This window comes from Mesorhizobium sp. M0909 (genome assembly GCF_040319515.1).
GTDB lineage: Bacteria > Pseudomonadota > Alphaproteobacteria > Rhizobiales > Rhizobiaceae > Mesorhizobium.
The window spans coordinates 54,921-98,732 of record NZ_JAMYOA010000021.1 but is presented as its reverse complement, the minus strand read 5'-3'; the positions used below and the strand labels follow the sequence as shown (position 1 = coordinate 98,732).

The following is a 43,812-nucleotide window of genomic DNA, read 5'->3' as shown; positions in this document are numbered from 1 at the left end:
TCAGCGACGTCTTGCCATGGTCGACGTGACCAATCGTGCCAATGTTCACATGAGGCTTAGTGCGCTCGAATTTACCTTTTGCCATAGTCTCTTTCCTTGGACGGCCTGGACCTTCAGTTCAGTCGAATGCGGGGCGATTAGCGACTAAGGCCGAAAAACACAAGTGCCTTGTCGCCGAGCGCGCTCGCCCGCCCGAACGCGTGATCCGGTTTCGGAGAATGTGGCGCGGATATAGGAACGAACAAGGGCAAATGGAATGGTTACGGCGGCGGCTGACGGCTTTGACGGATTTACAGCCGGATCTGGCCCATTGCCGCTTTGGCGCCGGTCTGATTTCGTGGGCCGATGCATTTCATCCCGACTGCCATACGAGGCCCGCTGTTCATGGTCGTTTCGACCGGGTCCTACATCGTCAACGACACGATGATGAAGCTCGCAACCGCGGGACTGCCGCCCTATGAGGTGCTGTTCCTGCGCGGCGCTGCGGCAACATTGTGGGGCATTCCGCTGCTGTTCATGCTGGGCTATGGCAAGCAGATCCCGCTGATCCTCGATGCGACGGTTTTGCGCAGGAACCTGCTCGAACTGGGTGCGATCCTTTGCTACGTGGTTGCGCTCGCCAACATGCAGATCGCCGATTCGACCGCGCTCGGACAGATCACGCCCTTGCTGATGCTGGTCGGCTCCTCGATGCTGTTCGGCGAACGGATCGGCGGGGTTCGCCTGGCGCTGATCGGGCTCGGCTTTGTCGGCGCGGTGATGGTGGCACAACCGACGATGCAGGGCATTTCGGTTTACGCCCTGCTGGCGCTCGGCAATGCAGCCCTGTCCGCGGCGCGCGATCTGGCCGGGCGCAAGGTCGCCGCCGACGTGCCGGGAATGGTCGTGGCTATTTCCGCAGTGATTGTGGTGCTCGCCGGCGCCGGCGCTGCGCATCTGGTTTCCGAGCAGTGGGTGGTGCCTGAAACCCGTCACCTGCTGCTGATGGGCGGCGCCGGACTGTTCCTGATCTTCGGCCACTTCTTCATTTTCATGGCCTATCGTATCGGGCCGACCAGCGTGGTGGCGCCGTTCTACTATTGCTTTACCGTCTGGGCGGTAATTTCAGGCCTGGTGGTTTTCCGGCAGCTCCCGAATGCGCTGGCCATCTGCGGCATCCTGCTGGTGGTGGCCAGCGGGTTGACCATCGTCTCGCTCGACGAGCGCAAGCGCCGGCTAACCGTCGTCGCCTAGAGCTGGAAACGGCGTAGGGACAATCGCCTGAGTGGAGAAGCGTATGACAAGCCCGGAGAACGGAAACAACCAGAATGCAAGCAACCGCATGCTCGCCGGAAAATGCCTGTGCGGCGCCGTTCAGTACGCGGTGGCGGACGCGTTCGTCTATGCCGCGAACTGCCACTGCTCGAACTGCCGGCGCACCACCGGCTCGGCCTTCAAGCCGTTCGCCGGCATCGAGCGGGACAGGCTGAGCCTGGCGAGGGGCGAGGACAATCTCATGATCTTCGGCGACGAAACCGGCCATGACGCGCACTGCAAGACTTGCGGCTCGTTGCTCTATTCGGTGGTCCGGGACGGTGCCTTCGTGCATGTCGCCATGGGAAGCCTCGTCGACGAGCCAACCATCCGCCCGACGCAGCACATCTTCGTCGGCTCCAAGGCGAAATGGTTCACGATCACCGACGATCTGCCGCAATACAGAGAACACGCGGTCGCCGAAGATGCCGGCGAATAGCTGACCGTTAGAAACGCTCAACCAAACTATCGTTTCGTTTTCGCGTCCGCCGCCAAGGAAATTATACTGTGCTGCGTCACTGAACTTATGTGGCGGAGATTTCTGTGGCATTGCCGCCCGACTGGTTGCCCAACGTTGCGATGAAGCGCGTCGTTTGCCATTGGACGGCAGGCTCGCATTCGGCCGGCGATACCGATAAGGATGCGTATCACATACTGGTCGAGGGGAATGGCCGTCTGGTCAGGGGCCGGCCTTCGATCGCGCTCAATTCGGGTCGGGTAAAACCGGGATATGCCGCGCACACGCTCAACTGCAACGGCGGCTCGATCGGGGTTTCGCTCTGCTGCATGGCCGGGGCGGAGGAAAGGCCGTTCGATGCCGGCCGCTATCCGATGACCAGAGCGCAGTGGAACGCGATGACCATGGTTGTCGCCGAACTCTGCAAGTATTACCGCATCAAGGTCACGCCCAAAACGGTGCTGTCGCATGCCGAAGTCGAGAGCAATCTCGGCATCGAGCAGCGCGGAAAATGGGATTTTACCCGGCTGCCCTTCGATCCGACGATCAGCGGCGCAAGCGCCTGTGGCGAGCGGCTGCGTCGCGACGTGACGGCGGCAATGGGCGAGATGCCCAATCTGCCGGTGAGGATTGGGCGCGATGCCGTATGGCAGCGATTGCTGGAGGAACTATGGCCGATTATGGTGAAAGGGCTGGAAGCCGGCCTCAACACGCTGATCCGCCAGATCCTCAAAAGGATCAGATAGGCGCTCGGTATTCGGGTGAATGCCGACGCAACTGCCGATCTGCCCGTTTCTAAAGAGCCCGCCTGCCGGTAAACTGGTGATAAGCCCACAGGACAACTATCGCGCCTATCACGGCTACGATCAGGCTATAGATGTTAAGCCCCGTAACGCCCGACGCACCAAAAGCGCTGAAGATCAGTCCGCCGACGATAGCGCCGACAATCCCAAGCACGATATCGAGCACCAGGCCCTGCCCGCTTTTATTGACGATCTTGCTGCCTATGAAGCCGGCGATGACGCCGAGAATAATCCAGCTTAATATTGACATTTTTCCTCTCCGTTCCCCGCACCCGATTACTTCCACATTATTAAGCAAAGCTCAAGCCAACTTGAAAATCATGATTACGGAAAGCTCAAACCGGCTTGAAATTCGCCATGAATGCGTCATTGTCGGAGACGGACGGGCAATTTGACATGGAGATCCACAATGGGACTGTTTGACAATGCCGTTCCCGGCGGCAAAGTCGCCAAGCCGCTGATGATCGCGCTCGGCGCACTTTTGGTGGGAAAAATGCTGAGCAGTGGAAGTTCCGCCCAGCCGGAGGCAGCGCAGAGCCCTGCCCCCGTCCCGCCTGATACAACCGCATCCGCCGACGGCGGACTGCTTGGCGGTCTGGGCGGCCTGCTCGACAAACTGAAGGACGCCGGCCACGGCAACGTCGCCAATTCGTGGGTCGGCACCGGTCAGAACCAGCCGATCAACCCCAACGATCTGGGCAGCGCTCTCGGGCCGCAAATCATTCAGGAGATCGCGCAAAGGACGGGCCTGAATCAGCAGGAATTGCTCCAGCAATTGTCCGCGGCCTTGCCGGGACTTGTCGACCAGCTGACGCCGAACGGGCAAGTGCCGCAGCAGAACCAGCTCGCGTCCATATTCAGCAAATTCGCGAGCTGACGCCTGTCGCCCAACGCCGCCTGCGGTTCGGGACAACGATATGCGTAAAACACAGATTAAGATGCGCGTCCTTCTGGACGCGCATTGAACGCTCTGAACTATCGGCAAGCGCTTCGCTTGGCGCCGCCTGCTTCGGGATCGTGCGCGAAGTGCGCCGTGGCCTGGGGAAATCTGGAGCGGGTAGCGGGAATCGAACCCGCATATTCAGCTTGGAAGGCTGCTGCTCTACCACTGAGCTATACCCGCGCCTTTCAGTCAAGCATCGGATCCGCTCCGACGCTCGCGCTGCGTTTCAGGGCTTCCGGGCCGGCAGTGGTGGAGAGGGTTGGATTTGAACCAACGTAGGCATAGCCAACGGATTTACAGTCCGTCCCCTTTAACCACTCGGGCACCTCTCCAGTCTGCCGCCGGAGCCATGCAACGAGGCATCGACGCGTCGCGGCCGCCAAAGCAGCCTTTCCGCGCAGCGCCTTATGGCGGGAGCGTCCAAAACTGTCAACCGCAACATCCCGGCAAAAAGCGCTGAATTTCACACCTCGCCCGACAAGCAGCTTGTGCGGCTGTATCCATGACCGGACGACACGGCTATAGAAGCCGGCCATGAGCAACGATAACAAATCCAAGACCCCGAAAGACACCCACTACGCCAAGCTGCGCCGTGCGCATCGCGACGAGAAGAGCGGCGGCGCGCCGGCGTTCAGGCCACGCCAGCCGGTGCCGCCCGGCGAGACCGCCGCCGATGGGCTGGTGCGGCTCTACGGGCTGCACACGGTGCGGGCGGCGCTCGACAATCCGCGCCGCAAGATCAAAAAAATGCTGGTGACGCGCAACGCTGCCGAGCGACTGGCAATCGCCGATCTCGGCGCTTTGCCCTTCAAGGCGGAACTGGTCGAACCCAGGGACATCGACAAGGTCACCGGCTCCGATGCCGTGCACCAGGGCGTGCTGATCGAGGCCGAGCCGCTGAAACCGAAGCGCCTCGATGCGCTTGGCGATGCCAGGCTGGTGCTGGTGCTCGATCAGATCACCGATCCGCACAATGTCGGCGCGATCCTGCGCTCGGCGGTGGCTTTCGGCGCCGGCGCGCTGATCACCACGGCGCGCCACAGCCCACAGGAATCCGGCGTGCTGGCGAAGTCGGCTTCCGGCGCGCTGGAGCACATCGATCAGATCGAGGTGAAGAACCTCGCCGACGCACTCGGCCAACTGCACGAGGCCGGGTTTCAGACGATAGGGCTGGATTCGGACGGTCCGGCGGAGCTCGAAAAGAGTTTTTCGGGAGAAAAGATCGCATTGGTGCTTGGCGCCGAGGGCAAAGGCCTGCGCCAGAAAACGCGCGAGACAGTGACCATGCTCGCCCGGCTCGACATGCCCGGCGCCATCCGCTCGCTCAACGTGTCGAATGCCGCGGCGGTGAGCCTTTATGCGGCAAGGAAATTTTTGAAAGAGTGAATGGTGAGACTGCACGTAGGTCGTCACCAACTCATTACCAATTACTCAGTGCTATTTCCTACTCACTACTCACTACTCACTACTCACCCACTTCACATCCCGCCATCCGCTCCAGCGCCCTGACCAGCGCCGAGTGATCTTCTTTGGCCCCGCCATTCGCCGCGCAGGAGTTGAACAGTTGCTGTGTCGTCGAGCTGTTGGGCAGCGCGACGCCGAGCGCCTTGGCGCCTTCGAGAGCGAGATTAAGATCCTTCTGGTGCAGTTCGATGCGGAAGCCCGGCGCGAAGCTGCGTTTGATCATGCGCTCGCCATGCACTTCGAGGATGCGCGAGGCGGCCAATCCGCCCATCAGCGCCTGCCGCACCTTGGCCGGATCGGCACCGGCTTTTGAAGCAAAGACAAGCGCTTCGGCGACGGCCTCGATGGTCAGCGCGACGACGATCTGATTGGCGACTTTGGTTGTCTGGCCGACGCCGTTCGGTCCGACCAGCGTGATGTTCTTGCCCATCTTTTCGAACACCGGCCTGGCGCGGTCGAAGGCTTTTTCCTCGCCGCCGACCATGATGGTCAGCGACGCCGCCTTGGCGCCGACCTCGCCGCCCGACACCGGCGCATCGAGGTAGTCGCAGCCGAGATCGTTGATCTTTTTTGCGAATTCCTTGGTCTCGATCGGCGAGATCGAGCTCATGTCGATGACAAGCTTGCCTCTTGTCAGCCCGGACGCGACGCCGTTTTCGCCGAACAGCACATCGGCCACCTGCGGCGTGTCGGGAACCATGGTGATGACAATGTCGGCCGTTTTCGCGACGGCGCTGTGGCCGGAGACGATCTTCAGACCCTTGTCGACGAGATCGGCCGGCGGTTTCGAGCGGTGGTCGCTGGCGAAGACTTGATAGCCGGCATCAAGCAGATGCCCCGCCATCGGCGCGCCCATGATGCCGAGGCCGATAAAGCCGATGGTGTCCATGTCTTTCTCCGTTTCTTGTAAGGCGGCGATGCGTAGCGTCTACGCCGCCGCACTCCCCTGCCCGGCCAACTCCCGCAACCACCCGAGTCCGGCTTCCGTCCCACCCTTCGGCTTGTATTCCGCGCCAACCCAGCCGGAATAGCCGATGCGGTCGATGTGGTTGTACAGGAAGGGAAAATTGATCTCGCCCGTCCCCGGCTCATGACGGCCGGGATTATCCGCAAGCTGGATATGCGCGATGCGGTCGAGGTTTGCCTCGATGGTACGGGCGAGATCCCCCTCCATGATCTGCATGTGATAGATGTCGTATTGCAGGAACAGGTTCTTCGAGCCGACGCGCTCGATCAGCGCCAGGGCCGGATCCGAGTAATTCAGGAAGAAGCCCGGAATGTCGCGGGTGTTGATCGGCTCGATCAGCAGCCTGATGCCGGCCTGCTCCAGCTTTTCCGCCGCGAAAGCCAGGTTTTCGGCGAACACGTCCTCCAGCACGGAGCGATCGACGCTCTGCGGCGCGATGCCGGCGAGGCAATTGACCTGCTCGCAGCCGAGCGCGTGCGCATAGGTGACGACCTTGGCAATGCCTTGCCGGAACTCCGGGATGCGGTCCGGCAGGATCGCAATGCCGCGCTCGCCCTTGGCCCAGTCGCCGGCAGGCAGGTTGAACAGGACCTGCGTCAACCCGTTCTTCTTCAACCTAGCCGCGACGACATCCGGCGCATGGTCATAGGGACCGATATACTCGACGCCCTTGAAGCCCGCGCGGGCAGCGGCATCGAAGCGGTCGAGAAAGTCATGCTCGCCAAAGAGCATCGAAAGATTGGCTGAAAACCGTGGCATGGCAGTAGTTCCTCATATGCGGCTTAATCGAGCATGACGATCGCCGTGGGGGCATCTTCATGGCGCTCGGCAAGCTCCTCGAATTCGGTGATCTTGTCGATTTCGGTACCCATCGAAACGTTGGTGACGCGCTCGAGGATGAATTCGAGGACCACCGGAACCTGGTGCTCGTCCATCAGGCGCTTTGCCTCTTCGAAGGCACCGGCGAATTCCTCCGGCCGGCGCACCCTGACTGCCTTGCAGCCCATCGCCTCGGCAACGGCGACGTGGTCGACGCCATAGCCAGCTTCGGCATCGCCCTGTCGATTGACGTTCTCGAAGGCCAGGCTGACTTCGAAATCCATCGAAAACCCGCGCTGCGCCTGGCGGATTAGCCCGAGATAGGCGTTGTTCACGACGACATGGATGTAGGGCAATTTGTGCTGTGCGCCGGCCGCCAGTTCCTCGATCATGAACTGGAAATCATAGTCGCCGGACAATGCCACAATTGTGCGGTCCGGATCGGCGGCGCGAACACCAAGGGCTGCCGGCAATGTCCAGCCGAGCGGGCCGGCCTGGCCGCAATTGATCCAGTTGCGCGGCTTATAGACATGCAGGAACTGCGCCCCGGCGATCTGCGACAGGCCGATCGTGGTGACATAGGTGGTGTCGCGGCCGAACGCCCTGTTCATCTCCTCATAGACGCGCTGCGGCTTCAGCGGCACCTGGTCGAAATGGGTCTTGCGCTTCATCGTCTTCTTGCGCTGCCGGCATTGGCCGGCCCAGCCCGACCAGTCGCGCAATTTTCCGGCCGTCCTCCATTCGGTGGCGACGTCGAGCAGCATTTTAAGCGCCGCACCGGCATCCGAGACGACGCCAAGGTCCGGCGCGAAGACGCGGCCGATCTGCGTCGGCTCGATATCGACGTGGATGAATTTCTTGCCCTTGGTGTAGACGTCGACCGAACCGGTGTGGCGGTTGGCCCAGCGGTTGCCGATGCCGAAAACGAAATCGGCCTCGAGCATCGTCGCATTGCCGTAGCGATGCGAGGTCTGCAGTCCGCACATGCCGGCCATCAGGCGGTGGTCGTCGGGGATCGCGCCCCAGCCCATCAGCGTCGGAATGACAGGCACACCAGTGACTTCGGCGAATTCTATCAACAGGTCCGACGCATCGGCGTTGATAATGCCGCCGCCGGCGACGATCACAGGCTTTTCCGCCGCGTCGAGCATCGTCAGCGCCTTCTCCGCCTGAGCGCGCGACATTGCCGGCTTGAACGGCACCAGCGGCTCGTAGGCATCGATGTCGAACTCGATCTCCGCCAGTTGCACATCGACCGGCAGGTCGACCAGCACCGGCCCCGGCCGCGACGAGCGCATCAGATGGAACGCCTTCTGCAGCGCCATCGGCACCAGATAGGGCTCCATGACGGTAACAGCCCATTTGGCGACGGGTGCGGCGATGGCGGCGATGTCGACGGCCTGAAAATCCTCCTTGTTGAGACGTGCGCGCGGCGCCTGCCCGGTGATGCAGAGGATGGGGATAGAATCGGCGGCGGCCGAATAGAGGCCGGTGATCATGTCGGTGCCGGCCGGACCCGAGGTGCCGATGCACAGACCGATATTGCCCGATCCGGCGCGGGTAAACCCTTCGGCCATATGCGAGGCCGCCTCGACGTGCCGCGCAAGGATGTGGCGGATGCTGCCCCTCGCCTTCAGCGCCGAATAGAGCGGGTTGATCGCAGCACCCGGCACGCCGAAGGCACAGGAGATGCCTTCCTTTTCAAGAACGAGAACCGCTGCGTCGACTGCGCGCATCCTGGCCATGTCAGCCTCCACGGAATTGTTGATGGCTGATGATGCCAGTGCGTCGATTATTTTTCAATTTTTTCAGAATATTTTTTCATTTCTAGGGAACGGCTCTTGCTTGCTTGAATTGATTGGCCTTTCTGTTTTCCATAAATTAGCTTCGCCGGCCGATGAAAAACTTTTTCATTGCTTGTTGGGCGAACAGGGCGGAGAATGGCCCGATGGAAACTACCGAAAAACGTCAGCGCGGCCGGCCGCGCGCTTTCAACGGGCCGTCCGAGGCCGCCTCGGTGCAGTCGCTGGACCGGGCGCTGCGCATCCTGGCAATCGTCGCCGATGGCAGCGGCCTGTCGTTGAGCGAGATCGCCGCCGGTTCCGGCCTGCCGGCATCCACCGCCTACCGCATGCTGACGACGCTGGAGAACCATGGCATGGTCGAGTTCGAAGGCACCGACCAGCTGTGGTCGATCGGCGTCGAGACCTATCGCATGGGCGCAGCGTTCCTGCGCCGCCGCAAGCTGGTCGACCGCGCCCGTATCGTCATGCAGGAATTGATGGAGAAGACCGGCGAGACCGCCAATCTCGGCGTCGCCGAGGACGATTGCGTGGTCTTCGTCAGCCAGGTCGAGACGCACCAGGCGATCCGCGCCTTCTTCCGGCCGGGCACGCGCAGTTCCTTCCATGCCTCGGGCATCGGCAAGGCGGTGCTGGCGCATCTCGAGCCGGAACGGGTAGCCACCATACTGCGCCGGGCCGGGCTGGAGCGCTTCACCGAAAACACGTTGTCCGACATCTCGGCGCTCGCCCGCGATCTGGTGACGATCAAGCTGCGCGGCTGGTCGGTCGACGACGAGGAGCGGCATCCGGGCATGCGCTGTGTCGCCGCCGCCATCTTCAACGAATTCGGCGAACCGATCGGCGGCGTCTCGGTCTCCGGGCCGACGGTACGGGTCACACCGGAGCGGCTGGCCGAAATCGGCCCGCTGGTGCGCGATGCAGCAGCGCAGGTGACGAGGATGATCGGCGGCCTGCCGACCCCTCCCGGCCCTGGCAGCAAACCGAGGGCATGGCAGCGCTGACCAGCGCCGAATGGTGCGACATCTGCCAGGATGGCCAGAGCTAGCCCCCGGGCACCGCGCTCTTGGTCGACAGGTCGTAGAAGTCAAGCAGCATCGCCAGCCCAACTCCGCAGGCGGTGAAGATGAGGCCGGCAATGAAGATACGATTGGCGCGTTCATAAACGCGCCGTTGTAGAGACGTTATGTCGAGCAGCAACCGCAGCGCTCGTATCTGCAGGGCAATGCCGATCAAAATCGGCACGACGGCGGCCAGGTGATAGATTTCCCATGGTATCGGGTTGGCGGCCCAATGCGTGATGAAGCCCAGCGAGAACGCCAGCAGGATGCCGACGGTGGTGATTGTGCCGTTGCGGAAAACCGTCTCGATCGGCTCTTCGTTCGGATCGTGCTCGCCCAAGCGCCCTCTCTCCCTATTTCGGCTCGGCAGTAGATTAGGCTGTCGGGAAATCCCTGTACATCGGCAAGAGTGTTGGCGAATGCTGAAGCGGCATCCGATCTCGCCTTAAGCGATGTTCGACAGGACAGAGAGGCTGACGGAGCGCGACTTTATTCCAGCTTGGGTTCCTCGCTCACGGAAGTGGGGAGAGGTGGCGCGGCGAAGCCGCGACGAAGAGGGGACCGCGCCCTACGAAGGCCCCTTTCCGGCCGCTTGGGGGCCACCTCTCCCCTGCTTCGCGGCGGGCGAGGAACCCAGGTCCTAAGAGGTCGCAGGAACAACCCCTCTGCCCCGCCACTCAGACACGCAGAAAAAGGGGGCAGTGGGGTGCCAGTCTGATACTGTCAGCCGCGACCACAAACGGTCGCGCTGGTCGACAATCCACCGGAACAATCGGCAGGCCTCAGCCCATGCCGGTGATATGGCGAAGCCAGAACGCGAGCGCGATGAAGCCGATGATGGTGGTGACGCCGGTCCAGTCGATATTGGCGCGCTTCAGATCCTTGACGAGCTTCACCAAGAGAACCCAGGCCACGAAGACGAGCGGGAGAATGATGACAAGCCTGATCATGCGACTGCCTCGCTGATGCGATTGCACCTTCGATCAATATAGGAAGCGAATTGGCCGTTTTCAGGACGCCCTGGCGGCAGAACCGGCGCGTCCGCCGGGAACCGAAAAACGGAGTTTTGTCTTTACTGGCGCAGCAAATATGCTAACCGGAGCGCCGTGCCCTTGTAGCTCAGCTGGTAGAGCAGCGGTTTTGTAAACCGAAGGTCGGCGGTTCGATCCCGTCCGGGGGCACCAGTTTCCACCCGACAAACCCCAGAAATCAAGGAACTCAAGGGTTTCAACGTCCCCCGAGGTACACCAAAAGGTACACCGAGGGTCCACCAAGGATGAAAATGACACTGGAGCATGTCCAACCGCGCGGCAATCGGAAGGTCTACCGAAGGAAGGTGCCCAAGGTCGTTCATACACTTACGCCATTCGTTTTGTATCTGGTGAGGTATCATCATCCATTTGATGCCGAGCGACAGCAATACACTCGTTAAGATTGTCCCGAAGCCGAGTAGCCGCTTCAAGGCTAAAGTTCATGTAATTTGTAGGGGAACCTTCCGCACCAGCGTAACCATCGGGCCTCATCGAAGGACCTATGTAGACGTCTCGCTGGTCTATTGACCTCTTAACGCGCCATTCGAAGAAAGAATCGCTAGCACTTCCGACGACCGGGGGTGTCTTGAAGACGACATCTCCGAGCAATGCATTCATTGTTTTTGATTTCGCGAGTAGCTTTTTCGCAAAGGTCCACATCAAGCGATACCCTCCTGACATCTGCAGCATCTACACTTCGACGAGCGTCCGCAATGGGGTCGAACTCGGTCGTTCTGAGTGATTGGGTTTTGATCCCAGAGGGTTGGACAGTGGGAAGGTGTTCCTGAGCTGCACTGCGCACTATGCGACTACGAACGGCAGCGGGTAATGGTCAACGTCCTCGCCTAACAAGGGTGACAGAAGGTACACCGCTCGGGCACAAAGAGGTACACCGAGCTTAACCTCTTCAGGGGAAGATACTCTCGTATTCCCTTGATTTTTAGGGGTAAAAATTCGGGTGGACTGCTCCAGTTGGATTTGGCCCTTAGCGCCGTCCGGGGGCACCAGCACGGGCTTCTTGAGACCTCCGGGGCGCTTGATATCTGCTCATCCCCGATATCCACAGGCCGGGGCCGTCAGGATCGGTGGCACATCAGCTTCAACGCATATATTCCCTGGCGGAAACCATAGTTCCCTAGCGGAAAACCTAGGAGTCTTCGTTGGAGCAGAAACGCACGACCGCCCCCTTCGTCAGCGGCATGTTTGGTGGCGTTGTCGTCTTCGCCTTCGCGTTCGGCTTCCGTTTCCTGATAAGTCCCGATCCTGATCCTGCATCAAGAGCAACCACAAGCCTTTCGGTACTGGCATTCGCCATTTGCTTCGGCGCGGCATTCCTTCGCGAGCATCGACGCCAGATTGCCGCCGCCAGAGAATTCTTAAGCCGCCCAAGATCGTATTAGGCTGAGGACTCATAAGCGAAGCGACGATCTGATGATCGCCAAGGCCATGCTCGACAAGAAGGCGCCGCTGGCACTTTCATCGGTATTGACGGGCTTTGGCGCCAGCGGCCTGGCGGAGAAACTCTACGAACATTTCAATATGTCGCAAAGGCGATAGTAGGGCAGCTTGGAGGCAACGCCTCGCGCGGGCGAGGACAATCGCCAGCGCCGAATGTCGGAATTGGGCGCCAGCTCGGCGCATTTCATGGCGCCTCCCTCACGCCCAGGCATGAAGCTGTCCTTGTTCACTCGAGGAGTATTTGCATGCGTGGTCATTGCTTATGTGGCGCTATTGCCTTTGAAGTCGATGGCCCGGCACAGGCCTGCGTGGTCTGTCATTGTGAAAGTTGTCGGCGGCAATGTTCTGCGCCGATGACCGCTTATATTGGCGTCTCGAACGGCCAATGGCGATGGCTGGGCAAGCTACCGAAGGTATTCAACTCTTCTCCCGGTGTGGAAAGAACATTTTGCGATCACTGTGGTACGCCGCTGTCCTTCCGCTCAAAGAACATGTCTGATGTCATGCATTTTTTTGCGGCGGCGATGGAGGAGCCAGAAAAATTTGCACCTACGCTGCATGTCGCTTTTGAGGAGAAGCTCCCTTGGTTGAAACTCGCCGACAACCTGCCGACCCGTTTTGGGCCTGACTATACGAAAGATTAGGACGGTACGTACCGGAAGCGTCGGGATCGCCAGAAAGTTCCCGTGAAATTGCCGGCTTAGCCTGAACCAGATCGGGCTCAAGCATCTCCTACCAGGAGACGCCGAGCTCATTTCTGTCTTGCTTTTTGCTGGGCCATGGGTTCGTCCCGCCTCCCGACGGCCACTTAACAGCATTCGATTAAATTGCTCCAGCGTATATTAGCACTCGCTCAATTAAGCGCGCCGACAATGGCCGTGCGGCGGGCCAAAAACCAAAGGGTGTTGTCATGCGAAGTGATTTCGCCGCGGCACGCGAACTTTTGGAATGCGCACAAAACCGCCTCTACGGCGCGGATGAAACGAGTCGACGCGTCAACGAGGCCCTCGACGCGCTGATTGAAGAAATAGCCATCGCGGAATTCCGCAAGGCGCCACTGACGGTCGTGCCGTTTCCACGAGCGCGGCCGCCAAAGCATGTCCGGTAGAGCGCTGATCGCCCGCGTTGACGAAGAGCCGGCAACTAGTGTTTCCGCAATCGCCCGTTCGAGCGTCGTTGAACGACCAACCCTTTGACGATAACTTGCCGGGCCCTGGTGGTCTGAAACTCCGGAGCCGATCCATGTCACGCTGTGGAGATGTCTACGAGAACAAGGTGACCGGCGAATATGCCGTCATCCTGCGTGGCACCGAAGACCGCGGCCAGGGACCTGGCATCGCTCATCTGACCGCCCGGCCGGGGGCCGCAGTGGTGGGCGAGCACTACCACCCGAACCTGACGGAACGGTTTGCCGTCCTCGGCGGCCGGCTCGACGCTCGCATCGCCGGGAAGACTTTGTCCCTGGGGCCAGACCAATCCGCCACGGTCGAAGCAGGCGTCGCACATGATTGGTGGAACAGCAGCAAAACCGAAGAAGCGCATGTGCTGGTCGAAGTCGACCGGGCGCCAGGCGCGAACGATATCGACCCGAACCGTTTCGAGCTGCTGATTGGCATGCTCTTCGGCCTGGCCAATGCCGGCAAGGTGGACAAAAAAGGCAGGCCTTCGCCGCTTCAGGCGGCAGTTATCGCCAGAGAATTTGCCGATGTAATCGTCTTCACGTACCCGCCACCTGCGATTCAGCGAGTGGCGCTGGGGATCCTGGCGCCACTCGGCCATCTGTTTGGCTATCGCGCGATCGACCCCGGCTACTGCAAGCCGCACGGGCGTGTCACGCCGGCTCCTGAAATCCTCGCTCGAGCAGGCCTAACGGCTGGGTGATCCGGGTCGATACCGGGCGCCCGACATTTTTGTCAGCAGCCATACATAGGGCTCGCGGCAAGCTCTATGAAGCACTCGTGACCTGACCGGATATCGCGGCCCTGTCGAACGTGTTTCTCACCCTGACCGACTTGTAAACGTAGGCGACCCAGACGCCGGTCAGGACAAAAGAAACTGCGGGCATTACCAACGCATCCCCTGCAAGCACCAAGCTCACAGGAGCGCTCATAACCGCTGAGATCCATACCGCGTCCAGAAAAAACACGATTGGTATTGCAAACCACTGATACAGGAACAGCTGCTTGAAACGGGAACTCCGCCGGAGCATTGCAACGAACACAACCAGCTGGAGCACCAGAAACGCCAGCAACAGGGCGACCTCGCCGTAGACCGCCAAGGCGCCGTTGGGGAGCGTCATTAGCTGTCGATAGCCCCCGCTCGAAGAGAACAGCTCAGCCAGCGTGCGGAAAGGTGCCAAGCACTGTCCAATCGCCAGCAGCATAAGCCAGCCTCCAAAACCTACGAGAGCCGAAGGATCCTGTAATGGCTTTGCGGCTGACCGAACGGCAAAGAAAACAGGCACGCCGATCAGCAGCAGCAGTATAGCCCAATGCCAGATGGAAATCCGCATCCGATCCCTCCTTTGATGCCCGTTCAGGTTGTAGCAGATTTCAATCTCAACTCAAGAGGCAACATCGAGAGAAGCGCTGCTTGCGAGACCCGTCAACACTATATTTCTGGCACGATGCTATTTCCGGCAGGATGCCATGTCGCGAACTCTGATCGTCGTTGGTCTCAGCATAGTCGCCATAGGCCTGCTCTGGCCTTGGTTGGCCCGGACCGGCCTTGGCAGGCTGCCCGGCGATATCGTGATCGAGCGTGAGAACTTCAGGCTTTATGTCCCCATCGCCACGGGGATACTGGTCAGCATCGTGCTCTCGGCCATTCTATGGCTGATCAACCGTTAGGCGGTGCTCCGGCAACGGCGATTTGTGTTGCTGGCCCTTCTCGCCCTTGATCTTCTTACACTCCGATCGCCGCCACCAATATCCGGTTCTGCCTGCGTATCGCCGTGCGCAACTCTGCAATCCTCGCCTCCTCGCGCTTCACGAACTCGATGAACATCATGTTCATGTTGTTGAAGATGAGTTCGCCGAGCGCCGGACCGTCGATGTCGCGGCGCACCAGGCCGAGCGCCTGTAGCCTGGCGATCAGCGCGCGGATCTGCTCGGTCAGTGCCCGGTCGAGCGCCGTATAGGCCTGGCCGAACGGGCTGTCGGGCAGCTGCGTCGAGATCGCCATCGCCTGCCGCCACATCTCCTTGCTGAGATAATGCAGCGAATGTTCGATATAGATGCCGAGCAGCGTATCGAGAGCGTCGCCGACATTGGCTGGCGGGTTGGCGACGACGCCGCGCCCGGCATTCAGCACCTCGTTGACCTCCATCGAAACGATGGCGCCGAGGATGTCGCCCTTGTTCTGGTAGTAGTTGTAGATCGTGCCGACCGAGACTTCGGCCTGCGCGGCGATGGTCTCGATCTTGGCGCCTTCATAACCGGCATCGCGGAAAAGCTCCGCCGCCGCCTCGATGATGCGGCGGTGCCGGTCCGCCTTCTGCCTTGCCCGCAATCCGCTCATATCGGCTGTTTGCCACAAAATCGGAATTGACTCAATTTTAGAATTGGTTCAATTTTTTTCCATAGCCAAAAAGGCAAGGGAGAACACTCGATGTCCATCAATCTGAAGACTCCGTATCCAACTATTGCGAACTCGCTTTCCGCTCTGAAGAGCCGTCTCCATGCCGTCTGTGCTGCGACAGCACTGCTGCTGGCGGCTGGCAGCCTCGCTCAGGCGGAGGACCTCAACGCGCTGATCTGGTGCGATCACGCCGATCCGGCGCTGTTGCAGCCGTTCGAGGAGGCGAACGGCGTCAAGGTCAATGTCAAGGAGTTCGAAGGCACCGGCGCCGGCCTGGCCATCGTCGAACAGTCGCAGCCCGGCGACTGGGACGTGATGGTGATCGACAGCATTGACATACCGCGCGGCGTCGAAAAAGGCCTGTTCGAACCGCTACCGGAAGATAAGCTGCCGCTGGCCGATCTGTTTCCGCAGGTGAAGATGGATAGCTCCACCGTCGTCGACGGCAAGCGCTACGGCATCACCGAAAAGTTCGGCTACAACACGATCGGCTACAACAAGACCAAGGTCGACCCGGCCGACATGCAGTCGCTTGCCGCGCTGACCGGCGACAAATACAAGGGCAAGATCGCCATCTACGATTATTACCTGCCGGTCATCGGCATGGCCGCACTGGCGATCGGCAAGAAGACGGCGGAACTGACGGAAGCCGACCTTCCTGCCATCAAGGAAGAGCTGCTCAAAATGAAGGCCAACGCCAAGCTGGTCGGCGAAGTGACCGCCAGCCAGACGGCACTGGCGACCGGCGAAGTCGACATACTGGTCGGCGGCGGCGAATGGGTGACGGCGGGGCTGGCCAAGGAAAACCCTGCCCTCGACTTCTCTATTCCGAAAGAAGGCGCGGTGCTGTGGTCGCAGTCGCTGGCAATGTTCAATGATTCCAAGAACAAGGAGCTGGCGCTTAAATTCATCCAGTACATTATGAGCCCCGAAGGCCAGGCGCGGCTCGCCACCTCGTCCTGCTATTGGGGCATGCCGGCCAACAGCAAGGCGGCCCTGAGCGACGAGCAGAAGAAGATCCTGCGCTTCGACGAGCAGCCGGAATTCCTCGCCCGGGCGCAGCCCTATCCGGCGCCGAATGCCGATCTCGATAAGAAGTTGCAGGACGTCTGGACCGAAATGCTGCAGGCGCAATGACCGGCTGCCAGTCGTGAACTCCGTCAACAGCGGGCGTGCCCTGCCCTGGGCGCTGGTCACGCCGGCGCTCGGCTGGACGTTGCTGTTCTTCGTGCTGCCCTTCGTCGCCATGGCGGTATCCAGCCTGACGGCGCATGAAGGCGGCGGCTTCACGCTGTCCAACTACAGCCAGTTCTTTGCCAATCCATCTTACTGGCAGGCGATGGTGAACTCGCTACAGGTCACAGCGATCGTCACCATTATCTCGGTGCTGCTTGCCTATCCCTTTGCCTGGATTCTGGCCGAACAGGTGCCGGAGCGCTGGCAGCGGCTGGCGCTGATGCTGGCGGTGCTGCCCTTCTGGACCTCCTATGTCGTGCGCTCCTATTCGTGGCTGCTGGTGCTGGCACAGAACGGCGTCGTCAACCGCGCGTTGACCGGCTCCGGCCTGTTCGGCGAACCGCTGCAACTCGCCAATACGCGTTTGGCCACCATCACCGGCTTCGTGCATTTCTTCGTCATGCTGTTGACGCTGACGATCTTCGCCAATCTGAAGCAGCTCAGCCCCAGCTACCGCAAGGCCGCCGCCGACCTCGGCGCCGGGCCGCTGCGGACTTTCCTGCATGTCGTTCTGCCGCTGACCTTGCCTGGCATCATGGTCGGTGCCTTCCTCACCTTTGTGCTGTGCATCGGCGATTACATCACGCCGCAGATCCTCGGCGGCAACAACGAGCTTTTGATGCCGCAGCTCGTCATGATGCAGATCGGCCGGCGCGGCGACTTTCCGCTCGCCTCGGCGCTGTCGATCATCCTGATGGCGGTGGTCACCATCGCCTATCTCGCCTGCGCCCGCTGGCTGAAGATCGAGCGGGCCTGACCATGCGCGCTTTCATCCGCCTCGTCTCCGGCCTTTACGCCATCGCAATCTACGGCTTCATCTTTCTGCCGGTCGTCGTTCTGGTGCTGTTTTCGCTGCAGGCAACCTCGTTTCCGATCCCGCCCTTCACCGGGCCGTCGCTGCGCTGGTACGAGGCCGTGCTCGCCGACACGCGGCTGACTTCGGCGCTGGTCAATTCGCTGCTGGTGGCGGTCGTCTCCTCGGCTGTCGCCGTCACGCTCGGCTTTCTCTCCGCCTGGGGTTTTGCGCGCTTCGCCTTGCCGGGCTCGGGCCTGATGCGCGGGCTGATCACCTTGCCCTTGACCGTCAGCTATCTCATCATCGGCATGGGGCTGCTGGTGCTGTTCAATTGGGCCGGCGTGCCGAAGTCGCTCACTGCCGCCGGCATCGGCCATGTGGTGATCAACCTGCCGCTCTGCTTTGCCATCATCTACAGCCAGATGGGCGATCACCAGATCAACATCGAGCGCGCCGCGCGCGATCTCGGCGCACCCGAATGGAAGGTGCTGCTTTTGATTACGGTGCCTGTCATGGCACCGGCCATCTTCGCCGGCTTCTTCCTGTCGATGACCTTCTCCTGGGACGAATTCGTCATCTCGTTCCTGCTGACGCGCTTCGACACGACGCTGCCGGTCGAGATCTGGAACCTGCTGCGCTCCGGCCTCAATCCCAAGACCAACGCCGTCGGCTCGCTGGTCTTCGCCGTCTCCATCGTACTGGTGGTATTGTTCGAGCTGATGCTGTTGCGGAGGAAGCCGGCATGAGTGCGCCACTGGTCGATATAAGCTCCGTCTCGCATCGCTTCGGCCAGCTCACCGTGCTGAAGAACGTCTCGCTGACGATCGAGCCGGGCAGCTACACGATCCTGCTCGGGCCATCCGGCTCCGGCAAGACGACGCTTCTGTCCATCCTCGGCGGCTTCGTCACGCCGAGCGAAGGGAAGGTGCTGATCCGCGGCGAGGACTGCACCGCCGTGCCGCCGGCGAAGCGGCCGACGACGACCGTGTTCCAGGATTATGCGCTGTTCCCGCATATGAGCGTCGGCAGCAATGTCGGCTTCGGTCTGCGCATGCAGGGCGTCGATGGCGCAACCCGGGCAGCAAGGGCACGCGAGGCGCTGGCGCTGGTTGGCCTCGCCACTGCCTTCGACAAGAAGCCGCATCAGCTTTCCGGCGGCCAGCGGCAGCGCGTGGCGCTGGCGCGCGCCCTGGTGGTCGAGCCGGCGGTGCTGTTGCTCGACGAGCCGCTCGGCGCGCTCGACCTGAAATTGCGCCGGCAGATGCAGGACGAGTTGAAGGCGATCCAGAAACGCGTCGGCACCGCCTTCATCCACGTCACCCACGACCAGGAAGAGGCGATGGCGCTGGCCGACCATTGCGTGGTGATGAATGACGGGCGCATCGAGGACGAAGGACCGCCCGAGCGCGTCTATGCACGGCCGGCGACGCGCTTTTCCGCGACCTTCATGGGCGAAAGCACGCTGATATCGGGAACGGTGACCGAGGCGAAGAGCGGCAAGATCACCGTCACCACGAAGCTTGGGTCGCTCTCCGTGCCTGGCACATTGCCGGCCGGCTCGACCGTTGCGCTGGCCATCCGGCCGGAGCACCTTGTCCTCGGCGCGGCCGGCGGTGCTGTCGCGCTCGGTACGGCCAATGTCAGCGACGTCGTCTTTCAGGGCAGCTTCAAGCGTGTTCTGGGGACCTCCGCGGCCGACCCGGCGCTGCACTTCATCGCCAAGGTCCCCGCCGTATCGGCCGTCCAGCCGGGCGACGTGGTCGCGGTATCGTGCGATGCTGGCGACATCATCCTGCTTGCGGACTGAACATGAGCACGCTTCCAACCATCGACGCCGGCCACTGGTACGAAACCATCCGCATGGGCGATGGCGTGACGCTGATCCACGAGCCGTGGATCAAGCCGTTCTTCCGCTGCAACATCTGGCATGTGCGCGGCCGCGACCGCGATCTTCTGTTCGACACCGGCCTTGGCCATTTCAGCCTGCGCCGCCACGTGCCGCTGGTCACGGAGCGCAAGCTCATCTGCGTGGCCAGCCACACGCATTTCGATCATATCGGCTGCCATCACGAATTCCCCGACCGCTGCGTGCACCCGGCCGAAGCCGGGATCCTCGCCGACCCGCGCAAGGAATGGACGGTTGCCGACCGCTATGCCACCGACGAGATGTTCGACGGCATGCCGCAAGGCTGGGACACGAAGCGCTACCGGATCCTGCCCGCACCAGCCGACCGGTTGGTCGAGCAAGGCGATATCCTCGATCTCGGCGACCGTGCCTTCGAGGTGATCCACACGCCCGGTCATTCACCCGGCGGCATTGCGCTCTACGAAAACAGGACGGGCATCCTGTTTTCCGGCGACATCATCTATGACGGCCCGCTGATCGACGACGTCTATCACTCCGATATCGACGAATATGTCGAAACGCTACTGCGCATGCGCGATCTCGATGTCTCGGTCGTGCATGGCGGCCATTTCCCGAGCTTCGGGAGAGTCCGCTATCGCCAGCTTGTCGACGAGTATCTCGCGCAAAAGCGCCAGGCCGGCTGCCATCTGCTCGCCCGATAAGCAATAGTATGTGGCGTCAAAGTGCCCTTTGCGGACAGGGCGTTCCGGCCGCGTCGCCGCAGCGTGAGGCGGTGGGCTGCGGTCTAAAACTCTTCTCTTCCGACTGGCGCACCAGTTCCGCGAAAGCCAGGGCAAAACTTGCCAGCATCAGGAAGACGATAATCAAGCGTGCCAGCGGCAATAGATCGGCCTCGACTGGTTAGCCCCCACGCCGCCCATTCACTGCCGGCTAACATGATCGATCCGGCTTTACGAGGGTTTAAGGCGGGCCTTAACCATCACATCATTTTGTCCCGCGACATGATGCGCGAGTGCGCCCTGTTCGGCCGCCATATCAAGACACCTCCCTCCCTTTGCAGAAATGCCCACCCATGCTAACCCGGCGCTGGCGCGGCCCAGCAACCGGTCGCCGCCAATCGATCGCTGCCAATCGGTTGTCGTTGAGAGCCATGAGCAAAACCGCCAACCGTTTCGCCTTCGTCTCATCCGGTACAGCCGACGCCAACGCGGCGCTGGAAAGCCTTTCTGCGCGTTACGGCCAGGCATCCGTCGAAGAGGCTGGGATCGTCGTGGCGCTCGGTGGTGACGGCTTTCTGCTGCAGACCTTGCGTGAGACGATGAGCACGGGAAAGAAGGTCTACGGCATGAACCGTGGCACCATCGGTTTCCTGATGAACGAATACCGCGCCAGCGGCTTGACCGGGCGCATCGCGGCGGCCGTTGCCGAAACGATCCGCCCGCTGGAGATGCAGGCAGTTACGGCGGAGGGCGAGACGATTTCGGCGCTGGCGATCAACGAGGTCGCGCTTTGGCGCCAGTCCTACCAGACCGCCAAGATCCGCATCACCGTGGATGGGCAAGAGCGGCTGGAGGAATTGCACTGCGACGGCGTGATGATTGCGACGCCGGCCGGCTCGACCGCGTACAATCTGTCCGCGCACGGGCCGATCCTGCCGCTCGACGCTCCGCTGCTGGCGCTGACCCCGGTCAGCCCGTTTCGCCCGCGCCGCTGGCGCGGCGCGCTGCTCTCCAACAAGGCGAGCGTGCGTTTCGACATTCTGGAGCCGGAAAAGCGGCCGGTGAACGCCGCCGCCGACCACACCGAGGTCAAGGCGGTGACGACGGTCACGGTAAGGGAATCGCCGACGGCAACGGCGACGCTGCTGTTCGATCCCAACCATTCGTGGAACGAGCGCATTCTCGCCGAACAGTTCAGGTATTAAACGACAAAAGTAAAACCCGGCACGAGGCCGGGTCCAGTGCAACACAAAGTCTCGCCGCAACCGATCCTTACGATTTAGAACTTGTAGTTCAGGCCGACAACTCCGGTGTGTATCCGGACCTTTGCCTCGACATTCTCGCCGCCGTCGACCGTATAATCGCCCTTGCCTAGATCGAAATACTTGTATTCGCCCTTGAGCGACCAGTGATCATTAAAGGCATATTCCAGGCCCGCACCCAGCGTCCAGCCTGCTTTGGTCTTCGTGGTATCGTTCGTCCCGACGGGACCACTGGTGCCAATCTCTATGGTTCCATAGCCGAGACCACCGGTACCGTAAATCAGCAGCCTGTCCATCGTGTAGCCAATTCGACCCCGCAACGAACCGAGCATCTTTACATCGGACTCGCAAGTGTAGGCTGGGTTTGGGCAAGATGTGTCCCCATCGATCTTGGCGGCCGCGATATCCGCCTCGATACCATAGACTATATTTCCGCTCTGGAAATTGTAGCCGGCCTGAACGCCGCCTAGAGCACCGCTGCCATCGTGATCAGCCGTCGCCCCGTTAAGGCTATATTCCCAGTCCACCTTGCTTTTGCCGCCGCCGACATGCGCGCCTAAATAAAAGCCCGTCCAGTTGTATGTTGACGCAACCGGCAACTCCACGACGTCGGCCGCCATCGCCGGCATCAAGGCAAGTGCCACAAATGCGGCAGAGAGAAGAATTTTTTTCATGATGTGGCCCCTCGACTAAGAAAAATGGATGAATCATTCGTGTCAAGGTTTCTGCTCCAACTCAAATCCTAAATGCAATTTTGCCGTGCAATCGGGATGAATGCAGCAAGGCGTTGCTGATCCGCAACACTTGCGCTGGTGCGGAAAAAACTGTTGCCTTCCTGGAAAGTCGGCATCGGCGATGCGGTAACCATCGCGATTAAGGTTACGACTTCACAATCGTGCCAATGCCGCCCGTTTGTGTTGACAAATCGTGGGCTTGCGCCTACCTGCAATACCAATCTTGCAGGCGCGCGGCGCTTGCCGCGACTGCTTATGTTGCGCCCCCGAACCAGCCAAAGACCGCCAAACTTGTCCTCAGACACCCAGATCGCTCAAGAAGCGTTGACCTTCGCAGACCTCGGCCTGTCGCCGAAGGTCCTTTCCGCAGTTACCGATGCCGGCTACACCGAGCCGACGCCGATCCAGGCTGGTGCTATCCCGCACGCCTTGCTCGGCAAGGATGTGCTGGGCATTGCCCAGACCGGCACCGGCAAGACGGCGTCCTTCGTCCTGCCGATGCTCACCCGGCTGGAAAAGGGCCGCGCCCGCGCCCGCATGCCGCGCACGCTGATCCTCGAGCCGACGCGCGAGCTCGCCGCGCAGGTCGAGGAAAACTTCGTCAAATACGGCAAGAACCACAAGCTCAATATCGCGCTGCTGATCGGCGGCGTGTCCTTCGACGAGCAAGACAAGAAGCTCGAGCGCGGCGCCGACGTGCTGATCGCGACGCCAGGCCGCCTGCTCGACCATCGCGAACGCGGCAAGCTCCTGCTCAACGGCGTCGAGATCCTCGTCATCGACGAGGCCGACCGCATGCTCGACATGGGCTTCATCCCCGATATCGAGCGCATCTGCGAAATGATCCCGTTCACCAGGCAAACGCTGTTCTTCTCGGCGACGATGCCACCGGAAATCACCAAGCTCACCGAGAAATTCCTGCACGCGCCGGTGCGCGTCGAAGTGTCGAAGGCAGCATCGGCCGCCACCAACATCACCCAGCGGCTGGTGAAATCCGGCCCGAAACCCTGGGACAAGCGCGAGACGCTGCGCAATCTGATGAAGGCCGAGGATGCCGAGCTGAAGAACGCCATCATCTTCTGCAACCGCAAGGTCGAGGTGTCGGAGCTGTTCCGTTCGCTGCTCAAATATGATTTCGACGCCGGCGCTCTGCACGGCGACATGGACCAGCGCGCGCGCATGCAGATGCTGGCCAATTTCCGTGACGGCAAGCTGCGCTACCTCGTCGCTTCGGACGTCGCGGCGCGCGGCCTCGACATTCCCGACGTCAGCCATGTCTTCAACTACGACGTGCCGATCCACGCCGAGGATTATGTCCACCGCATCGGCCGCACCGGCCGCGCCGGACGCTCCGGCAAATCCTTCACCATCGCGACCAAATCGGACACCAAATACATCGACGCCATCGAACGGCTGATCGGCACCAAGATCGAGTGGCATGACGGCGACCTGTCGACAGTCGTCGCCAGCGAGGGCGGCGAGGACGAGGCCCCGCGCCGTGGCCGTGGTGCGCCACGCCGCGCCGGGCGTAAGGACGACGCCAAGGACAGGGGCGAGCGCAAGCCGCGTGAACGCCACGCCAAGCGCAGCGAAGAAGCAGCGCCGGAAGCGGTTAGCGAGGAACAGCCGGTCGTGGCCGAAGCCGCCGTCGCCGATATTGGCGAGCGGCGTACCCGCAAGGAGGCGATCCGCTCGGAAAACAGCGAGCGCCAGGCTTCACCTGAACGGAAGGCTTCGCCCGATCGCAACGAACGGCGTGCGCCCGAACGCGGCGACACCAGGCCGCAGCGCGAGCGCCCTGCCCGCCAGCGCCAGGAAGACAATGACGCGACCGTCGGCTTCGGCGACGACATGCCGGCCTTCATGCGGATCGTCGCCAAGGTCTGATATCCAGCTTGCGCGTCCCATGGCCGCGCGAAGCGTTGCCGCCAGTCAGTCCGGCAGCCCCGCCTTGCGAAGGCCTTCGATATATCTGCTGCGATCGTCCGGTCGATAAAACGGCGGCAGCACCTCGGCGAGATTCGAGAGCCGCAGCGAGGGATCGACCTCGCAGACCCGGGCCATAGTCTGCTGCGCTTCCGACAGGCGTCCCGCCAGGGCATGACTCGCCGCCACTACACGCATCGCGCTCACGTAGTTCGGTTGGTACCGTAGCGACTTTCCCGCCCAAGCGGCGGCGTCATCGTAGTGGCCGGCACAAAAATGAGCGAGCCCGGTGTTGAATTGCCAAGCGAACAGACGTGGATCCAATGGGCTTAGGCGCATGGCAAGCGCGGCGTGCTCGACGGCCTTGCCTGGCTCGCCAAAGCAAGCCTTGACCCAGCTGCTTAGGCCCCACGCGGCCGCTAGATTCGGGTTGAGAACGAGCGCGCGATCGATGCAAGCCGCACTGTCGTCAAGGTCGCCACCTACGTAGCCGAGGACGTATCCACCGAAGGAAAGCGCAATCGCATCGTCCCTTCCGAGTTCGACCGCTCTCCTGGCCAGTCGAGTAGCCTCGGCATTCTCTTTCGCGCGGTCGACCATCCAGCCGTTGCTTTTTCGGGTGGCGTAGCACCGCGCCGCCCGCGCATAGGCTGCGGCAAACTCCGGGTCACGGTCGATCGCTTTCATGAAGAGGCGCAAGGCATCGTCGATGGCCGATCTACTAGTGATCGTCCGGTCAAAGGCCGCCAGCCCGCGGAGGTAGTAATCATAAGCGTCGAGGCTTTCTGTCGGCTTGCGTTTGGCACGCTCGATCTCAGCCTCCTCCATTTTCGGTGTGATTGCGCCGACAATACTCGAGGCGACCTGGTCCTGCAGATCGAAGACTTCGGCGAGCATCCCGTCAAAACGGTCGGCCCAGAGATAGGCCTCCGTCGAGGTGTCGATGAGCTGCCCGGCGATGCGCAGGCGGTCGCCCGCCCGGCGAACACTTCCCTCGACCACATAGCGCACGCCCAGCTCACGCCCGACCTGCTTTATGTCTATGGACCGTCCCCTGTAGGTGAAGCTCGAATTCCGTGCGACTACGAACAGGTGACGAAAGTGAGCCAAGGCGGTGACAATGTCTTCCACCATGCCGTCGGCAAAATATTCCTGCTCGATATCACCGCTTAGGTTCTGAAACGGCAGCACCGCAATCGATGGCTGGTCGTCGCGCCTCGTCGGGACTGCCAGAACCGGCGCCAGTGATGCGGCGCCAGAGCTTGGCTCCGGCCGCTGATGTTCAGGTCGTTCACGGGACTGCAGGGAAGCCGCCAGCGAGCTTGTCTGCTCTTCAGGCTCGGCGTTCAGATGTTTCCTTAAAGCTGCCCGACACAGCTCGAACTGACGCAAGGCGGCGTTTTCGTGGCCTCGATGAGCGTGGATGCGGATAAGCGCCCGATGGGCTGCCTCCGCCGTCGGATCCGAGGCGAGCAATCTCTCCGCGAGCCCTTCGCAGGCCGTCTCTTCGGCTGAGCCGGGTGCGGGCAGCGCCAGGCTCAGCCGGTCGACCAATTGCAGCGCCTTGCGCTGATACTTGCTCAGATACGGTCCAAACCACTCGTCCAGTTCGTCAGGGATGGCTTGCCCGGCAAGCAGCTCGCCGCGGTAGAGATCGGCGGCGAAGGCGAGATCGGCGGTTCGGCCCTGCTCCAATTTCCTGTCGAAGATCGAGATGTCCGCCTCATCCGGACCGGCAATCAGCGCAACGGTTTCCTGATCCCCATAGATGTAGACGGCTGCATCCGAGCTGGCGGGGAACGTGCGCCTGATGTCGACCAGCGCTTGCCGCAAACTATTGCGGGCCTGCCCGTTGCTTCGCCCCGGCCAAAAGGCTTCGGAAAGCTGCTCGCGACCATGGCCGCGGCGGCCCGCGAGAACCAGAGCAGCAAAAAGGAGCGAAGTCTTGCGTGTGGCGAACCGGACAGGCCGATGCTCCGGGGAAGTAACCGCCAGGCCACCAAGCAACCGGATGCGCACAAATCGTCTCCAGGCTTCTATGCAGCGACAGAATAGCATCTCGGCGGATCGATTTAACACCGATTTAACGGCGGATCGCCGGACTTCTCCCAGTTGTTCACGCACAGCCGAACAGCCCGAAAACCCCTGCGTGGCACGCTCCCATCCGCAAACTCGAAATGGGAGACCAAAACAATGGCTCACACGGCAACTCGCGCTGCCCGCAGCATGTCCAAACGCTTGCTTGGGTCTAGCCTGAAAGGCGCAGCAATGATGATCGCTGCCTTCACGGGATGGCGGCGGACCGTCGCGAGACGCAGAGCACTGGCAGATCTGACGACCGAACAGCTGAAGGACATCGGTCATTCGGAGGTTCATCAACCCGCACTCGATGCCGCCACGGCTGTTCTCATCACGAACTTGATGTCGATGAGGTAAGATCGGCGTTGAGTTTGGTCTGCGCCTAAAGGTTCTTGAGTTCCAGGCGGGATGCCAACAGGTCCAGAAAAGCGCGGACTTTGGCCGAGGATGATCTGCCTTCCGGCCACACGGCGTGTATCGGCACCGGCACTGGCTCGAAGTCGGTCAGAGCCAGCTCCAGGCAGCCGTCGTCCACCAAGTGTTTTACCTGCCAAAGCGGCGAGTAGCCCAATCCCAATCCGTGAACCGCGGCTGCATAGATCGATATCATCAAATTCGACCGGAAGGTGCCCGCGACCTTCACCGGCCGGGGCTTGCCTTCAATCTGAAACACCCATTCGCCTGGGCGGCCGTCGACGGTTCGTACGATGCATTCATGCTCACGCAATTCGAGCGGATGGGCCGGTCGGCCGTGTTGCTGGAAGTAGGCAGGTGCGCCGAACACCACGCGTCGCAGCGCGCCCAGGCGCTTCGCACGTAAATTGGAATCCGGCAAATTGCCGATTCTTACCGCCAGATCGAGACCCTCGGCATCAAGATCGACAAATTCATCGGAAAGCTTGAGGTCAACCTCGACCCGGGGATATGTCCGCATGTAGTCGGCGATAACCGGCACGAGGAAGTCCGGGCCGAACAAAACAGGGGCACTCACACGCAGGATGCCCGATGGCTCCGACCGTCGATTGGCCGCCTGAAGCCTGGCTTCGTTAATTTCCTCGACGGCGGGTTTGATGCGCTGGAAAAAGGCCGCTCCGGCTTCGCTCGGCCTCGAGCGGCGTGTCGTCCTGTGCAGAAGCTCGACCCCGATTGATTCCTCCAATGTCGCCAGGGACCGGCTGACCGACTGCAGCGAGCGGTTCAGCCGGCGCGCGGCAGCCGTCAGGCTGCCATGCTCGACAATGGCAATGAAGGCTTCGAAATCATCTATCCGGCTCATCGCTCATTCTCCCGAAAATCGGGAGAAACTATCGCAAATTCAGATTAATTGTAACGCAGTTCGCTAGATTTTATCTTCCCTGCACAGGCCGAAAGGCAGACTCGAGGGAAGGAGATCGTCATGCGAACGTCCAGTCCAACCATCCTGGTCGTAGGCGCCGCAGGCCGCGTTGCCGGTTTGGTAGTGCCTGAACTCGTCGGCCGCAATGCCAGGATTCGGGCGCTTGTTCGTGACGCCGCGAGTGCCGAAAAAGCCCGGAAAGCCGGCGCATCCGAGATCGCGATCGGAGATCTGCGCAACCATCAGAGCCTTGAGCAGGCCGTGAAAGGTGTCGACGGTGTCTTTCACATCGGACCGGCCTTTGCTCCCGACGAAGCCGCCATGGGGGTTGCCATGGTTGAGGCGGCGGCGCGAGCAGGCGTTCGAAAGTTCGTCTTTTCGTCGGTGATCCAGCCGACCAATACGAGGCTGGAAAACCATGCAAGCAAGGTACCCGTCGAAGCTGCCCTCTATTCGACGAACATGGAATACACCATTCTGCACCCGGCCAATTTCATGCAAAATATTGCGGGGGCCTGGCCGTCCGTCGTCGAGCACGGCGTTTTCGCCGAGCCGTTTCCAAGGACGGCGAAGCTCGCCCGCGTCGACTATCGCGATGTGGCTGAAGTGGCGGCAATCGCATTGACCGAAGCACGTTTGTCCTATGCGACCCTCGAGCTGTGCGCCGACGGTATGCACAGCCGCGAAGAGGTCGTCGCCATGATGAGCGAAGCGCTTGGCCGGCCGGTTTCGGCGGGCGAGCCGACATTTAAGGACTGGGCGGCGAAGGCCCGCCTTCCCTATACCGACCGGCAATTGCAGATGCTGGCCAAGGTACACAGCCACTACGCCAAATACGGCCTCGGCGGGAACAGCCTGACGTTGCGTGCCGTGCTTGGCCGCGAGCCGCGTTCGCTGCGAAGCTTCATTCGGGAATTGGCGCTGCAGACGGCATATGCCGCCTGATCGTCCTCACAATAACGCCTATGCATATTTCTGATTAGGAGATTTCGATGCAAGCATCACCGGACCGAGCCTTCAAGTTGAGAAAGCTGCCGCCCTCCTACGGCGCGGTGGTGATGCCGCTGGTTCTTTCGATTCTGATGTCCTCGATTGTCTCGGCGGTTTCGACGGCAATCGGCGCAGGCTGGACGAACGGGTTTATAGCAGCCTGGAGCTATGCATGGGGCGCTTCATGGCTTGTCGCGTTTCCCAGTCTGCTGATTGTGCTTCCGATCGTGCGCCGGATCGTTGCCGCGATTGTCGATCAGCCGGCCCGGTCCTGACATCACGAACGAAGGGTGCCGGCGGCCAGAGGGCCGGCATAGCCATTAGAGCGGCCCCTTGCGGGGCCGCTGCCGGTTCGTGCGCTTGCCTCAGGTAAGCGGCGACAGCTGTATCTCGACGCGGCGGTTCTGAGCCCGGCCGGCAGCGGTCGCGTTGGAGGCGATCGGACGCGTCTTGCCGAAGCCGGTGACGGCGAAGCGGCGGGAATCGACGCCCTGTCCGGACAGATAGTTGGCGACCGCCAAAGCACGGCGCTGCGAAAGGTCGAAATTGTGCTCGTCGCTGCCGGTCGAGTCGGTGTGGCCGAACACGTCGACCGTGGTCTGGCGGAACTTTTTCAGCACAAGGGCCACTGAATTCAGCACCGGATAGAAACCGGCCTTCACCGCGTCCTGGTCGACGTTGAAGGTAATGTCGGACGGCATATTGAGGATGATCTGGTCGCCGGTGCGGGTGACGCTGACGCCGGTGCCCTGAAGCTGTCGGCGCAGTTCGGCCTCGTTCTGGTCCATGGTGGCACCGATGGCACCGCCGGCAAGCGCGCCGATGCCCGCGCCGATCAGCGCGTTGCGGCGGTCGTTACCGCCGGCAAGCATGCCGAGCCCGGCACCCGCCAAAGCACCGAGACCGGCGCCGGCAGCGGTGTTGGAAACCTTCTGTTCCCCGGTGTAGGGATCGGTGGTGCATGCGCTCACGAGCACAGCCGTCGCCACGACGGCGAGCACAATCTTTTTCATACGGTGGTCCCTCTCCATTCCACGGCCGCGCAACGGCGCACCGCATCAGCCCTTCCAGCGACTTGTAACATGAAATGCGGCGAAAAGCGGACCAGCAAAAGCCGTTGCCGCGGCTTTCCCCGGCTCAATTCCACACGCCTGCAGCGGCTCGCGCGACCACCGCAATTCGATCGGCTACCAGAGATTCTTGCCGTCGATGACCACCACTTCGACCGTGTCGAGATCGAAATCGTCGAACAGCCGCGAGTTCACGCTGATCTTCGGATTGTCGAAATTCGGCTCGCCTGTCGACCAGTCCGGCGTCTCGGTGAAGGTGCCACAGCCGCAGGTGGCGCAAAAACCGTGTTTTATGGTTTTCGATCCCCACAGGTAGAACGAGACATTCTCCGGCGAGCTGGTGAGTCTGAATTGCGATGGGGTGTAATAGGCCCACAACGAACCGCGTTTCGAACAGAAGGAACAGGTGCATCGCGTCACCGTCTGCGGCGCTTGCGAAACCTCGAACGTCGTCGCCTTGCAGTGGCAGCTTGCCTTGATGGTCATGAATTGGTCCCTCACAATGCCGCCGCCCCGTACGGCAAAGGCAGCATAAAGAAGCGCTCCTGACAACTGCCAGTCAGCAGGCCTGTGAGCCTGCGATAGGCAGGTTAAAAGTGCTGGAGTGCCGATCGAAGGCTCATCGAGCCAAAGCCGGCGCACCTTCGGGTCAGCCCGTCGGCAAGCTTTGGGCGTCATGCGCTAATAGGACGATGGCGGCACGAACAGGCAGATGGTCTTTCCGTCATTGGCACCGGCAACGGAGCACCAATGATATTCGCCGTCGGGCGAATTCTTGATCCGCTTGTCGCTATAGGCCACGACCTCCCCGGTTCCTTTGATGACATAGCCCTCCGGACGTTCGCTGATCGATGTCTGAGAGACCTCGCGGCAATCATAGCCCGAGCAGCAGGAGAACGGATAGCTCCAGCCTTGCGGCATGGCCGCGGTCGGTTTGGCATCATGCGCCAGAGCAGGCGCCGCAAATGGAATGGCGGCAGCAATCAAAACCACTGCCGCGACAAGTGAATTCAGGAGTCGGCGCGCCGTGCGGGCGACTGGGGCCGGTCTGGTTGTGAGAGCAAGCATGAGCGCAGTTCCTATCAACGGTTGTCAAGCATCTCGCTTGCCCGTTCCCGGAACGTGTCTTCCCAGTGGCCGGATCGTCAGGTCGCAGATACGCCGCGTCCGGCCATAAATGCTTTTTTCCTCCCCAGCGCATGAATGCTGGGCTGATTCCTTGGTTGGCGCAAGCAATTGCTGTCGCAACCGAACGCCGACCTCTGCAGTCGGAACCAACCTGCCGCCCTGATTGACGAAACCTGGTCAAGCCCGGCAACGGGATCGCCAATAACGGGATTTGGCTCGCGCTGGTTCCAGGCTTGGCACCGGCGGCCCGCGACATCCGCGTCAAAAGCGGAAATCGATCTTGAAGAATCCGATGAAAAACAAAGTTGTAGAACGACAGGTAAGTGCGAATTGAGAGCTCGTCACTCTCGCGCGGTGGCCGTAACGCTCGCGTGATGAACCCACGTTCCTGCCGGATTGGTGCCCGGCGCCTCAGTCGATATCGGCCACCGTTTCGCCGGCGCCACCTTCGATCCGCTGCGACAGCGAGGCTTCCATGAAATCGTCGAGGTCGCCGTCGAGCACGCTCGACGGGCTGGTGCTCTCGACGCCGGTGCGCAGATCTTTCACCAGCTGATAGGGCTGCAGCACGTAGGACCGTATCTGGTGGCCCCAGCCAATATCGCTCTTCGACGCTTCGGTGGCGTTCGCCACCGCTTCGCGCTTCTTCAGCTCTTCCTCGTAAAGCCGCGAGCGCAGCATTTCCCAGGCCTTGGCCTTGTTCTTGTGCTGGGAGCGCTCGGCCTGGCAGGCAACCGCGATGCCGGTGGCGAGATGGGTTATGCGCACCGCCGAATCGGTGGTGTTGACGTGCTGGCCGCCCGATCCCGACGACCGATACGTGTCGATGCGGACGTCGGATTCGGAAACGTCGATGTCGATCGTATCGTCGATGACGGGATAGACCCAGACGCTGGCGAAGGAGGTGTGGCGGCGCGCATTGCTGTCATAGGGCGAAATCCGCACGAGACGATGCACGCCCGATTCCGTCTTCAGCCAGCCATAGGCGTTGTGGCCCTTGATCAGCAGCGTGGCGGACTTGATACCGGCTTCTTCGCCGTCATGCACTTCAAGCACCTCGACCTTGAAGCGGCGCCGCTCGGCCCAGCGCGTATACATGCGCAGAAGCATCGAGGCCCAGTCCTGGCTTTCGGTGCCGCCGGCGCCGGCATGGACTTCCAGATAGCTATCGTTGGCGTCAGCCTCGCCCGACAGCAGCGTTTCGATCTGGCGCGCCTTGGCCTCGCCGCGCATCGAGCGGATCGCCGCTTCGGCCTCCGCGATGACGCCCTCGTCGCCCTCTTCCTCGCCAAGCTCGATGAGGCCGATATTGTCTTCCAGGGCCTGGGTGAGGCCTTTGACCGCGGCAATGCCTTCCTCGAGGCCCTGACGCTCGCGCATCAGCTTTTGCGCTTCCAGCGGCTCGTTCCAGAGGCTCGAATCCTCGGCACGGACGTTCAGGTACTCAAGCCGCTTTATGGCTTGGTCCCAGTCAAAGATGCCTCCTCAGCAGGGTGATTGCCTGCCTGATCTCGTCGACAATGTTTTGCGTTTCCGCGCGCATGGCTGGCTGTTATGTCCTGTTGCTGGATGGCGGTTTGGTGGCGCGATACATAGGGACGGCACGGTCTCCTGTAAAGCGCCGGCCCCTTTATGTACCGGCCTCCGTAAAGCGGAATGGACCGGCTCGACCATCATCGTCAAGCCGGTCCGACCCGATGCAGCGATTATCAGTAGAGCCCGCCGCCGCCCGACTGGATGGCCTGGTTGGCCTGCGGCGACAGCGCCCCGCCGGTGGCGTTGGAGCCGTCCGCACCCATGCCGATCACCCAATAGCTGTCGGCGGGACCGGTACCCGGCTTGAAGGCTTCGATGATGGTTCCGGCGTCGCCCGCGTTGGCTCGCATGCCGGTCTTGCGATTGATCGCAATCAGCTTCATGCCTTCCGGAACCTTGAAGTCGACATTGGGCGTGCCGTCCAGCGCCACGCGCATGAAATCCTTGAAGATCGGCGCGGCAAGGCCGCCGCCGGTCGCGCCCTTGCCAAGGCCTTTCGGCTGATCGTAGCCCATATAAAGGCCGACAACGAGGTTCGGCGTATAGCCGATGAACCAGGCATCCTTTTCGTCATTGGTCGTTCCGGTCTTGCCGGCGATGTGACGGCCGAGCTCGTTGATGGTGGCGCCGGTGCCGCGTTGCACGACGCCCTCCATCATCGATGTGATCTGGTAGGCGGTCATCGGATCGAGCACCTGCTCGGAATTGTCGACCAGCTCGGGCTCTGGCTGGTTCTGCCACTCGGCGGCGTTGCAGTTCGAGCAGCCGCGTTCGTCCTGCCTAAAGACGGTCTTGCCGTAGCGGTCCTGGATGCGGTCGATCAGCGACGGCTTGATCGACTTGCCGCCATTGGCCATGATCGAATAGGCCGACACCATGCGCATCACCGTAGTCTCGCCTGATCCCAGCGCCATCGGCAGATACGGCGCCAGATGGTCGTAGACGCCGAAACGCTCGGCATACTCCACGACCAGCTTCATGCCCATGTCGTTGGCAAGCCGCACCGTCATCAGATTGCGCGATTTCTCGATACCGGAGCGCAAGGTCGCCGGGCCGGCAACCGTTCCGTCGTAATTCTTGGGCGTCCAGGTCGTGTTGCCGCTCTGGATGGTGATCGGCCCGTCCATGATCACGGAGGCGGGCGTATAGCCATTGTCGAGGGCGGCCGAATAGACGATCGGCTTGAACGACGATCCGGGCTGGCGCATGGCCTGCGTCGCCCGGTTGAACTCCGACTGCGCGTAGGAGAAACCGCCGACCATGGCCAGGACGCGTCCGGTATGCGGATCCATGGCGATCAGGCCGCCTTCCACTTCGGGAACCTGGCGCAAGCTGTAGCTGTTGTCCGAGCCCTCGTTCTTCTGCACGAAAATCACGTCGCCCGGCTTCAGCACGTCGGCCGGCGACTTCGCCTTGACGGTCCTGCCACCGACGACGTGGCGCATGGCGAAGCTCATGTCTTCCTTGCTGACGGTGCCTTCGACGCGGTCCTTCACGATATCACCGGAGATCTGGCGCGTCGGCTGCAGGCCGATGGACAGGCCGGTGGCAGAGCTGTCGAGCACGACGGCGAGCGACCATTCCGGCACGTCCTCCAATCGCTTGACGTTGCCCAGCGGCACGCCCCAGTCGCCGGAAATGTCAATGCTCGTGACCGGCCCGCGGTAGCCGCGCAACGTGTCGAACTTCATGAGACCGTTCTGCATGGCCTTGCGGGCAATCAGCTGCATCTTCGGATCGAGCGTCGTGCGGACGGAAAGGCCGCCTTCGTAGAGCGCATTCTCGCCATAGCGCGCGATGATCTGGCGACGCACTTCCTCGGTGAAATACTCCCCGGCGAAGAGATAGTTGCCGGTGCGGCGCGGCGTGACGCCGAGCGGCTCGGCCTTGGCCTTCTCGCCTTCTTCATGCGTGACGTAGCCGTTCTCGACCATCTGGTCGATGACCCAGTTGCGGCGCTCCAAGGCCCGATCGGCATGCTTGAAGGGATGGTAGTTGTTCGGCCCCTTTGGCAGGGAGGCGAGATAGGCGGCTTCGGCCACGGTGAGCTCGTTCACCGATTTGTCGAAATAGGTGAGTGCAGCACCGGCGACGCCATAGGCGCCGAAGCCGAAGAAAATTTCGTTGAGATAGAGCTCGAGAATGCGATCCTTCGAATAGGCCTGCTCGATGCGGAAGGCGAGGATCATCTCCTTGATCTTACGCTCGTAGGTCTGATCTGAAGACAACAGGAAGTTTTTCGCCACCTGCTGGGTAATCGTCGAGGCGCCGACCTGGCGCTTTCCCGAGCCAACATTCTGCAGGTTGACGACAATGGCGCGGCCAAGGCCGGTCACGTCGATGCCGGGGTGATTGTAAAAATTCTTGTCCTCGGCCGACAGGAAGGCCGCCTTGACACGATCCGGGATCGCCTGAATCGGCAGATAAAGCCGCCGCTCACGCGCATATTCGGCCATCAGCGCGCCATCCGACGCGTGGATGCGGGTCGTCACCGGCGGCTCGTATTTGGCCAGCACCTCGTAATCGGGCAGGTCCTTCGACAAATGGCCGATATAAATCGCCACGCCCGCCGCGACCAAAAGGGCCAGCGTCGTGCCGATGCCGAAGAAATAGCCAATGAGACGAATCATACCCGCTCCAGTCCTTGGTTCGGGAATTTCCTAAACGAAGCCGCCCTTCACGCAAGCTTTCGGGACGATCCCAAACCGTAATCGCAAAATCCATGTCGCGACCATGTGGGCAAAATACGGCAGCGCGGGATTTCGGTTTCGAATGCCGGAAATAAAAGCACAGGGGTGTTGTCGCCGTGCAACGCTGCTTCAGGTTGTGGCGCCGGTAGGCATTTCAGCCTCCGGCCCCCGTTCCGCTTCTGGCCGAAGCAAACAGGGCAACGGCATTGGTTATGCTCTGGGTCGCCTTGTTGCGCCAATCGGCGCTGAGCAACTGCGCTTCGTCCTTGGCGTTCGACAGATAGCCGAGTTCGACCAGCACGGATGGAACGTCCGGCGCCTTCAGCACCTTGAAGCCGGCAGAACGCTGCGGGTTGTTGATCAGACCGACGCTGGTGGAAAGCTGGCCGACGAGAGTATGGGCGAAGCTCATCGAAAAATTATGCGTCTCGCGGCGGATCAGGTCGATCAGGATATCGGTCACTTCCTTGCTGTCGTCCTTGATCTCCATGCCGGCGAACTGGTCGGAAAGATTTTCACGGTCGGCAAGCGCCTGCGCCTCGGGATCGGAAGCCTTGTCGGACACGGTGTAGACGGTTGCACCGCGAATGCCCTTGAGGCTGATCGTGTCCGCATGGATCGAGATGAGCAGGTCGGCCTCATGCTGGCGGGCAATGCGCACGCGGTCGTCGAGCCGCAGGAACTCGTCCGTTTCGCGCGTCAGGAACACGTCGTATTTGCCGCTGGCGGCGAGCTTGTCGCGCAGTTCCATGGCAAAGGCGAGCGTCACGTTCTTTTCGACCGTACCGTTCAGGCCCTCGGCACCGCCGTCGATGCCGCCATGGCCGGGATCGACGACGACGGTGAAACGATGGCCCGGATTGGAGACCGGCCCGGTACCGACCCTGCCGGCCTTGTCGGCGGAGACCGTCGAGCCGGTCGTCAGCGCCTGATTGGCGAGCGCAGCGTCGAATTCTCGCTGCGACGCCGCCGACATGTCGATGGCGATGCGGTAGCCGTTGCCGTCACCGTTCTTGAGCACGTCGAGATTGTCAACGGCGAACGGTCCCTTGCCGGTGAGAATCAGCCGCGATTTCCCCTCGCCGAGCTCGCCGTAACGCACTGCGCGGACAAGCCCGCGCGGCTTTACATCCTTGGCATTGAGAGCGAATCTCGTGGCCGGCAGATCGATGACCAGGCGATCGGGGCCGCGCAGCAGGAACCATTTGATGTCGGGCTCGCGGTCGAAATTGATGACGATGCGCATCTTGGTAGCATCGCCGGCCATCTTGTAGCTCGTGGCACCAAGCGGTGCGTCGGCAGCACGCGAAAGCGGCGAAAAGACCAGCCAAGCCAGGATCAGCGACGGCAGCCAGACCGTGCGGAAGAACCAGCCTCCATGATGACGGCCCTTGTCTGCGAAGCCTGCCAGTCCCATCTTTCTACCAGTCGCTCCCGTTTGGCGTCATGTCCGACCGCTTGTCGAAGGGCCCTGTTGCTTGTCAAAGGGCCGGCAGGCCGCGAACTCGATTAACGATTGGTATCCAGAGAAGGTTAACCAAGCCTTTTCATGGAAGGCTTGGGACCTGTGCTTCCGCAGCGGAACGGCTTTTTGCCGGCATCGGGAATCGGGGTTGCCTTCCAACCCGCCAAATCATAAAAGCGATGGTGGATCACTGCAATCCTGGAACCGTCCTCCTCCGCAGCTTCCTGCTACAGGTCAGACGCAAGACGGCTCCTTTCGCTTCAGGCGAAGAAGGCATCGGTGATCGCGACGATTTTCGCAGGCGTGCTCCCGTGGCGGGGGAATCGCCTGCGTGAGCAAAACGGCCGGGATTGTCCCGTGCCGGCTCTGTATGAGCAAACAAGCTGGTCCGGTTTTTCCCGGGCTTTGGTTCAAAAGGTTCTGCTGGTGACGATGGCTTCAAGCGCAATCATGGAAAGGTCCGCAACAAACCGCGCCACTACGGCTGCGGGCGGCACCGCCATGGCGCTCAGGCAGCGGCCGGCGGACGTTCAATTGTCCGGCACTCATGTTCCAGGTCCACGGCAGCGGGCATTGCCCCGCAAGCTGCGGCCGACGGCTGCCGGGAGGAAACGAAATAATGCCCAACAAAATGCTGATAGACGCCTCCCACCCGGAGGAAACACGCGTTGTCGTCGTTCGCGGTAACCGAATTGAAGAATTCGACTTTGAATCCCAGGACAAGAAGCAGCTCAAAGGAAATATCTATCTCGCCCGCGTAACGCGCGTCGAACCTTCCCTCCAGGCAGCCTTTGTCGAATATGGCGGCAACCGTCACGGTTTCCTCGCCTTCAGTGAAATACATCCCGACTACTACCAGATTCCGGTCGCCGACCGTCAGGCGCTGCTGCGTGCGGAAGCACAGGAAGCCCAGGACGAAGAGGACGAGGAAGCCGCCGAAGGCGAGGACCGCCAGAGCCGCGACCGTGGCAAGCGCGGACGCCGGCGCGGCGGCAAGAGCCGTGACCGCGGCGAGCACAGGCACGAGGCAGGCGCGTCCGACGGCGAGAACGGCGAAGGTGCCGTCGCAGAAAAGCTGGATGCCGCTACCGACAATGACGAAACCATGTCCGACGTTGCTGGACAGAGCGAGGGTGCCGCCGGACAGAGCGATGAAGTCGCCGATCGCGGCGAGACCGAGCCGTCCGAAGGCGGTTCCAGTTCCATCGCTGCCAGCGTCGATGCCGACCTAATCTCGGAAGCCGTCCCGCAAGTCGAGCTAAGCGGGGCCGAGACAAGCGGCGAGGCAACCTCCGAAGACAATGATCGCGGCATGCTGGAAGAGGTGCAATCCTCGCATTCGGACGATCACGAGGTCGAATCGGTCGGCGCCGAAGACGCGCTGGAAGAAGTGCGCAACCGCCGCAAGCCGGTGCGCCGCCAGTACAAGATCCAGGAAGTGATCAAGCGCCGGCAGATCCTGCTGGTGCAGGTCGTCAAGGAAGAGCGCGGCAACAAGGGCGCGGCGCTGACCACCTATCTGTCGCTGGCCGGCCGCTATTCGGTGCTGATGCCGAACACGGCGCGCGGCGGCGGCATTTCGCGCAAGATCACCAATGCGCAGGACCGCAAGCGGCTGAAGGAAGTGGTCGCCGATCTCGAAGTGCCGCAGGGCATGGGTGTCATCCTGCGTACGGCCGGCGAAAGCCGCACCAAGGCAGAGATCAAGCGCGACTACGAATATTTGATGCGGCTTTGGGAAAACGTCCGCAATCTGACGCTGCAATCCACGGCCCCTGCCCTGGTTTACGAGGAAGGCAGCCTGATCAAGCGCTCGGTGCGCGACCTTTACAACAAGGATATCGACGAGATCCTGGTTTCCGGCGAAGAAGGCTACCGCGAGGCCAAGGACTTCATGCGCATGCTGATGCCGAGCCACGCCAAGGTGGTTCAGCCGTTCCGCGACACGACGCCGATCTTTGTGCGCAACGGCATCGAAGCGCAGCTCGACCGCATGCTGCAGCCGCAGGTGACGCTGAAGAGCGGCGGCTACATCATCATCAACCAGACGGAAGCGCTGGTCGCCATCGACGTCAATTCGGGCCGTTCCACCAAGGAGCACTCGATCGAGGACACCGCACTTCACACCAATCTGGAAGCTGCCGAGGAAGTCGCCCGGCAGTTGAGGCTGCGCGATCTCGCCGGCCTCATCGTCATCGACTTCATCGACATGGAGGAGAACCGCAACAACCGCTCCGTCGAGAAGCGGCTGAAGGATCACCTCAAGAACGATCGTGCCCGCATCCAGGTCGGCCGCATCTCGCATTTCGGCCTGATGGAGATGTCGCGCCAGCGCATCCGTGCCAGCGTGCTGGAATCGACGATGAAGCCTTGCCCGCATTGCGGCGGCACCGGCCATGTGCGCTCCGATTCGTCGGTCGCGCTGATGGTGGTGCGGGCAATCGAGGAATTCCTGCTCAAGGATTCGCGCAGCCACATCACGGTGCGGACGCCGGCAGCGACCGCACTCTATGTGCTCAATCACAAGCGCGGCACGCTGGTGGAATTCGAGCACCGCTTCGGTGTCACCATCACCATCGAAGCCGATGATACGGTCGGTGCACAACACTATGCCATCTTCCGCGGTGCGCTGGCCGAAAAGCCGGAAGGCTTCGTCGAGGCGCGCACCTTCCCGGCCTATGTCGAGCCGGAAGAACCCGAGGACGAGATCGTCATCGAGGAGGAAGACGAGGCACCGGTGCAGGCCCAGCAGCCACGCCTTGCGCAGCAGCCGCAGCAGCCAAGGTCCGGCGAGGACGGCGAAGGCCGCGATCGCAAGCGCCGCAAGCGCCGCAGACGGCGGGGCGGCAAGGATCGTGAACACGGGGATCGTGAACACGGGGATCGTGACCACCGGGACCGCGAACATGGCGCTGCTGTGGAAGGTGCTTCCGTTTCGGCGCCGACAGACGATGCGTTGGTAGCCGCCGGCGACCAAGGCGCCGAAGCGGGCCGTGAAGCGCCGGCCGGTGTTGCCGAAACGGCGGAAGCGGCGGACGACGGTCACGGCAAGAAGCGCCGGCGCGGCAAGCGCGGCGGCAAGCGCAATCGCCGTGAAGACGGCGAGGACAGCGTCGAAGCCAGCGCCGGCGAGCCAGCCGCCATGACGGAAGGTGCCGTGTCGGAAGCAGAGCCCGTGACCGGCGAACCGGAAGGTGCCCCGCCGGCCGAAGAGCTTGCGGTGCTTGCTCCGGCGAACGACGACATGCCGAGCGCCGAAAAGCCGAAGAAGCCGCGCCGCGCCGCCAAGCCGAAGAAGGTTGCGGCGGAAGCAGTTGCCGAGATTGCGGGCGCCGAGACATCGGCTGCCGAGGCCGCCTCAGTGGCTTCCGGCGAGACCCCCGCGCCGGTGTCGCCGGAGACCGAAGTGGCGGCTGCCGAGGAAACGCCGAAGGTCCGGCCGTCGCGGCGCAAGCCCGTACCGGTGGATGCTCCGGTCGTCCCGGTCGTCTCCTCGATCGTTCCCGACGAGGCAAAGACCGAGGAAGCAAAGGCCGAAGACAAGCCAAAGCGTGCCGGCTGGTGGCAGCGGAAGGGTTTTTTCTAAGCCTTTCCGTGCATTAGCCAGACTTTCTGATTAGAAAAGTCCCGCGTCGCCGATCGGCTGCGCGGGATTTTTTTGCCCCAATTGCAGGCGACGACACTATGGTGCGAAGATCGACCAGTTCATTATCTTCGCCAGTTTTTCCAGCGCGATCGAGCCCAGCCTGGAATTGCCGTTGGCATTGAGGCCAGGCGACCAGACGGCAAGCGAGGCGACGCCCGGCACGATTCCCAATATACCGCCGCCAACGCCGCTCTTGCCGGGAATGCCGACGCGGAAAGCGAAGTCGCCGGAGCCGTCATAGTGGCCGCAGGTCAGCATCATCGCGCCGATGCGGCGCGCGCGCTCTGCCGAGACGACGGAATGCCCGGTCGCCGGGTTCTTGCCGCCATTGGCGAGGAAGCGGCCGGCCAGGGCCAGTTGCCGGCAGCTCATGGCGATAGCGCAATGGTGAAAGTAAACGCCCAGCGCCAGTTCCGGCGCATGGTGGAGATTGCCGAACGATTTCATGTAATTGGCAAGCGCGAAATTGCGAAAGCCAGTGGCGCGTTCGGACGCCGCGACCTCACGGTCGACGATGATCGTGTCGTCATCGGCCAGGAACTGGATAAAGCGCAGGATCTCGCCGATCGCCTCGCGCGGCTGATGGCCGGCAAGCAGGATGTCTGAGACCACGATGGCGCCGGCATTGATGAATGGATTGCGCGGAATGCCGTTCTCGTGCTCGAGCTGGACGATCGAGTTGAACGGATTGCCCGAAGGTTCGCGCCCAACCCGCTGCCACAGCGCGTCGCCGACATTGCCGAGCGCCAGCGTCAGCGTGAACACCTTTGAGATGCTCTGGATTGAAAACGCCTCGTCGGCGTCACCCGCGGTCAGCACGCGGCCGTCATTGGTCACCGCGGCGATGCCGAATTTTTTCGGATCGATCTTGCCGAGCTGGGGAATATAGCTGGCGACGTCGCCGCGATCGGTACGCTCCGCCATTTCGGTGGCGACCTCGCGCAAGGCCTGTTCAAGCTGGGGCGCCTGTTCAAGTTGAGACGCCTGTTCAAGCTCCGGCATCGTCGCCCCCGCTACTTCAGCCAGCGTTCGATGCGCGCCATCGCCTCGACCATGTCGTCGTGGCTACCGGCGTAGGAAAAGCGCATCGTGCGATGGCCCTGCAGCGGATCGAAATCGCGGCCGGGCGTCGCTGCCACATGCGCCTCGGCCAGCATCCGGCGCGCAAACGCCATGCTGTCATTGGTGTGCCTGGTGACGTCGCAGAAGGCGTAGAACGCGCCGTCCATGGGCGCGGCCAAAGCAAAGCCGAGCTCCGGCAGGCGTTGCATCAGGAGCTCGCGGTTCCAGGCATAGCGCGCCTTCACCGCTTCCAGCTCTGGCGTCGCCTTGAACGCCTCGATCGCGGCAATCTGGGACAGCTCGGGCGGCGAGATATAGAGGCTCTGGGCGATGCGCTCGACCGGCCGCACCAGTTCCTGCGGCAGCACCATCCAGCCGATGCGCCAGCCGGTCATGCAATAATATTTCGAGAAGGAATTGATCACCGTCACATCCGCGCCGAAAGAAAGCGCGGTCGTGTCGGGCGCCGCATAGGCCAGCCGGTGATAGATTTCGTCCGAGATTACGGCGATGCCGAGCTCTTGCGCCGTCTTGACCAGCGCCTCGATATCGCCGGTGGGAATGACCGCGCCGGTCGGGTTGGCCGGGCTGGCGAACAGCACGCCCTTCAGAGGTTTTTCGCGATGCGCGGCTTGCAGGTGCTCGGCATGGAGATAGGCGGCGCCGTCCAACTCGATCTCGGCGATGTCGATGCCGAGCACGGCCATGATGTTGCGATAGGCCGGATAGCCGGGGGCGGCGATGGCGACGCGATCGCCTGGATCGAACATCGCCAGAAAAGCAAGGTTGAAGGCAGCCGACGATCCGGTGGTGACGGCTATCCGCTCGGGCGAAACGTCAAGCCCGTAATGCTCGCCATAATGCGCCGCGATCGCCTTGCGCAGACCGGCGACGCCCAGCGCGTCGGTATAGCCGATGCGGCCTGCCTTCAAGGCATTGGCCGCCGCTTCGCGAACCCCGGCCGGCGCCGGATCGGAAGGCTGGCCGACGGCCATGGATACGACCGGCAGGCCCTTGGCTTTCAGCCGATTCGCCTCGGCCAGGATGTCCATGGCGTGGAACGGTTCGACCGCGCTGCGGCGCGAAAGCGAAACAATCATTTTTCAATCCACCACACTTGTCCGCGCGTGCCGGCCATGGTGGCCGCGCCGCACAAATGCCCGATTGGTGTGGGGATCACAAGTTCGGTAAGTTTAGGCTGCCGACTTTTCATCCTTCGCCCACTCGTCTACCAGTGGACCTGCCATGTTGAGCCGACCCAAATCGACGATCGCCAGGACAGCGCGCGCCTTCGCGACGCTTGCGCTTGCGGCGGTGGTCGCCATGGCCGGCTCGGTCGATGCATTTGCGCAGAATGTGCCGGTGGTGCGCGATGCCGAGATCGAGGCGCTGGTACGCGACTACGCGCGGCCGATCTTCAAGGCGGCCGGCTTGTCGGGCGACGCCATCAACATCGTGCTGGTCAACGATCAGAGCTTCAACGCCTTTGTTGCCGGGCGCCGCATGTTCATCAACACCGGCGCGCTGATGACGGCCGAAACGCCCAACGAGATCATCGGCGTCATCGCCCACGAGGCCGGCCATATCGCCGGCGGGCATCAGCAGAAACTGCGCGAGCAGCTCGAGCGTGCCAAGACGATGGCGATCCTGGCGACGCTGCTTGGCGCCGGCGCCATGGTTGCCGGCGCCACCAGCAACAGCCGCGGGCTCGCTGGGGCCGGCATGGGCGTGATGGCCGGCGGCGGCGAGATGGCGCAACGCAGTATCCTAGCCTATCAGCGCACCGAAGAGATGACCGCCGACCGTTCGGCAATCGCTTATCTGAATGCAACCGGCCAGTCCGGCATGGGCATGCTGAAGACGTTCGGCCGTTTCCAGAACGCATTGTCGCTCTCGGGCGCGCAAGTCGATCCCTATCGCATCAGCCATCCGATGCCGCAGGAGCGTATCGCCAATCTCGAAGTGCTGGTGAAGCAGAGCCCTTACGTCGACAAGGTCGACCCGCCGGCACTGCAGCAGCGCCACGATATGATGCGCATCAAGATCGCCGCCTACATGCAAGGCCAGGCGGCGGCGTCACGATTGATGCGCAAGAACCCCGGCAGCCTCGCCTCGCGCTATGGCGACGCGCAGATGACCTATCTTTTCGGCAATCTGGCTTCGGCGCTCACCAAGACCAACGCCTTGATCAAGGAACAGCCGAAAAACCCGTATTTCCAGGAATTGCGCGGCGACATCCTGATGAAGGCGAACCGGCCGAAGGATGCTGCTGACGCCTATGCCAAGGCGGTCAGCCTCGATCCGGCGCGATCCGGGCTGCTGCCGGTGTCTTACGGCCAGGCGCTGATGGCCATCGGCACGGCGGATTCGCTGAAGAAGGCAGTGGCGCAGATCAACACCGGCCTCGGACGGGATCGCGAAAACGCCGACGGATACCGCTATCTGGCACAGGCTTACGGGGAACTCGGCAACATCCCGGCCGCCGAGCTTGCAACCGCCGAAGGGCATTTCTATTCCGGCGACTACAAGAATGCGAAGATCTTCGCCATGCGGGCGCAGCAGAGCATGAAGCGGGGCGAGCCGGGCTGGCTTC

44 protein-coding genes, 3 tRNA genes and 1 pseudogene (1 of these 48 cut by a window edge) are annotated in these 43,812 nt (G+C 61.7%); 25 read left to right on the top strand and 23 right to left on the bottom strand.

Annotated elements, in window-relative coordinates:
* Window positions 1-85: pseudogene (locus NKH83_RS26105) on the bottom strand (GTP-binding protein); the annotation flags it as partial.
* Window positions 86-345: 260 nt separating this feature from the next.
* On the opposite strand from NKH83_RS26105, the gene NKH83_RS26100 reads away from it, so the two are divergent.
* The 3 genes from NKH83_RS26100 to NKH83_RS26090 all read left to right on the top strand — a co-directional run bounded on the left by NKH83_RS26100 (window position 346) and on the right by NKH83_RS26090 (window position 2,496).
* Complete coding sequence (locus NKH83_RS26100; protein WP_352808077.1) at window positions 346-1,233, top strand: DMT family transporter; 888 nt, start codon at window positions 346-348, stop codon at window positions 1,231-1,233.
* A gap of 43 nt (window positions 1,234-1,276) precedes the next feature.
* Complete coding sequence (locus NKH83_RS26095; RefSeq protein ID WP_352808076.1) at window positions 1,277-1,732, top strand: GFA family protein; 456 nt, start codon at window positions 1,277-1,279, stop codon at window positions 1,730-1,732.
* A gap of 104 nt (window positions 1,733-1,836) precedes the next feature.
* Window positions 1,837-2,496 carry an N-acetylmuramoyl-L-alanine amidase gene (locus NKH83_RS26090; RefSeq protein ID WP_352808075.1) on the top strand — a complete coding sequence of 220 codons (660 nt, stop codon included), beginning with the start codon at window positions 1,837-1,839 and terminating at the stop codon, window positions 2,494-2,496.
* Between the two features lie 49 nt (window positions 2,497-2,545).
* Here the strand turns inward: NKH83_RS26090 and NKH83_RS26085 are convergent, their stop codons facing one another.
* Window positions 2,546-2,803, bottom strand: a complete 258-nt coding sequence (locus NKH83_RS26085) for a GlsB/YeaQ/YmgE family stress response membrane protein (protein ID WP_254817133.1) — start codon at window positions 2,801-2,803, stop codon at window positions 2,546-2,548.
* Window positions 2,804-2,962: 159 nt separating this feature from the next.
* On the opposite strand from NKH83_RS26085, the gene NKH83_RS26080 reads away from it, so the two are divergent.
* Window positions 2,963-3,430 (top strand): YidB family protein, encoded by a 468-nt coding sequence (locus tag NKH83_RS26080; RefSeq protein ID WP_352808074.1) that lies wholly within the window; start codon window positions 2,963-2,965, stop codon window positions 3,428-3,430.
* A 172-nt stretch (window positions 3,431-3,602) separates the two neighbouring features.
* Here NKH83_RS26080 and NKH83_RS26075 read toward each other — a convergent pair.
* Together NKH83_RS26075 and NKH83_RS26070 are read right to left on the bottom strand one after the other, a co-directional pair.
* Window positions 3,603-3,676, bottom strand: a tRNA-Gly gene (locus NKH83_RS26075).
* A gap of 67 nt (window positions 3,677-3,743) precedes the next feature.
* Window positions 3,744-3,828 (bottom strand) — tRNA-Tyr (locus NKH83_RS26070).
* 202 nt (window positions 3,829-4,030) lie between these two features.
* Here NKH83_RS26070 and NKH83_RS26065 point away from each other — a divergent pair.
* Entirely contained in the window at window positions 4,031-4,882 is an 852-nt protein-coding gene (locus NKH83_RS26065) for a TrmH family RNA methyltransferase (RefSeq protein WP_352808073.1), read from the top strand.
* Between the two features lie 79 nt (window positions 4,883-4,961).
* Here NKH83_RS26065 and NKH83_RS26060 read toward each other — a convergent pair whose 3' ends face one another.
* From NKH83_RS26060 to gcl, 3 genes are read right to left on the bottom strand one after another with little or no spacing between them, the layout of a single operon-like run.
* Entirely contained in the window at window positions 4,962-5,879 is a 918-nt protein-coding gene (locus tag NKH83_RS26060; RefSeq protein WP_352808079.1) for a 2-hydroxy-3-oxopropionate reductase, read from the bottom strand.
* A gap of 9 nt (window positions 5,880-5,888) precedes the next feature.
* The gene (gene hyi / locus NKH83_RS26055) at window positions 5,889-6,686 is read right to left on the bottom strand and encodes a hydroxypyruvate isomerase (RefSeq protein WP_352808072.1); all 798 of its coding nucleotides are present in this window, start codon (window positions 6,684-6,686) and stop codon (window positions 5,889-5,891) included.
* A gap of 23 nt (window positions 6,687-6,709) precedes the next feature.
* Window positions 6,710-8,491: a glyoxylate carboligase gene (gcl, locus tag NKH83_RS26050; RefSeq protein WP_352808071.1), complete on the bottom strand. Its 1,782-nt coding sequence runs from the start codon at window positions 8,489-8,491 to the stop codon at window positions 6,710-6,712.
* A gap of 203 nt (window positions 8,492-8,694) precedes the next feature.
* On the opposite strand from gcl, the gene bhcR reads away from it, so the two are divergent.
* Window positions 8,695-9,552, top strand: coding sequence for an HTH-type transcriptional regulator BhcR (gene bhcR, locus NKH83_RS26045; RefSeq protein WP_352808070.1), 858 nt, complete (start codon window positions 8,695-8,697; stop codon window positions 9,550-9,552).
* Between the two features lie 40 nt (window positions 9,553-9,592).
* Here the strand turns inward: bhcR and NKH83_RS26040 are convergent, their stop codons facing one another.
* Both NKH83_RS26040 and NKH83_RS26035 read right to left on the bottom strand, forming a co-directional pair.
* Window positions 9,593-9,949 (bottom strand): hypothetical protein, encoded by a 357-nt coding sequence (locus NKH83_RS26040; protein ID WP_352477490.1) that lies wholly within the window; start codon window positions 9,947-9,949, stop codon window positions 9,593-9,595.
* 442 nt (window positions 9,950-10,391) lie between these two features.
* Window positions 10,392-10,559, bottom strand: a complete 168-nt coding sequence (locus NKH83_RS26035; RefSeq protein WP_352649907.1) for a hypothetical protein — start codon at window positions 10,557-10,559, stop codon at window positions 10,392-10,394.
* A gap of 158 nt (window positions 10,560-10,717) precedes the next feature.
* Between NKH83_RS26035 and NKH83_RS26030 the strand changes: the two genes are divergently transcribed.
* The 6 genes from NKH83_RS26030 to NKH83_RS26005 all read left to right on the top strand — a co-directional run bounded on the left by NKH83_RS26030 (window position 10,718) and on the right by NKH83_RS26005 (window position 13,979).
* Window positions 10,718-10,793 (top strand) — tRNA-Thr (locus NKH83_RS26030).
* 1,007 nt (window positions 10,794-11,800) lie between these two features.
* A complete protein-coding gene (locus tag NKH83_RS26025; protein ID WP_254817124.1) occupies window positions 11,801-12,040 on the top strand; it encodes a hypothetical protein in 240 nt (79 codons plus the stop codon).
* Between the two features lie 31 nt (window positions 12,041-12,071).
* Complete coding sequence (locus NKH83_RS26020) at window positions 12,072-12,197, top strand: hypothetical protein (protein WP_352705027.1); 126 nt, start codon at window positions 12,072-12,074, stop codon at window positions 12,195-12,197.
* A gap of 146 nt (window positions 12,198-12,343) precedes the next feature.
* Window positions 12,344-12,742 carry a GFA family protein gene (locus tag NKH83_RS26015; RefSeq protein WP_352808069.1) on the top strand — a complete coding sequence of 133 codons (399 nt, stop codon included), beginning with the start codon at window positions 12,344-12,346 and terminating at the stop codon, window positions 12,740-12,742.
* 266 nt (window positions 12,743-13,008) lie between these two features.
* Window positions 13,009-13,206, top strand: a complete 198-nt coding sequence (locus tag NKH83_RS26010) for a hypothetical protein (RefSeq protein WP_254817400.1) — start codon at window positions 13,009-13,011, stop codon at window positions 13,204-13,206.
* A gap of 167 nt (window positions 13,207-13,373) precedes the next feature.
* A complete protein-coding gene (locus NKH83_RS26005) occupies window positions 13,374-13,979 on the top strand; it encodes a cupin domain-containing protein (RefSeq protein ID WP_352808068.1) in 606 nt (201 codons plus the stop codon).
* A gap of 64 nt (window positions 13,980-14,043) precedes the next feature.
* Here NKH83_RS26005 and NKH83_RS26000 read toward each other — a convergent pair whose 3' ends face one another.
* Window positions 14,044-14,610 carry a DUF2569 family protein gene (locus NKH83_RS26000; RefSeq protein ID WP_352808067.1) on the bottom strand — a complete coding sequence of 189 codons (567 nt, stop codon included), beginning with the start codon at window positions 14,608-14,610 and terminating at the stop codon, window positions 14,044-14,046.
* A gap of 136 nt (window positions 14,611-14,746) precedes the next feature.
* Here NKH83_RS26000 and NKH83_RS25995 point away from each other — a divergent pair, with 136 nt between their 5' ends.
* The gene (locus NKH83_RS25995) at window positions 14,747-14,947 is read left to right on the top strand and encodes a DUF2905 domain-containing protein (RefSeq protein ID WP_352808066.1); all 201 of its coding nucleotides are present in this window, start codon (window positions 14,747-14,749) and stop codon (window positions 14,945-14,947) included.
* A gap of 55 nt (window positions 14,948-15,002) precedes the next feature.
* Here NKH83_RS25995 and NKH83_RS25990 read toward each other — a convergent pair whose 3' ends face one another.
* On the bottom strand, window positions 15,003-15,617 hold the full coding sequence (locus NKH83_RS25990) for a TetR/AcrR family transcriptional regulator (RefSeq protein ID WP_352705035.1): 615 nt from the start codon (window positions 15,615-15,617) through the stop codon (window positions 15,003-15,005).
* A 90-nt stretch (window positions 15,618-15,707) separates the two neighbouring features.
* On the opposite strand from NKH83_RS25990, the gene NKH83_RS25985 reads away from it, so the two are divergent.
* The 6 genes from NKH83_RS25985 (at window position 15,708) to NKH83_RS25960 (ending at window position 21,500) form a co-directional block, all read left to right on the top strand.
* A complete protein-coding gene (locus NKH83_RS25985; protein WP_352808065.1) occupies window positions 15,708-16,814 on the top strand; it encodes a polyamine ABC transporter substrate-binding protein in 1,107 nt (368 codons plus the stop codon).
* A gap of 13 nt (window positions 16,815-16,827) precedes the next feature.
* Window positions 16,828-17,670: an ABC transporter permease gene (locus NKH83_RS25980; RefSeq protein WP_352808064.1), complete on the top strand. Its 843-nt coding sequence runs from the start codon at window positions 16,828-16,830 to the stop codon at window positions 17,668-17,670.
* A 2-nt stretch (window positions 17,671-17,672) separates the two neighbouring features.
* Window positions 17,673-18,455 carry an ABC transporter permease gene (locus tag NKH83_RS25975; RefSeq protein WP_352808063.1) on the top strand — a complete coding sequence of 261 codons (783 nt, stop codon included), beginning with the start codon at window positions 17,673-17,675 and terminating at the stop codon, window positions 18,453-18,455.
* Window positions 18,452-19,516 (top strand): ABC transporter ATP-binding protein, encoded by a 1,065-nt coding sequence (locus NKH83_RS25970; RefSeq protein ID WP_352808062.1) that lies wholly within the window; start codon window positions 18,452-18,454, stop codon window positions 19,514-19,516. Before NKH83_RS25975 ends, NKH83_RS25970 begins: the two co-directional genes overlap by 4 nt.
* A gap of 2 nt (window positions 19,517-19,518) precedes the next feature.
* Complete coding sequence (locus tag NKH83_RS25965; protein ID WP_352806057.1) at window positions 19,519-20,277, top strand: MBL fold metallo-hydrolase; 759 nt, start codon at window positions 19,519-19,521, stop codon at window positions 20,275-20,277.
* 449 nt (window positions 20,278-20,726) lie between these two features.
* Entirely contained in the window at window positions 20,727-21,500 is a 774-nt protein-coding gene (locus NKH83_RS25960) for an NAD kinase (RefSeq protein ID WP_352649923.1), read from the top strand.
* A gap of 74 nt (window positions 21,501-21,574) precedes the next feature.
* Here NKH83_RS25960 and NKH83_RS25955 read toward each other — a convergent pair whose 3' ends face one another.
* Both NKH83_RS25955 and NKH83_RS25950 read right to left on the bottom strand, forming a co-directional pair.
* On the bottom strand, window positions 21,575-22,231 hold the full coding sequence (locus tag NKH83_RS25955) for an outer membrane protein (protein ID WP_352477471.1): 657 nt from the start codon (window positions 22,229-22,231) through the stop codon (window positions 21,575-21,577).
* 68 nt (window positions 22,232-22,299) lie between these two features.
* The gene (locus NKH83_RS25950) at window positions 22,300-22,596 is read right to left on the bottom strand and encodes a hypothetical protein (RefSeq protein ID WP_352806061.1); all 297 of its coding nucleotides are present in this window, start codon (window positions 22,594-22,596) and stop codon (window positions 22,300-22,302) included.
* Between NKH83_RS25950 and NKH83_RS25945 the strand changes: the two genes are divergently transcribed.
* Window positions 22,583-24,178 carry a DEAD/DEAH box helicase gene (locus NKH83_RS25945; RefSeq protein ID WP_352477469.1) on the top strand — a complete coding sequence of 532 codons (1,596 nt, stop codon included), beginning with the start codon at window positions 22,583-22,585 and terminating at the stop codon, window positions 24,176-24,178. The two genes, NKH83_RS25950 and NKH83_RS25945, sit on opposite strands and share 14 nt — an antisense overlap.
* A gap of 45 nt (window positions 24,179-24,223) precedes the next feature.
* Here NKH83_RS25945 and NKH83_RS25940 read toward each other — a convergent pair whose 3' ends face one another.
* On the bottom strand, window positions 24,224-26,236 hold the full coding sequence (locus NKH83_RS25940; RefSeq protein WP_352477468.1) for a BTAD domain-containing putative transcriptional regulator: 2,013 nt from the start codon (window positions 26,234-26,236) through the stop codon (window positions 24,224-24,226).
* Between the two features lie 174 nt (window positions 26,237-26,410).
* Here NKH83_RS25940 and NKH83_RS25935 point away from each other — a divergent pair, with 174 nt between their 5' ends.
* Window positions 26,411-26,653, top strand: coding sequence for a YjiS-like domain-containing protein (locus NKH83_RS25935; protein ID WP_352477466.1), 243 nt, complete (start codon window positions 26,411-26,413; stop codon window positions 26,651-26,653).
* 25 nt (window positions 26,654-26,678) lie between these two features.
* On the opposite strand, the gene NKH83_RS25930 is transcribed toward NKH83_RS25935, so the two are convergent.
* Entirely contained in the window at window positions 26,679-27,572 is an 894-nt protein-coding gene (locus NKH83_RS25930) for a LysR family transcriptional regulator (protein ID WP_352477465.1), read from the bottom strand.
* A gap of 120 nt (window positions 27,573-27,692) precedes the next feature.
* On the opposite strand from NKH83_RS25930, the gene NKH83_RS25925 reads away from it, so the two are divergent.
* Window positions 27,693-28,577, top strand: a complete 885-nt coding sequence (locus tag NKH83_RS25925) for an NmrA/HSCARG family protein (RefSeq protein WP_352806064.1) — start codon at window positions 27,693-27,695, stop codon at window positions 28,575-28,577.
* Between the two features lie 47 nt (window positions 28,578-28,624).
* Complete coding sequence (locus tag NKH83_RS25920; RefSeq protein WP_023679921.1) at window positions 28,625-28,897, top strand: DUF2798 domain-containing protein; 273 nt, start codon at window positions 28,625-28,627, stop codon at window positions 28,895-28,897.
* Window positions 28,898-28,987: 90 nt separating this feature from the next.
* Here the strand turns inward: NKH83_RS25920 and NKH83_RS25915 are convergent, their stop codons facing one another.
* The 6 genes from NKH83_RS25915 to NKH83_RS25890 all read right to left on the bottom strand — a co-directional run bounded on the left by NKH83_RS25915 (window position 28,988) and on the right by NKH83_RS25890 (window position 36,463).
* Complete coding sequence (locus tag NKH83_RS25915; protein WP_254817106.1) at window positions 28,988-29,635, bottom strand: YiaD family glycine zipper/OmpA-like lipoprotein; 648 nt, start codon at window positions 29,633-29,635, stop codon at window positions 28,988-28,990.
* Window positions 29,636-29,809: 174 nt separating this feature from the next.
* On the bottom strand, window positions 29,810-30,178 hold the full coding sequence (locus NKH83_RS25910) for a GFA family protein (RefSeq protein WP_352477463.1): 369 nt from the start codon (window positions 30,176-30,178) through the stop codon (window positions 29,810-29,812).
* A 195-nt stretch (window positions 30,179-30,373) separates the two neighbouring features.
* The gene (locus NKH83_RS25905; protein WP_352477462.1) at window positions 30,374-30,760 is read right to left on the bottom strand and encodes a hypothetical protein; all 387 of its coding nucleotides are present in this window, start codon (window positions 30,758-30,760) and stop codon (window positions 30,374-30,376) included.
* 471 nt (window positions 30,761-31,231) lie between these two features.
* Window positions 31,232-32,363 (bottom strand): peptide chain release factor 2 gene (prfB, locus tag NKH83_RS25900; protein ID WP_352451084.1). Its coding sequence is split into 2 segments (ribosomal slippage): window positions 31,232-32,296 and window positions 32,298-32,363, totalling 1,131 coding nucleotides; the frame shifts between segments, so codons are not numbered across the junction.
* Window positions 32,364-32,529: 166 nt separating this feature from the next.
* Window positions 32,530-34,986, bottom strand: a complete 2,457-nt coding sequence (locus NKH83_RS25895; RefSeq protein WP_352477460.1) for a penicillin-binding protein 1A — start codon at window positions 34,984-34,986, stop codon at window positions 32,530-32,532.
* A 214-nt stretch (window positions 34,987-35,200) separates the two neighbouring features.
* Window positions 35,201-36,463 carry an N-acetylmuramoyl-L-alanine amidase gene (locus NKH83_RS25890; protein WP_352477458.1) on the bottom strand — a complete coding sequence of 421 codons (1,263 nt, stop codon included), beginning with the start codon at window positions 36,461-36,463 and terminating at the stop codon, window positions 35,201-35,203.
* Window positions 36,464-37,130: 667 nt separating this feature from the next.
* Between NKH83_RS25890 and NKH83_RS25885 the strand changes: the two genes are divergently transcribed.
* Window positions 37,131-40,097, top strand: coding sequence for an Rne/Rng family ribonuclease (locus tag NKH83_RS25885; RefSeq protein WP_352808061.1), 2,967 nt, complete (start codon window positions 37,131-37,133; stop codon window positions 40,095-40,097).
* A 96-nt stretch (window positions 40,098-40,193) separates the two neighbouring features.
* Here the strand turns inward: NKH83_RS25885 and NKH83_RS25880 are convergent, their stop codons facing one another.
* Together NKH83_RS25880 and NKH83_RS25875 are read right to left on the bottom strand one after the other, a co-directional pair.
* Window positions 40,194-41,159, bottom strand: coding sequence for a glutaminase (locus NKH83_RS25880; RefSeq protein WP_254817099.1), 966 nt, complete (start codon window positions 41,157-41,159; stop codon window positions 40,194-40,196).
* Between the two features lie 11 nt (window positions 41,160-41,170).
* Window positions 41,171-42,319 (bottom strand): pyridoxal phosphate-dependent aminotransferase, encoded by a 1,149-nt coding sequence (locus tag NKH83_RS25875; RefSeq protein ID WP_352808060.1) that lies wholly within the window; start codon window positions 42,317-42,319, stop codon window positions 41,171-41,173.
* Between the two features lie 145 nt (window positions 42,320-42,464).
* Here NKH83_RS25875 and NKH83_RS25870 point away from each other — a divergent pair, with 145 nt between their 5' ends.
* Window positions 42,465-43,812, top strand: partial view of a M48 family metalloprotease gene (locus NKH83_RS25870; protein ID WP_352508566.1) — the 5' portion only. It continues 47 nt past the right edge of the window; the window shows 1,348 of its 1,395 coding nt (coding positions 1-1,348); it begins with the start codon at window positions 42,465-42,467; its stop codon lies beyond the right edge, outside the window.

Excerpts from the sequence above, each read along its gene's own strand:
- NKH83_RS26100 (WP_352808077.1), top strand. The coding sequence starts at position 346 with ATGCATTTCATCCCGACTGCCATACGAGGCCCGCTGTTCATGGTCGTT.
- NKH83_RS26095 (WP_352808076.1), top strand. The coding sequence starts at position 1,277 with ATGACAAGCCCGGAGAACGGAAACAACCAGAATGCAAGCAACCGCATG.
- NKH83_RS26085 (WP_254817133.1), bottom strand. The coding sequence starts at position 2,803 with ATGTCAATATTAAGCTGGATTATTCTCGGCGTCATCGCCGGCTTCATA.
- NKH83_RS26080 (WP_352808074.1), top strand. The coding sequence starts at position 2,963 with ATGGGACTGTTTGACAATGCCGTTCCCGGCGGCAAAGTCGCCAAGCCG.
- NKH83_RS26065 (WP_352808073.1), top strand. The coding sequence starts at position 4,031 with ATGAGCAACGATAACAAATCCAAGACCCCGAAAGACACCCACTACGCC.
- hyi (WP_352808072.1), bottom strand. The coding sequence starts at position 6,686 with ATGCCACGGTTTTCAGCCAATCTTTCGATGCTCTTTGGCGAGCATGAC.
- gcl (WP_352808071.1), bottom strand. The coding sequence starts at position 8,491 with ATGGCCAGGATGCGCGCAGTCGACGCAGCGGTTCTCGTTCTTGAAAAG.
- bhcR (WP_352808070.1), top strand. The coding sequence starts at position 8,695 with ATGGAAACTACCGAAAAACGTCAGCGCGGCCGGCCGCGCGCTTTCAAC.
- NKH83_RS26035 (WP_352649907.1), bottom strand. The coding sequence starts at position 10,559 with ATGATCAGGCTTGTCATCATTCTCCCGCTCGTCTTCGTGGCCTGGGTT.
- NKH83_RS26020 (WP_352705027.1), top strand. The coding sequence starts at position 12,072 with ATGATCGCCAAGGCCATGCTCGACAAGAAGGCGCCGCTGGCACTTTCA.
- NKH83_RS26015 (WP_352808069.1), top strand. The coding sequence starts at position 12,344 with ATGCGTGGTCATTGCTTATGTGGCGCTATTGCCTTTGAAGTCGATGGC.
- NKH83_RS26010 (WP_254817400.1), top strand. The coding sequence starts at position 13,009 with ATGCGAAGTGATTTCGCCGCGGCACGCGAACTTTTGGAATGCGCACAA.
- NKH83_RS26000 (WP_352808067.1), bottom strand. The coding sequence starts at position 14,610 with ATGCGGATTTCCATCTGGCATTGGGCTATACTGCTGCTGCTGATCGGC.
- NKH83_RS25995 (WP_352808066.1), top strand. The coding sequence starts at position 14,747 with ATGTCGCGAACTCTGATCGTCGTTGGTCTCAGCATAGTCGCCATAGGC.
- NKH83_RS25990 (WP_352705035.1), bottom strand. The coding sequence starts at position 15,617 with ATGAGCGGATTGCGGGCAAGGCAGAAGGCGGACCGGCACCGCCGCATC.
- NKH83_RS25985 (WP_352808065.1), top strand. The coding sequence starts at position 15,708 with ATGTCCATCAATCTGAAGACTCCGTATCCAACTATTGCGAACTCGCTT.
- NKH83_RS25975 (WP_352808063.1), top strand. The coding sequence starts at position 17,673 with ATGCGCGCTTTCATCCGCCTCGTCTCCGGCCTTTACGCCATCGCAATC.
- NKH83_RS25970 (WP_352808062.1), top strand. The coding sequence starts at position 18,452 with ATGAGTGCGCCACTGGTCGATATAAGCTCCGTCTCGCATCGCTTCGGC.
- NKH83_RS25965 (WP_352806057.1), top strand. The coding sequence starts at position 19,519 with ATGAGCACGCTTCCAACCATCGACGCCGGCCACTGGTACGAAACCATC.
- NKH83_RS25960 (WP_352649923.1), top strand. The coding sequence starts at position 20,727 with ATGAGCAAAACCGCCAACCGTTTCGCCTTCGTCTCATCCGGTACAGCC.
- NKH83_RS25955 (WP_352477471.1), bottom strand. The coding sequence starts at position 22,231 with ATGAAAAAAATTCTTCTCTCTGCCGCATTTGTGGCACTTGCCTTGATG.
- NKH83_RS25935 (WP_352477466.1), top strand. The coding sequence starts at position 26,411 with ATGGCTCACACGGCAACTCGCGCTGCCCGCAGCATGTCCAAACGCTTG.
- NKH83_RS25930 (WP_352477465.1), bottom strand. The coding sequence starts at position 27,572 with ATGAGCCGGATAGATGATTTCGAAGCCTTCATTGCCATTGTCGAGCAT.
- NKH83_RS25925 (WP_352806064.1), top strand. The coding sequence starts at position 27,693 with ATGCGAACGTCCAGTCCAACCATCCTGGTCGTAGGCGCCGCAGGCCGC.
- NKH83_RS25920 (WP_023679921.1), top strand. The coding sequence starts at position 28,625 with ATGCAAGCATCACCGGACCGAGCCTTCAAGTTGAGAAAGCTGCCGCCC.
- NKH83_RS25915 (WP_254817106.1), bottom strand. The coding sequence starts at position 29,635 with ATGAAAAAGATTGTGCTCGCCGTCGTGGCGACGGCTGTGCTCGTGAGC.
- NKH83_RS25910 (WP_352477463.1), bottom strand. The coding sequence starts at position 30,178 with ATGACCATCAAGGCAAGCTGCCACTGCAAGGCGACGACGTTCGAGGTT.
- NKH83_RS25905 (WP_352477462.1), bottom strand. The coding sequence starts at position 30,760 with ATGCTTGCTCTCACAACCAGACCGGCCCCAGTCGCCCGCACGGCGCGC.
- NKH83_RS25895 (WP_352477460.1), bottom strand. The coding sequence starts at position 34,986 with ATGATTCGTCTCATTGGCTATTTCTTCGGCATCGGCACGACGCTGGCC.
- NKH83_RS25890 (WP_352477458.1), bottom strand. The coding sequence starts at position 36,463 with ATGGGACTGGCAGGCTTCGCAGACAAGGGCCGTCATCATGGAGGCTGG.
- NKH83_RS25885 (WP_352808061.1), top strand. The coding sequence starts at position 37,131 with ATGCCCAACAAAATGCTGATAGACGCCTCCCACCCGGAGGAAACACGC.
- NKH83_RS25880 (WP_254817099.1), bottom strand. The coding sequence starts at position 41,159 with ATGCCGGAGCTTGAACAGGCGTCTCAACTTGAACAGGCGCCCCAGCTT.
- NKH83_RS25875 (WP_352808060.1), bottom strand. The coding sequence starts at position 42,319 with ATGATTGTTTCGCTTTCGCGCCGCAGCGCGGTCGAACCGTTCCACGCC.